The sequence below is a fragment of the Acinetobacter sp. UBA5984 genome, assembly GCF_002429925.1.
GTDB lineage: Bacteria > Pseudomonadota > Gammaproteobacteria > Pseudomonadales > Moraxellaceae > Acinetobacter > Acinetobacter variabilis.
This window is the reverse complement of sequence record NZ_DJBE01000036.1, coordinates 1-43,303: the sequence shown is the minus strand read 5'-3', so window position 1 is coordinate 43,303 and position 43,303 is coordinate 1. Positions and strand designations below refer to the sequence as shown.

The window sequence follows — 43,303 nt, the reverse complement described above, 5'->3', positions numbered from 1 at the left end:
TGGTGAATTGGATGCTCTTAAACTAACTTTCGCAAGAGATCTATTAATTGGTTTTAATTTTTAAAATTGTATGATTTTTTTAGCTAAAATATTATACAATAATATGAAAATACAAATACTGGCAATGTTGGTTGAAAAGTGTAGCAGTCTTATGAAAAAAGTACTTTTAGTTTTTGGCACACGACCAGAAGCAATTAAAATGGCACCATTAGCTTTACAATTAAAACAACAGGAAGCTAGTTTTGAGACCAAAGTGTGCGTAACAGGTCAGCATAGACAAATGTTAGATCAGGTACTGGAACTTTTTAACTTAACACCAGATTTTGACTTAAATCTAATGAAGCCAGGGCAAACCTTGTCTGACATTACTTCTGGTGTATTGAAAGGCTTAGAGCAAGTTTTTGCTGAATGGACACCAGATGTTGTGTTGGTGCATGGCGATACTGCCACAACTTTTGCCGCCTCTTTAGCTGCGTACTATCATAAAATTGCGGTTGGTCATGTAGAAGCAGGTTTGCGTACTGGCGATATTTATTCACCTTGGCCTGAAGAAGCGAATCGTAAACTTACAGGTGCTTTAACCACTTATCATTTTGCGCCGACTCAATCTTCTTATAATAATTTAATTAAAGAAAATATAGACCCAAAAAATATTACCATTACAGGCAATACCGTTATTGATGCGTTGCTTACCGTCAAAGAAAAGGTTGAAACAGATTGGGCGGCTATTGCTCAATTTGAGCAGCAATTTAACTTTTTAGATTCGACAAAAAAACTAATTTTGGTGACAGGTCATCGCCGAGAAAACTTTGGTCAGGGCTTTTTAAATATTTGTACAGCATTGGCAAATATTGCAAAACAGTATCCTGATGTGCAAATTGTATACCCTGTACACTTAAACCCAAATGTACAAAAGCCTGTAAATGAATTGCTATCGGGTATTTCTAATATTTATTTAATAGCACCGCAAGACTACTTACCTTTTGTGTATTTAATGAACCACAGTTATTTGATTTTAACCGACTCTGGCGGTATTCAGGAAGAAGCGCCTTCTTTGGGTAAACCAGTATTGGTGATGAGAGATACAACCGAGCGCCCAGAAGCGGTAGAGGCAGGTACAGTCAAACTTGTAGGAACAGATGCAGCACTTATACAACAGTCTGTGATTGAGCTATTAGAAAATACAGACTTGTACCAAACGATGGCGGCAGCGCACAATCCATATGGTGATGGTACAGCTAGTCAACAAATTATTCATGCTTTAAATAAATAAATTGAGTTAAAAATGCAACAGTTTAAACATATTTGTGTTATTGGTTTAGGTTATATTGGTTTACCAACTGCAGCGACCTTTGCTGCGCATGGAGTAAAAGTTACAGGTGTAGATGTTAACCCACATGCGGTGAATTTAATTAATCGGGGTAAAGTTCATATTGTAGAACCAGACCTAGATGCTTTAGTGCGTGACGTTGTTGCACAACAAAAGCTTTCTGCACAATTAAGTCCAGTTGCTGCAGATGCTTATATTGTGGCTGTACCGACCCCTTTTAAAGATAACCATGAACCAGATTTAAAATATATTGAATCTGCAGCGAAAGCGCTTGCACCACACTTGGTGAAAGGTAATTTAGTTATTTTGGAATCTACTTCGCCTGTAGGTGCAACTGAACAAATGGTGGCATGGCTGAGCGAAGCACGTCCAGATTTAAGTTTTCCACAACAGGTTGGCAAACAGGCAGATATTTTAATTGCTCACTGCCCAGAGCGTGTATTGCCAGGTAAAGTGCTGCAAGAGCTGATTAGTAATGACCGTATTATTGGTGGAATGACACCTCACTGTTCGCAAGCGGCAATTGATTTATACAAAGTTTTTGTAAAAGGTAATTGCATTGAAACCAATGCACGTACGGCAGAAATGTGTAAATTGACTGAAAACTCATTCCGTGATGTGAATATTGCATTTGCTAATGAGCTTTCTATTATTTGTGACAAGTTAGATATAAATGTGTGGGAGTTGATTCAGCTAGCGAACCGTCATCCGCGAGTCAATATTTTACAGCCAGGTCCGGGAGTGGGCGGGCACTGTATTGCAGTTGACCCATGGTTTATTGTGTCTAAAACGCCAGAGCAAGCCCGTTTAATTCGTACGGCACGTGAAGTGAATGATAGTAAACCTGATTGGGTGATAAATCAGGTGAAAATTAAGATTGCTGAATTTTTACAAGCCAACCCTGAAAAAACCATTAAAGATGTAACTGTAGCTTGCTATGGTCTGGCATTTAAACCTGATATTGATGATTTGCGTGAAAGCCCAGCTTTAAATATTACAAAAAAATTAGCTGAACAAGGTTTAAGTATCTTAGCAATCGAGCCTAATATTATAGAGTTACCTTCAAATACTCCACATAATATAAAATTAGTTTCATTAAATGAATGTGAGCAAGCAGATATACATTTACTTTTAGTAAAGCATAGTGAATTTAATATTTTGAATTTGTCCAATGAGAAATTTTCTATTAATTTAGTAGGCTTTATTAATTTAAATTAAAGATTTTTGCTAGGAATGTCTAATATTAAAGTTGTGATAATGATATTCTTGTTTTTATGAGAAGTAGAGTGAAAAGATGAAGCCTAAGGTTTTGTTAATTAATGAGGGGGTTCTCCAGCATTATAGGGTATCTTTGTTTAATAGTTTAACAGAGGATGTGGATTTATGTGTGGCGCATATTGGTGATAAAGTGTCAGGCACGGAATTTAATCAAATTACATATGGTATAGTTAATATAGGGCCTTTTAGCTATTACTCAATTGATGGGCTCAATGAATATGACTATGTTATTTTTCCATTTAATTTAAGAAATTTAAATTTATATTTGGAATTGTTTAAAATAAGAAATTATAAAAAAATTTTGTTTGGTATAGGGGTTAATGCATCCTATCGGAAAGGATACGATGCTAAAGACTTAATTTCAGTGTTAAGGATTTTATTTGTAAAAAAATATGATTATTCAATATTTTATGAAAAGTATCCAATATTGAAGTATATCTCTTGGGGGGTATCTCCAAAAAAAATGTCAGTTGCATATAATACAGTGACTCCTAATAAGAAATTTAATATTGAGGATAAAACATATGAATCAATAATTTTTATAGGCTCTCTTTATAAGCAAAAAAAAATTTTTGATCTCATAGAGGCTTATAGTATTTTAATTAAAAATGATACCAATTTTTTAAATCTTGAAATTATTGGTGATGGTCAGGAATTTAATAACTTAAGGAACTATATTGAAGAAAAAGGTTTACAAAATCATGTAAAGTTGCATGGCAATATTATAACTGATGATCACCTATTGCCTATTATGCAAAGAGCAGCAGTATGTGTGTCTCCCGGCCAGGCAGGATTATCAGTTCAAAAGAGTTTCTCTTATGGAGTGGGTTTTATAACAACACAGGAAGCAATTACAGGTGGTGAGATATTATCTATTCAAGAGGGTGTAACCGGAGACTTCTATGACGGTAGTATTAATGATCTTGTTAGAACATTAAAAAAGTATTGTGATATAAATTATTGTAAATCAATATCAATAAACTCTTACTTTTTTTATAATAAATTCAGGAGTGTAAGAAATTGGCGTGAAGGTTTTTTAAGGAATATTAAATGAAATATATAATTGATAATTCAAACTTGTACGCTGGTGGTGGTATACAAGTAGCAAGTTCATTTCTTAATGATCTTAAAAATTTAAATTTAAAAAATGAATATCATGTTATACAGTCATTTAAAATGGCTGAGAGTTTTGATATTAATGATTTCCCTGTGAATTTTAAATTTTATAACCTGTGTAGAGAAAGTGAAAAATCGATTGTAATTCGCATAAAAAAAGTTAAATTAATAGAAAATAAAATTATTCCTGATTGCATTTTTACTATATTTGGGCCTTCTTATCATAAAAGTAAATTTCCTAAAATAGTTGGTTTTGCTATACCTCACATCATTTATGGTGATTCACCCTACATTAAAAACCTTGATCTTTTAAGTAAAATTAAAAATAAGCTTATTATGGAGTTTAAAAGGTTTTTTTTTGTTAAGAATTCTGATGCTTTGGTTTTTGAAACAAACGATGCTTGTAAGAGGTTTGAAAAACTATCAGGTTTTGAAAATAACTATGTAGTTGGTAATACATTAAATCAGATTTTTTTGGATCAATCTAAATGGAAGTCATTTGATCTCAATGATAATAATAAATTGAAAGTTTTAATGGTGACAGCTAATTATCCGCATAAAAATATAATGTTAATTCCATCTATTATTGATAAGCTTATAGTTGAGAAGGGTTTTAATAATTTTAAATTTATTATTACATTAGATAAAAAAGAATTAGGATTTTCCTCTGTATATGATGATTATATTCAATATGTCGGTAAAGTATCTTTATCTCATTTACCATCTTTATATGAGCAGTCAACAATAGTATTTATACCAACGCTATTGGAGGTATTTTCAGCTACCTATTTGGAAGCAATGTACATGTCTAAAGCAATTGTAGCATCTGATATGGGGTTTAGTAGAGATATTTGTGATGATGCAGCTTATTATTGTAATCCTTTAGATACAAATCAGTATGTAGATGGTATATTTAATTTATTATCTAATTCACACTTAAGAGAATCTTTAGAAAAAAAAGGTAGAGCTAGAGTTGAAGAATTTGGTTCTAGCATGGAAAGAAGTCTAAAGTATTTAGAAATTATTGAAAATATAAATTCTAAATAAAACCTCATAAGTGAAATTAATGTTTGATGCCTGTGGGGTAATTTATGATTCTATATCAAAATAATATTATTTTTTCTATTTTTTTAGCAATTATAATCATTTTTTTATCTTTTTACATGGGTTTGAATTTTGATTATGTTGGAGTCAGCTTTTTAATTAACTGTCTTGCGGTTATTTTTTTAATTTGTGTTGTTCTTAAGGAAAATATTAGTAGTATTCTTTTTTTTTATATCTTTAACTTGTTATTTTTCTGTTTTGTTCCTTGGGTTAATTATACTGAGGGGGTGATTTTTTGGTCAAATGAGATTTTTTCAAAGGATGATTATTTTTTTAGTAATATTTTGATTTTTTTTATAAATTTTTTAATTTTATTTTTTTATAAAATCTCACCGGTATTTGTGAGTGTTGAAAGTAGGGTGTTAAAAGCTAAAAATTTTTCTTTAAATTTGCTTATATGTTTTTTTTGTTCATTTATTATCTTTAATGCTGCAAATTTTAATATTGATAAAATTTTTTTTAGAGGTATTTTGGATGATGATAATATTTATGAATACTCTTCTTTTGAAACCCTTTTAATACAGGTTTCTAGATTTTTACCAGCATTTATATTTATAAAATTTTTTTTAGATAAAAGATATTTTGAATCATTTATTTTTTTATTTTTTCTAATTTTTTGTGCTTTTCCTACGGGAATTCCTAGATATCTTGTTGCTTACATCTATATTCCAGTACTCTTAATTGTTATTCCTAGTTTAAAGTCATCTAGAAAAATTTGTTCTATTATGATTTTTTCAATGATTATTTTATTCCCATTTCTTAATGAGTTTAGATATTATTATTGGGGTAAAGAAATAAAAATTATTCCTGATTTGGCTTTTTTTAATCAGGCTCATTTTGATGCTTATCAAAACTTTATGGAAGTAATAAGAGTAGATTATATAACATATGGAAAGCAAATTTTAGTTGTAATGTTGTTTTTCATACCACGGAGTTTTTGGGAGAGTAAACCTATTGGAAGTGGTGCTCAATTAGCTATTGATAATAACTATATATTTACGAATATATCAATGCCGTATATTGCAGAAGGTTATGTTAACTTTGGCTATATAGGGATAATTATTTTTATTTTATTTGCATCATTCTTTATGAAGCAGATTGATTTTAAGTATTTAAATAATATTAAATTATCTGAACATAATTTTAGTATAGCTAAAGGTGTATTTTTCTGTGCTGCAATTTTTTTCATTTCACGTGGTGACTTGTTGTCAAGTTTTGCATACATGATTTCTGGTGTGGTAGCCTTTAAGATTGTTGAGAAAATTTAATCATTAATTTAAATTTAATATTTAATCAGGCGCTAAAAATGTTTGAAAATAAAGTTCTTTTAATTACAGGCGGTACAGGTTCATTTGGTAATGCTGTTCTAAAACGCTTTTTAGAAACAGATATTAAAGAAATCCGTATCTTTAGTCGTGATGAAAAAAAGCAAGATGATATGCGTAAGAAATACCAATCATCTAAACTTAAATTCTATATTGGTGATGTGCGCGACTATAATAGCGTACTGAATGCAACGCGAGGAGTAGACTATATTTACCATGCCGCTGCTTTAAAACAAGTCCCTTCTTGTGAATTTCACCCTATGGAAGCGGTAAAAACCAACGTTTTAGGTACAGAAAATGTGTTGGAAGCAGCCATTCAAAACCGCGTAAAACGTGTAGTGTGCTTAAGTACAGACAAAGCTGTCTATCCTATCAACGCTATGGGTATTTCCAAAGCCATGATGGAAAAAGTCATGGTAGCAAAATCACGTAACCTAGAAGAACTCGAAACAGTGATTTGCGGCACACGTTATGGCAATGTTATGGCATCTCGTGGATCAGTCATTCCACTATTTGTAGATCAAATTCGCCAAGGCAAACCGCTTACCATTACAGACCCTAACATGACCCGTTTCATGATGACTTTGGAAGACGCGGTTGATCTAGTTTTATATGCGTTTGAACACGGTGAAAATGGTGATATTTTTGTACAAAAAGCACCTGCAGCAACCATTGAAGTTTTGGCTCAAGCATTAAAAGAACTACTTAACGTAGAACAGCACCCTGTTTCTATTATGGGTACGCGTCATGGAGAAAAAGCCTATGAAGCATTACTTAGCCGTGAAGAAATGGTGGTTGCGATAGATCAAGGCTATTACTTCCGAGTGCCAGCAGATCAACGTGACCTTAACTATGAAAAATATGTAGAAGAAGGTGACTCAAAAATTACCGAATTTGAAGACTATAACTCACATAATACCGAACGCTTAGATGTTGAAGGTATGAAAAAGCTTCTGCTAAAACTTGAATTTATTCGTGCCTTAACTCAGGGCCAATATGTTGATCCTGAGGCATAAAATGAAAATACTGATCACTGGCTCTAATGGCTTTATCGCGAAAAACCTGATTCAATTTTTATCTGAGAAATCTGATATAGAAATTCTAAAAGTAAACAAGGAAACATCCCAAGAGCTTTTACAACAATCTGTTTTAGATGTGGATTGGATTGTACATTTGGCAGGCGTAAATCGACCTTTAAATGAACAAGAGTTTATTGAGGGTAATGTCACACTCACGCAAAAAATTACAGATATTCTCAAGCAGGCAAACAAGCAAACACCAATAATACTTTCTTCGTCTATTCAGGCAGAACGTGACAATGCCTATGGGCAGAGTAAACTGGGTGGTGAGCAGGTATTATTAGAGCTGAATCAGCAACAGGGAAATGCAGTTTATATTTGCCGTTTAGCCAATGTATTTGGTAAATGGTCACGTCCAAATTATAACTCGGCTGTGGCGACTTTCTGCTACAACACTGCACATGATTTACCTATTCAGATTCATGATGAAAATGCCATGATTCGTCTAGTTTATGTAGATGATGTAGTGGAATTATTTTGGGACATTATTCAAGGTACAGCGCAGGTAGAACAAGTTTTTTCTATCCAGCCTGAATATCAAATTAGTGTAGGTGATTTGGCAAAAACTTTGGCGGGTTTTAAACAATCACGTGAAAGTTTAATTACAGATCGTGTAGGTAAAGGCTTGACTCGTGCGTTATATTCGACTTATTTAAGTTTCTTGAAGCCTGAACAATTTGACTATAGCGTACCTAAATATGGTGATCAGCGTGGTGTATTTGTAGAAATGCTGAAAACACCAGATGCTGGACAATTTTCTTACTTTACTGCACACCCAGGTATTACCCGCGGTGGACATTATCACCACACTAAAACAGAAAAATTTTTGGTCATTAAAGGTAAGGCATTATTTAAGTTTAAGCATGTAGTGACAGGTGAGTTCTATGAGCTTGAAACCTGTGGGGATGAACCACGTATTGTGGAAACGGTACCAGGCTGGACGCATGACATTACCAATATTGGTGAAGATGAAATGGTGGTGATGTTATGGGCAAATGAAATATTTGACCGTGAAAAACCAGATACTTATGCAATGCCATTAACCCATTAAAGAGTAAAAGTTGTGAAAAAATTAAAATTAATGACGGTGGTGGGCACACGCCCTGAAATTATTCGTTTATCGCGCGTGATGGCAGTATGTGATCAATATTTTGATCACATTTTGGTACATACAGGCCAAAATTATGATTATGAACTTAATGAAATTTTCTTTACCGATTTAGGTATCCGTAAACCTGATCATTTTTTAAATGCAGCAGGTGCAACGGGTGCAGCAACCATTGGGAATGTGATCATTGCTGTAGATAAAGTATTAGAGCAAGTTCAGCCAGAAGCATTGTTAGTGTTAGGCGATACCAATAGCTGTATGGCAGTATTACCTGCAAAACGTCGTAAAATTCCAACATTCCATATGGAAGCAGGAAACCGCTGTTTTGATATGCGCGTACCTGAAGAAATTAACCGTCGTATTGTCGATCATACAGCGGATATTAACTTGACCTATAGTACGATTGCACGAGATTACTTGTTGGCAGAAGGTTTGCCAGCCGATCAGGTGATTAAAATAGGTAGCCCAATGTTTGAGGTGCTCCATCATTACAAGGCTAAAATTGAAGCATCGGATGTATTGGCACGTTTAGGGTTAAAAGAGCATCAATATTTTATTGTAAGTGCACACCGTGAAGAAAACATTAACTCAGACCAGAACTTTTTAGATTTGGTTGAGATGTTGAATGCGGTAGCTGAAAAATATCAATATCCAGTCATTGTATCTACCCATCCGCGTACCCGTAAGCGCATTCAAGAACTAAATATTGAGTTTCATCCACTGATTCAATTGTTAAAGCCACTTGGATTTAGTGATTACAATAAGTTGCAGCTTTCTGCTAAAGCAACATTATCTGACAGTGGTACGATTAATGAAGAATCTTCAATTTTGAATTTTCCAGCTTTGAATTTGCGTCAGGCACATGAGCGACCAGAGGGTATGGAAGAGGCTGCTGTGATGATGGTGGGCTTAACCGCAGAGCGTGTTTTGCAAGGCTTGGAAATTTTAGATCATCAACCGCGTGGTGAGGAGAGATTATTACGTTTAGTTGCAGATTATAGTATGCCAAATGTAGGTGAAAAGGTAGCGCGTATTATTTTAAGCTATACCGATTATGTGAACCGTGTGGTGTGGAAGAAGTACTAAGGTTTCAAAATGAAAAACAAGATTTATTTAATTACTGAGTATTATCATGAAAATCAAAATACCACAGGTTATTTATTAGGAAAGCTATATAATTTTTTGAATAAGCAAAGTGATATAGATCTTGTTTTGATTGCAAAAAAAGATGAGCATTGTCCCCAGTATGAGAATGCTCATTTTATTACTTCACCAAAGTTAAATAAAAGGAGTTTGTTTAAAAGATTTTTATATGAAGTTGTTATTTCATTTAAATTTTTTTTTGAAATTTTAAAAAATGTTAGAAAAGGTAGTACTGTTTTTACAGGAACAACCCCTATTTTTTTATTAATGATTATTTTTTTTACAAAAAAAATAAAGGGTTTTAAGTGGATACTGTTGGTGCATGATGTTTTTCCAGAAAATCTTATTGCAGCAAATGTTCTGAGAAATAAAAGCTATTTTTATAAGTTTCTAAAATATTTTTTTGACAAAATATATGCAAGTGCTGATCAAGTAATTGTGATTGGACATGATATGAAAGAGTTGGTACATAGTAAAACTCAATTAAATAATATTCATGTGGTACAAAACTGGATTGATTATGAAGATATTGATGTACAGGAAAAATATGAAAATAAAATATTAAAAGAACTTAATTGGCATAATACAGATGTAGTGGTATTTCAGTTTTTTGGAAATATTGGTCGCGTACAAGGGGTAGTTGTAATTTGTAAAGCAATTCAAAAAATGCAATATCCACATTTAGCTAAATTTATTTTTATAGGAGATGGGGCATATGCATTTGCTCTAGAGGAACAAATTAATCAGCTAAAACTAGATAATGTTTGCTATTGGGGGGCATTAGATCAGAAAGAGAAATCTGTTGGTCTAAATGCATGTGATGTTGCTTTAGTAACATTAACTGAGGGGATGTTGGGGCTAGGTGTACCTAGCAAGTCGTATTTCACTATGGCTGCAGATAAGCCCATTCTTGCTATCATGGAGGAGCAGGCTGAAGTTTCAACAATGGTAAAACAACATAATATTGGATGGACAATACCGCCAGAAGATGTGGAAGCTCTTGCAAAGAAGTTAGATGATATAGCGCTGAACTTTAATCAATATAAACTTAACTCACCGCGCAGTGTTTTGATTGAAAATTATGCTGAATCCATTGCTATGCAAAAGATTTTAAAAATTATCAATGAATTATATCTGGTGGAAAATAAATAATGAATATTTTACTCACAGGCAGTAATGGTTTCTTAGGTCAATATTTATCGCAGTTTTTGGCTGAAAAAGACTATTCAGTTTTAGCGCATACACGTAATGCCCAAACATTTGATCATCCAAATATTAGTAATATCAATTTTGACCTAAATGATAATTTAGACAATATTGATTTGAGCAAGGTTGAGGTTATTATTCACTGTGCAGGTCGTGCACATGTCATGAATGAAACTGCTGCATCGCCACTTGAAGCATACCGCCAAACCAATGTGCAAGGCACTTTAAACCTTGCACAAAAAGCGGTAAAAAGTGGCATCAAACGCTTTATTTACTTAAGCAGTATTAAAGTGAATGGTGAACAAACCACTACGCAAGCTTTTCACCCCAATGATGATGTGCATACAGATGACCCGTATGGTTTATCAAAATATGAAGCAGAACAAGCCTTACTTGAGCTATCTCAACGTACAGGTTTAGAAGTTGTCATGATTCGTCCAGTCCTTATTTATGGCCCTAATGTAAAAGCTAACTTTAAAAGTATGGTGAACTTGGCAAGTAAAAAAATCCCTTTACCTATTGGTTGTTTAGACAATAAACGCAGTATGGTGAGCGTCTATAACTTAGCCGACCTGATTCATACTTGTATGACTCATCCTAATGCCAACCGTGAAGTATTTTTAGCCAGTGATCAGGATGACATTTCAGTCAAACAACTATTTGAAAAATTAGCAAAATACCAAAATAACCAATTGCTGATGCTACCTGTACCGAAAAGCTTGATCAGTTTTCTTGCAAGTTTGGTTGGGAAAAAAGCGGTTGCCTCACGTCTATGTTCAGAACTGGTGGTAGATACCACTAAAAATACTCAACTTTTAGGTTGGACAGCACCGTATAATGTTGATACAAGCCTAGAAAAAATGTTTAACACACCGCATAGAAACTGAGCCTAGTCATAAATATGTCCATGCTATCCCTTTTTATTTTCTTTTTACTTGCGTTTGCAATGACCTATTTCATGCGAGCTTACGCCCTCAAGAAAAATATAATAGATAACCCCAATGAACGTAGTTCCCACAGTGTACCAACGCCACGCGGTGGTGGTGTTGCGGTTGTGTGTAGCTACTTGTTGGCGTTGGCGGTATTAATCTATAGCCAACAATTGACGCTACATATTGGCTTAACTCTTATGGCAGCGGGTTTTGTCATCGCTTTACTTGGTTTTTTAGATGACCATGGGCATATTAACTCCATGTTACGTTTAGCCGTACATTTTTTTGTGGCAATTGGTGTGGTCATCAGCTTGGGAGGCTTTAACGAAGTTACGGCTTTTAATGGTCTGCAACTCGGCTTTATAGCCAATATCATTGCGGTATTATTTTTGGTGTGGTTGTTGAATCTATACAATTTTATGGATGGAATTAATGGCATTGCCAGTGTCGAAGCAATCACCACTGTAGTCAGTATGGCAATTTTGTATTATGTGCTAAATACCGCATTAAATTCAGACATATTGTGGTTATTGGCGGCCTGTGTATTTGGGTTTTTACTGTGGAACTTTCCCAAGGCTAAAATTTTTATGGGCGATGCCTGTAGCGGATTTCTCGGCCTCACTTTAGGTATTTTGGCGCTCATTGCCCTAAAAGAAAACTTGGCACTATTTTGTGCATGGATCATTTGCTTAGGCGTGTTTGTGGTCGATGCAACATATACCCTTATTAAACGCATGTTGAGTGGCTATAAAATGTATGATGCGCATCGAAGCCATAGCTATCAAATTTTATCGCGTAAATGGGGGAGTCATACCCCCGTGACGTTGACTGTTGCAGCCATTAACTTAGTGTGGTTATTGCCACTCGCTTATTATACTGTTACCCAGCCATTGGCTTATCCGGAGTTCATGGTATTGGTGGCCTATTTACCACTGATTCTGATTGCAATGAAATTAAAAGCAGGACATCCAGATGCCTAAAAAGAGTTTGCTGATTCTGGGGGCAGGTGGTTTTGGTCAATCTATTGCTGAAGTAGCAGTGTTATCTGCCCAATGGCAGCAGATTTACTTTGTGGATGATCGCTGGCCTGAGCAAAAACAGGTGGGCCAATATTCAATCATCTCGAATATTCAAAACTTGTCTCAGCTTCAGCAACAGAATATAGAGGCGATTGTTGCTGTCAGAAATAACCAAATACGACAAAAATGGCAACAATTACTGCTTGATTTATCAATACCACTCGCCACTATCATACATCCACAGGCTGTAATTTCACCTTCTGCTCAAATTGGTCAGGGGGTAAGTATTATGGCAGGGTGTATAATTGGCACGAATACGATTATTCAAGATGGCGTGCTTCTGAATATTGGGACCTTATTAGACCATGATGTGGTGATCGAACACTTTAGTCATTTAAGTGTTGGTGTCAACATCGCAGGCGGACAGAGAATTCCGTCTGGCTCTTTTTTAGAGGTGGGGACCCGTATTGGACATAAATCTTAATAACAAATTCTTTAAATTAAGATATGACTTATTGAAAACTATATGAAATCCATCGTTATCCCACTTGTTGAATCCCCCCGTACTGCCAAACTGGCTTTCTTGGTCATTTTAGACTTTTGTATTTTCCCTGTTCTGATCTGGTTGTGTTATGCCATCCGCCAGTTTGATCTTGGTGCAGAGGTTGTGCCGAACATTCCTTTTGGCTCGGTTTGGGTGAGTGCAATAGCAGTCTTTATGCTGTTTATTTGTGGTGTTTACCGTTTTATTGTGCGAACTTTTAATGAATTTTTCATGGTGAAATTAGGTCTGGCAACCATATTAAGCGTGATGGGTTTGTACTTGTTGGCTTATAGTACACATGCGTTTGTTCCGACCTCAATTCCATTAATGTTTGGCTTTATGATGTTTGCCTGGGTTTGGTTCAGTCGTGGCGTGATTCGTTTTGTGGTGAGATCCTACTTACAGGCTAATGTGCCTAAAAAACGGATTGCTATTTATGGAGCTGGTTATGCAGGCCAACAGGTTGCAGCGACTTTAAATCGCTCCCATGAGCATTTGCCGATTATATTTATTGATGATAACCCGTCTTTAAGAGGCCAGAATATTGGGGGGGTTCAGGTATATTCACCACATAGAGCTTTAAAGTGTTTGGTTAAATTACGTATTGATGAAATCTTAATTGCATTACCGTCAGTGGGAAGAATCCGTAAAAGTGAGATTGTTAAGTTTTTAGAACCAGCCCACCTTAAAATTACCGAAATTCCAGGTTTAACTAAACTGGTCAATGGTGAAATTCGAATTTCTGATATTCAGGAAGTGGATATTATTGATTTATTAGGCCGAGATCCTGTTCCGCCCGTTCCAGCGCTTTTGGCTAAAAATATTCAGAATAAAGTGGTTATGGTAACAGGTGCGGGTGGTTCAATTGGTTCAGAACTATGTCGCCAAATTATTAAAAATCAGCCTGTCAAAATTATCATTTATGAACTGACAGAATTTGCTTTATATCGTATTGATAAAGAATTACGTCTTACGGCAAGCTGTGAAATTATTCCAATTTTAGGCTCAGTTCTCGACGAACGTAAGTTGGAACGGGTGATTGAACAATATGGCGTACAAACCGTTTATCACGCTGCTGCTTATAAGCATGTGCCGCTGGTGGAGTGTAATCCGCTGGCAGGTTTGAAAAACAATGCCGTTGGAACCGCCTTTAGTGTGAATGCGGCGGTAAAAAAAGGTGTAGAAACCTTTGTGTTGATTTCAACTGATAAAGCGGTACGTCCGACGAATGTCATGGGGGCGACCAAACGTATGGCAGAGCTGTACTGTCAGGCTATGGCAGAGACCCAGAACCAGACTCAGATCAGTATTGTACGTTTTGGTAATGTCCTCGGTTCTTCAGGCTCGGTCGTGCCGCTGTTTAAACAGCAAATTGCCAAAGGCGGTCCGATTACCGTGACTGATCCAGAAGTAACCCGTTTCTTTATGACCATTCCGGAGGCCTCGCAACTGGTAATTCAGGCGGGTGCTTTGGGTACAGGGGGTGACGTGTTTCTGCTGGATATGGGTGAGCCGGTACGGATTCAGGATCTGGCTCGTCAAATGATTTCTCTCAGCGGACTCAAAGTCAGAGATGATAAAAACCCGAATGGCGATATTGAAATTCAATATACTGGGCTGCGTCCAGGCGAAAAACTCTATGAAGAATTGCTGATTGACGAAGAAAATACAGAAATTACTGCACATACGCGTATTCTGCGATCTGTCGAAAAACATTATCCATTAGCAGAAATTCTGGCAGTATTTAACCGCATACATGAACTTACCGCGACTCAGACCGATATTGAATGGGCACTGGTACAACTAGAACATTATGTGGATGGTTATGTACGCGGTAACGAAATTAAAGTGAACTAGGTTTTTATAGATATGATCAAAAAAGCAATTCTCCCTGTAGCTGGTCTCGGCACCCGTTTTTTACCTGCCAGTAAATCCATTCCAAAAGAGATGGTGACAGTCGTGGATCGCCCTGCGATTGAATATGTGGTTCGTGAAGCAGTCGCTGCCGGGATTGAACAGATTATTCTGGTGACCCATTCTTCCAAGGCCTCGATTGAAAATTATTTTGATCGTAACTTTGAGCTTGAAACCACGCTTGAGCAAAAAAACAAAACCGACCTGCTTAAAGAAGTTACTGAAATTTTACCCCCTCATGTTAGTGTGATTAGCGTACGTCAGCCACAGCCTTTAGGCCTTGGTCATGCCGTGCTTTGTGCTAAAGCTGTGATTGGTGATGATGACTTTGCTGTCCTGTTACCGGATGTTCTGGTTAAAGAGCAAGATACACAAAATGACCTGTCTCGTATGATTCAACGTTATGAACAGTCTCGTGCATCACAAATCATGGTTGAAGCAGTTCCTGATCATCTGGTTGATCAATATGGGATTGTGGATGTTTCTGCTTCGCCTGCGGAAGGTGAAAGTACAGTGATGCAAGGTATTGTGGAAAAGCCGGCGATTGGTACTGCACCGTCGAATCTATCTGTTGTAGGTCGTTATATCCTTCCGGCAAAGATTATGCAATTACTGGAGCAGACACCAAAAGGGGCAGGCAATGAAATCCAGCTAACCGATGCTATCGCACTATTGCAGCAAACAGAGGTTGTCGAAGCTTATCGGATGAAGGGTCAGACCTTTGATTGTGGTAGTAAGCTCGGCTATCTTAAGGCTGTATTGCATTATGGCGTAGATCATCCCAAACTCGGTGCTGAGTTTAAAGCATTGATTCAGGAACTCGCTTTATAATAAAAAAGGGATATTATGAAAGTCGCAGTATTAGGAAAAACCTTATTTTCAGGGGTTATTTCAGCTCTATTGGCTGAATGTGGCCATCAGGTCGTATGGTGTAATAGTTTTAATACTGATGAGCCTGTTCGGACTTATTTTCAAGATGAATCCCTACAATTATTGCTACAAAAACAGCAGGAGTTGGGGTTCTTAAACTGTTGTGATTTTCAGCATCTGACCTTTAATCAGGATGTCTTTTTTTTCAGTTTTAATGCAACTGAAGAGCAGCTGGCATTTCAGATGTTAAATACCATTCATCATGCCTGCTTTGCCCATCCTAAATTGATGATTAATGCATCTACCTTTGGTTTGCATGGTACAGCGCGATTCCAGCAACTTTTGCCGAATGATGACTGGGTCTATCTTCCAGATATTATTCAGGAAGGAAATGCTATTCGCAGTTTCGTTCAAGCGACTCAACTGATTGTGGGTTGTGATCAGTCAGATGTACAGCTCAAAGTTAGAGAGCTATTACGTCCCTTATTTCCTCGTGCCCAGCAATACCTGTTTATGCCTATTCTGGATGCGGAATTTACCAAACTGAGTATTTCCGGCATGCTGGCTACCCGGATCAGTTATATGAACGATCTGGCAAGCGTAGCTGAAAAACTGGGGATTGATATTGAACAAGTCCGTCAGGGTATGGCAGCTGACAATCGTATTGGTTCCGCTTATCTATTTCCTGGCGTAGGCTTTGGTGGAGAAAACTTTTCTCATGATATCCGGACATTGACCCATGCTGTGGCGGATTCAGGGGTGAAAAACCAGTTACTGGAACAGGTTTGGGATATTAACGAGCAACAGAAAGAACTGTTATTCCGGAAGTTGTGGAATTATTTCCGTGGAGACCTACAAGGGAAAACAGTCGCCATCTGGGGAGCTGCATTTAAAGAAAATACGCCAAGTATCCAGCAATCTCCAGTACATGCTATGTTGGCAGCATTGTGGGCACAAGGTGCGACAGTGAAATTGCATGATCCGCAGGCTTTGACCAATATTGAACAGATTTATGGTCAACGTACCGATTTAATTTTATGTGAAGACCAGTATCAGGCTGTAGAAGATGCAGATGCATTGTGTTTAATCACTGCTTGGAAACAGTATGGTAGCCCGGATTATGCTTATCTCAGCAAGTTGATGCAGCATCCTTTGATTCTGGATGGACGTAATCTCTATGACCCTGCTTATATCAAGTCACGTGGTTTTAACTATATTGGGGTGGGACGTTGATGTTAGACCAGCTTAAATTAGACCAGAATACCAATAATGCTTATAAAAAGCTGAATTCTGTAAAAGAACAATTGAAATCGATCCATTTACGCCAACTCTTTGCAGTAGATCCTGAACGGTTTAACCAATACTCGGTGCAATTTGAGGAGGTAGTTTTTGACTATAGCAAACATAGAGTCAATCATGATGCCATGCAGCATCTGATTGAATGGGCAGAGACACAAAATCTAAGATCCTGGATCGGGTCTTTATTTTCTACTCAGACGATTAACTATACTGAGCAACGTGCAGCCATGCACTGGGCCTTACGTTTGCCGAAAGAGGACCAGCAGCATGAAGATCTGGCAGCTGAAGTTCATGCTCAGCTAGACCGTATGTATGCTTTGGTCGAGCAGATTCATGTCGGACAACGCCGTGGAGCTACCGGTGAAGTTATTCAGGATGTAGTGAATATTGGGGTAGGGGGATCTGACTTAGGACCGCTAATGGTTAGTCATGCGCTCTCGGATTTCAAATATCAATCTGCCAAACCCTTGAATGTGCATTTTGTTTCGACGATGGATGGTAGTCAGCTATCAGAATTGCTGCATCAGTTACGTCCAGAAACCACGCTTTTTATTATTTCTTCCAAGTCATTTGGAACGATTGATACCTTATCTAATGCTCAAACAGTGCGTTTATGGCTGGAAAAATCTTTAGGCCAGCATCCTTCTATCGTGAAGCATCATTTTATTGGGGTATCCACTAAACCTGAAAAAATGACAGCTTGGGGAATTGCACCCGAAAATCAGCTGTTGTTATGGGATTGGGTCGGTGGGCGTTATTCTCTCTGGTCGTGTATTGGTTTGCCGATTGCACTCAGTGTTGGAGTGGACGGTTTTAAACAACTGCTTGCCGGTGCTTATGCTGTAGATCAGCATTTCCAGTACAAGCCTCTGGAACAGAATATCCCAGTATTAATGGGCTTACTGGGTGCCTGGAATACGAATTTTCTGGATATTCAGACCCATGCTATCCTGCCTTATGATGGACGTCTGAAATATTTCGCGTCTTATTTGCAGCAACTGGAAATGGAATCCAATGGTAAATCCATCCAGCGCAACGATGAAAAAGTACAGCTCGACACTTGTCCGATTATTTGGGGAGAAGTTGGACCAAATGCTCAACATGCCTTTTACCAGCTGTTACACCAAGGCACCCAAGCGGTCAGCTGTGATTTTATTGCTCCTGTTAAACGTTATAACAGTCAGCAATATACCTATGTCGATAATGCTGATGCTTTGATTGAACAGCATCATCTGGCTTTATCTAACTGTTTGGCTCAATCACGTTTACTGGCATTTGGTAATGATGCTCTGAATCAGACTGATTTAGAAGGCTTACCTGCCTATAAACAGTATGAGGGTAACCAGCCAAGCAGCACTATTTTATTACAGGAATTAAATCCTTATAGTCTGGGGATGCTGATTGCCTTATATGAACATAAAGTTTTTGTGCAGTCGGTGCTTTGGAATATTAATCCCTTTGACCAATGGGGCGTAGAAAAAGGCAAGGAAATTGCCAATCAGTTATTGCCTATACTGAATGGTGAGCAAACTGATATTAGCGGCTTAGATGGTTCAACCCAGGGTTTGATTAAAATCCTGACAGCTTGATTAAAATTATAATAGGAAAGACATGGCTAAAATTTTAGTGACGGGTGGAGCAGGGTATATTGGTTCACATACCTGCTTGGAACTATTAAATACGGGGCATGACGTCATAGTATTGGATAATTTATCCAATAGCTCAGTTGAGTCTTTAAATCGTGTCCAACAGTTGGCTCAAAAAAGCCTGAAATTTGTAGAAGGTGATATACGGAATAGTCAGATCCTAGACCAAATATTCCAGGACAATACCATTGATGCGGTGATTCATTTTGCTGGCTTAAAAGCAGTGGGTGAGAGCCAGCAAATCCCCCTTAAATATTTTGAAAATAATATTTCTGGTTCAATTAGTCTGGTACAGGCCATGGAGCGTGCTGGAGTCTTCTGTCTGGTCTTCAGTTCTTCAGCCACAGTCTATGGGGAGTTTAACCCTTCACCTTATCAGGAAGATATGCCTCTAGGCATGCCCACCAATAACTATGGCTATACCAAAATGGTGGTTGAACAGTTATTGGAGAAGACCGCTCAAGCCAATCCACAGTGGTCGATTGCCTTGCTGCGCTATTTTAATCCGGTAGGTGCACATAAAAGTGGCCAGATCGGAGAAGATCCACAAGGTATTCCGAATAACCTGATGCCATTTGTTACACAGGTGGCGGTAGGACGACGTGAAAATTTGTCGATCTTTGGTCATGATTATCCGACTGAAGATGGGACATGTGAGCGGGATTTCATTCATGTCGTTGATCTGGCCAAAGCACATGTTTTGGCAATTCAAAACCGTTTGCAACAAACGGGTTGTCGTGCCTGGAATATCGGTACAGGAAAACCTATTTCAGTACTGGCAATCAAGAATACCTTTGAGCAAGTAAATGGAATAAATATTGCATTTGAATATGCACCAAGGCGAGCTGGTGATCTGGCCAGCTTCTATGCAGATAGCCGCCGTGCGACAGAGGAACTCGGATGGACGGCTGTTTATACTCTCGAGGATATGCTAGCTGATAGCTGGAACTGGCAAAAGCAGAATCCCCATGGATATGGATAATAAAATATGAATTTTATTTATGGGATTATGTGTCATCAATTAACTACTCCACTTGTTTATCTTGTAAATGAGCTGATTAAAAGTCCTAATAGTAAAATTTTAATTCATGTAGATAAAAAAATCAGGTCTTGATCATATAAAAAATCGTTACCAAGCAGCTCACAAATAGAATTTTTGACAGAAAGAGTGGATGTACATTGGGGTGGTTATACTCAAATTGAGGCCACTCTAAAACTTTTAAATTATGCCAGTCAATTTGAATATCAGTATTTTTCTTTATTGTCTGATGATGATATTCCTTTAATGCCTATTGAAAGTATAGAAAAATATCTTTTAAACAGTGATCAGGAATATATCGGTTACGAACTTCAAGCAGATCCGAGAAGCCGGATTAAATATTTATATCCAGACTTCTTTTTTATTAAAGAAAAATCAATTTCAGAAAAAATCAAATGTAAGCTAATTATTCTCTTACATAGACTTGGTTTCTATACTCAAAATATAAAAGGATTGCCGAAGTTATATAGAAGTTATATAAAGGATCTTTATGGTTTATATTAAGCTATCAGGCGGTTCAATATATTTTAGACTTTATAAAAAATAATAAAGACTATGATTTGGCCTTTAGAAAATCACTATGTGCCGATGAAATTTATTTCCATACCATTATTCAAAATTCATATTTACAAGAACGAATTTACCATCCAGAAGATGAAGAACAAGTATCTGAAGGGGGATTAGGATATATCGATTGGATGTCAGGACCAGATTATCTCAAAATTTTAGATGAGTCTGATTTTGATAAGATGAAGCAATCAGGCATGTTATTTGCCAGAAAAGTGAAGGCAAATATCGATATAGATCTGCTCAAACAATATTTTCAATATTCATAATAAAAAGCCCCCCCTTCAAAATGGACAGTTCGTCTAATTTGAAGGGGGGCTTTTCTAAATTTTTTTCTAATAGATAGAATTATCCCTGAATTAACTGGGTGAGCTCATCTACATAAGACTGCATTGGACGAGGGTGCTGGTCACGGCGGCTTTCAATATTTAAGCGTAACAAAGGTTCAGTATTGGAAGCACGAACGTTAAAGCGCCACGCCCCAAAGTTCAGGCTGACGCCATCTGTCTGATCGATTTCTGGTTGCTGGTCGGCATAATGATCAAAGATTTTTTGGATAGTTGCCTGAGTATCTGCGACTTTAAAGTTGATTTCACCCGAACAAGGAAATTTGGCAATCATCTCTTCAACTAGGGAAGATAGTGATTTTCCAGTTTCAGATAAAACTGCGATGGCAAGCAACCATGGAATCATGCCACTATCACAATAAGCAAAGTCACGGAAATAGTGATGAGCACTCATTTCACCGCCATAGGCTGCGTTATGTTCACGCATGACATCCTTGATAAAAGCATGTCCTGATTTCGATTGAATAGCTGTTCCTTGATATTGTTCGACAACATCAAAAGTATTCCAGACCAGACGTGGATCATGCACAATTTTTTCGCCAGCTTGTTTTAGCAAGAAAGCCTGTGCCAGTAGACCGACAATATAATAGCCTTCAATAAACTGGCCTTTTTCATCAAACAGGAAGCAACGATCAAAGTCCCCATCCCAAGCAACGCCCATGTCAGCTGAATGTTGAATCACAGCATCACGTGTACTGTCACGATTTTCAATCAGAATCGGGTTAGGAATACCATTTGGAAAATTACCATTCGCCTCATGATGAATCTTAATAAATTCGACTGGAATATTGAGTTCTTTAAATTTAATCTCAATTGCATCAATCACATGACCCGCTGCACCATTACCCGCATTCACTACCAGCTTCATTGGTCGGATCTTTGCTGGATCAATATAATTCATCAGGTGATCGACAAATTCAGGCAGGATATTATATTTTTTTGTTGTACCCTTACTTATAACTTCAGTGAATTCATTATTTTCAGTCAGTGTCTGAATGTCTTTAAGGCCGGTATCTGCGCTAATCGGACGGGCATTTTCACGGACCAGTTTCATTCCATTATAATCCATCGGGTTATGACTGGCAGTAATTTCAATGCCGCCCTGAACATCCAGATGAAATGCACCAAAGTAAACTTCTTCAGTGCCGGTCATGCCCAGATCGAGGACGTCGACACCTGCATCATTTAAACCACGAATGGTCGCCTGTTTTAAATCTTCACTAGTCAGGCGTACATCACAGCCAACTACAACGGTCTTTGGTTGATAAATCTGTCCATAGGCACGACCAATGCGGTAGGCGATATCTTCATTTAATTCGGTACCTAACTTGCCGCGAATATCATAAGCTTTGAAACAAGAAAGTTTTTTCATAATTTATTATTTAAGAGTACAATTGAAAAATATATTCTAACCCAAATAAAGATTTTTACCATTCAGCTGGTTACATAATATTAAAATAATGTTTCATTTGAAAAATAAAGTATTGTATTAGAAAAATTATAAGGACGAAAAATATGTCTAATAATAAATTATATTCAATTAATATATTGAGATTTATTGCTGCAAGTTTTGTCTTGCTCAGTCATATAGAAAATAAAGTTCATCAGTATAATATCCTATCTTTAGAATGGTATCGATTTAGAGGGCCAGGTGTGATATTTTCTTCGTAATGTCTGGGTTTATTATCTGTTTAACGACAGCTAAAAAGAATATAACCCCTATAAAATTTTTAAAAGGCCGTATGCAAAGAATATTGCCTCTGTATTGGTTCTTTACCACTGTGGCTCTTTGTATTTTTTTATATAACCCTGAACTCATTAATATGAGTGGTGGATATACCAATATTATAGCTTCTTATTTATTAATTCCAGGGGAGCATAAGTTCCTTGTTCAAAATGGCTGGACCCTAAGTTATGATGTTTATTTCTATATCATTTTTGCTTTATCTCTCTATTTTTTTAGAAATAAGATAAATTATATTGCATTAATAGCAGTATTGACTTTTTTACCTGCTGTAGTAATATTGATATTAAATTTAGATAAAGTATTCTTTTTTAATGTGATTCTTTTAGAGTATGCCTTGGGTATTTGTGCATATCTCATTTATATTGAATACAATTTAAACTTCATACTAAATATTATTCTGATTCTATTGGGAACTGCATTTATTTTCTTTCAGAATATATTTAATGTGTTTGAAACTGGGTTTGGTCGTGCTTTGGACAGAGGAGTGCCAGCCTTTTTATGTGTGGTTGGTGTGATTGGTTTAGAAAGCTTTTTTAAAAACCATTATCATAAATTTGTTAACATTTTATAAAGATTAGGGAATACGTCTTACTCTATTTACCTGAGCCATCCTTTTATCTTAGTCATAGGAACAAAATTATATATAAGCTATTACTTTTTTTCAGAATCTTAATTTTGCTTTATTTTTATATGTGATCTGTATTTTCATTGGATACTATGTAAATAAATTTATTGAAGTACCTTTAAATAGGACAGTTAAGAACTCATTTAACTCAAATTCTATATGGATATTAAAGATTAAAATATTTATTCAGAATTTAAGAAATATATAGTTAACCTGTTATGTGAGAGTAATCAATATCCTCATATAACAGGCTAATTTTATGAGTTATTCTACTGTTACTGATTTTGCCAGATTACGTGGCTGGTCAACATCAGTACCACGCAGGACTGCCACATGGTAAGACAGTAGCTGTACTGGAATACAATAAACAATTGGCGCTAAAACAGCGTTTACTTCAGGAATATGTACGACATGCTGGCGTTCTTTGGCTTTAATACCGCTATTTTCATCGGCAAAAACAAAGAGCTCACCACCACGTGCCTGAACTTCTTCCATATTGGATTTCAGTTTATCAAGCATGTCATCCTGTGGCGCCAGAATCACTACTGGCATATCATTATCCACCAGTGCCAATGGACCGTGCTTCAGCTCACCCGCCGCATAACCTTCCGCATGAATATAAGAAATTTCTTTCAACTTCAGTGCACCTTCCAGTGCAATCGGGAAGTGTGTACCACGACCGAGGAACAGACAGTGCTGTTTCTCTACAAAGAGTTCAGAGAGACGCAGAATTTCATCATCATGACTTAAAGTATCTAGAAGTACCTTAGGCATATGCCATAGTCCAGTGGTGATCTCAGTCATCTGTTCAGCTGAAATGGCATTTTTCACTGTACCAATTTTTAGCACCAGTAGCATTAGTGCAGCCAGCTGAGTGGTAAAAGCTTTGGTTGAAGCCACACCAATTTCAGGACCCGCTAAAGTCAGCAGACTGTAATCTGTTTCACGTACCATTGAAGAAGTTGCAACATTACAAATCGTCATCGTAGTAATGTGTACACCTTTTGACATAGCACGTTTTTGGGTATCACGCAGAGCAGCTAAGGTATCGGCTGTTTCACCTGACTGAGAAATACACACATAGAGTGTGTTATTGACAATCACTGGCGTACGGTAACGGAATTCACTGGCAATCTCGACCTGACAAGGCAGATCAATCAGCTGTTCAAACCAGTATTTAGCAATCATGCCAGCATGGTAACTGGTACCACAGGCAATAATTTGGATTTGCTGGATTGTTGAAAAATCCTGTTCAGCATTCACCAGAAAGTCTTCACGCAGTGTATTGCCATTTAGGGCTTGTGAAATGGTCTGTTTTAGCGCTTCAGGCTGCTCATAGATTTCTTTGAGCATGTAGTGCTTATATTCACCCTTAGAAGCATTGCTCACGGTTGCATCCAGTTCTTTTACTGGGCGATCCACCAGTTGACCATCCACAAATACTTCAATGGTAGTACGGGTCAGACGTGCAATATCACCTTCTTCCAGATAGATGAAGCGGTTGGTAATTGGTAATAAAGCCAACTGGTCAGAACTGATAAAGTTTTCACCAATCCCGACACCAATCACCAATGGTGAACCTTCACGAACAGTAATCAATTCATCTGGATGATCTGTATGTACGATCCCGAGCGCATAAGCACCTTTCAGCTGTGGTACAACCTGACGAACAGCTTCAAGCAGGCTAGGGGCAGATTTCAGTGCATCATTGACCAGATGGGCAACCACTTCGGTATCGGTCTGAGAAGTGAACACATAGCCTAAAGCTTCAAGATCGTCTTTCAGCTCCTGGTAGTTTTCAATGATACCGTTATGAACCACAGCGACATTGCCGGATAAATGGGGGTGGGCATTGTTTTCAGTCGGTTTACCATGAGTTGCCCAGCGTGTATGAGCGATGCCTAATGAACCATTAATCTGTGATTCATTCACAGCTTGTTCAAGGTTCGCGACTTTACCCACACGACGTTCACGGAGCACTTGGCTATTATTGATTAAGGCCAGACCCGCAGAGTCATAACCACGGTATTCAAGACGTTTTAGGCCTTCAATTAAGATATTGCTGATATTACGTTCCGCGATGCCACCGACGATACCACACATACTAACTTCCTCTTATTTCTTGATTTTTTGCGGACGATGATAGTTTTCTTTGGCAAATTGCTTAGAACGTTCTACCGCTAAACTGTTCTCTGCCACATCACGGGTAATCGTTGAACCCGCTCCCACTGTCGCGCCATTACCGATCTGGACCGGTGCAACCAGAGAGCTGTTAGAACCAATAAAAGCATGATCCCCAATGATAGTCTTAAATTTGTTGGCACCGTCATAGTTGCAGGTAATCGTCCCTGCACCAATATTGGAACCGCTACCGACTTCAGCATCACCTAAGTAAGTGAAGTGATTCGCTTTGGAACCTAGACCAATACTAGAATTTTTCACTTCAACAAAGTTGCCAATATGGACTTCAGCTGCCAGTTTTGTCCCTGGACGCAAGCGTGCAAATGGACCAATCTGTGCATCTTCACCGATAACAGCATTATCAAACACGCTATATGGCTGAACTTTAGTACCCGCAGCAATCTTGGTATTTTTAATCACGCAGCCTGCACCGATTTCAACATTATCACCGAGTTCGCAATCACCTTCGATAATGACATTGATATCGATCCGTACATCTTTACCAACAGTGAGTTGACCACGTAAGTCAAAACGGCTTGGGTCAATCAGATGTACACCTTGCTGCATCAACTGTTTAGCTTGATAAGCCTGGAACTGACGCTCCAATGCAGCCAGTTGCACACGGTCATTGACGCCTTCCACCTCGAAAGCCAGCTCAGGTTCTACAGATGCAACACTCATACCATCTGCCAGTGCCATTGCCACGATATCCGTCAGGTAATATTCACCTTGGGCATTGTCATTGCTTAAATGTGGTAGCCATTCATGTAATTTGGCATTGCTGACTGCATAAATACCGGTATTAATTTCTTTAATTTGACGCTGTTCTTCAGAAGCATCTTTATGTTCAACAATGGCTTGAATCTGACCATCTTTACGCACAATACGACCATAACCACTGGCATCTGCAAGCGTTAATGTCACTAGGCCAATACCTTGCTCTTGAGTAGCATCGAGCAGATTCTGAAGCGTCTGCTGGCTAATACAAGGGACATCACCAGACAGGATTAGTGAAATACCATCTTTCGGCAAAACAGGTAGTGTCATTTGTACGGCATGACCGGTACCAAACTGTTCAGCTTGTTCTACCCACTGGATATCTTGGTCTGCAAATGCGGACTGAACCTGCTCACCGCCATGACCATAAATGGTAATAATATTGTCTGCATTGAGTTTTTTTGTTGTGTCGACCACATGGCCGAGTAAAGGTCGTCCTGCAAGCGGTTGTAATACTTTCGGTAAGTTGGAACGCATACGGGTTCCTTTACCTGCAGCAAGAATAATCACAGTCGTAGACATGTTCTAATCCTAGATATGGCTTAAGCCATCGTGAAGTAAAAATAAATCCAAATACAAAGTGCTGCCCAGAGGCCAGCGATAATGTCATCCAGCATGATGCCAAAACCACCCCCAACCTGACGGTCAATGACTCGAATCGGCCAAGGTTTCCAGACATCAAATAATCGGAACAGGGCAAAGCCAATGAGTAGCCATAACCAGTTCATCTGACCTAAATAGATCAGTGGCAAAAAGGTAATGGATTGTCCTGCAAACTCATCCCAAACAATACGTCCATCATCATGTACACCCATGACTTTGGCTGTTTGGCCACAGATATATATGCCAATCAGGGACATGATGACAATGGCAAAAAGACTATTTACAAAACCTAAGTAGAGCCAGATGGGTACAAATAAAAGTGCAAAAGCTGAACCAAAAGTTCCGGGCGCTTTAGGCGCCAGACCAGAACCAAATCCTACCCCACTAAAGACAATGAGCCGGTTGATCCATGACATGCTTTTAAAATTGATCGCAAGTTTATGCAAAATGTTGATATCCGTTAAATTGAAGTGAATGATCTACGCCATCTTTTTCAAAAGTTAAACCGTGTTGCTGCTGAATGGAGCCAATCATACTAATCGAAACATCCAGATGTTTTTGCAATAATTTTTCATAATTTTGCGGGCTTATTGTAAAGCATAACTCGTAGTCATCACCACCCGCGAGTGCGTATTGCCAACGCTGTTCATCATTTAATGCCTGCAGGGCAGGACTGATCGGTAACTTTTCAAGTCCTAAAGTCGCTCCTACCTGAGAAGCTTTGAGAATATGTCCCAGATCCTGTGCGAGGCCATCCGAGACATCAATCATACTGTTGGCTAGGCCTTTTAAGGCAGTACCCAACTGACAGCGTGGGGTTGGATAATCCAAACGTTTCTGTAATGGATGACCAAGATGATTTAAAGCAAAAGCAGCATCACCCACTGTACCGGATACACAAATCAGATCACCAGGCTTAGCACCTGAACGGGGTACAGCTTTACCAATCTCTACCCAGCCCAGGGCAGTCACAGATAAGGTCAAATGAGGACTTTGTGTGGTATCACCACCAATTAAGCTCACACCAAATTGATCGCAACAATCATAGAGACCCTGACTAAAGGCTTTTAACCAGTCATGATCAATTTGGGGTAGGCTCAAGGCGAGTAAAATACTATGCGGGGTAGCGCCCATGGCTGCAATATCAGAAAGATTAACAGCGACAGATTTCCAGCCAATCGCATGAGGATCGGTGTCTAAAGGAAAATGACGTCCAGCAACGAGGGTGTCGGCACAGATGACCAGTTGTTGCTGTAGAGGAGGGGTGAGCAAGGCTGAGTCATCGCCAACGCCTAAATCGACAGAATTTTTATTCTGACGATTAAAATAGGTATCGATAATCGAAAACTCAGCCATACAACAATTCGACTAGATTAGTTGGCTTGCTGTTTTTCTGCTGCACGTAAAGTTGTCGCTAAACGGTCCAATACACCATTGATGTATTTATGGCTGTCTGCACCGCCAAAGTGTTTAGCTAACTCAATTGCTTCATCCAGAACCACGCGGTATGGAATCTCAAAATGTTCTTTGAGTTCATAGGCGCCTAGGCGAAGTGTAGCGAGTTCTACACCATCAAGTGCAGAAAGTTCACGATCCAGCACAGGGATAAGCAAAGCATCCAATGCTTCATGATTGGCAACCACTTGAGTCAACAATTCATGATAATAGCTGAGATCCACTTTGTGCATGGCATTGTCCACACGAGTACGTGCTTCAATCTCATGCACCGGATTGTGGCTCATCTGCCATTCATAAATTCCTTGTACAGCAAAGCGACGTGCTTTACGTTTTGCTGCATAAGTTGCTTGAAGTGTTTGCGACATAGCGTTAAATAGCCTTTAACAAGTTAACCATTTCAATAGCAGTCAAGGCAGCTTCACTACCTTTATTACCTGCTTTTGTACCCGAGCGTTCAATCGCCTGTTCGATACTATCCGTAGTCAATACACCATTAATCACTGGTAAGCCAGTGTCCAGGCCAACCACGCCCAGACCTTTGGCACATTCACCAGCTACAAAATCGAAGTGAGGCGTGCTGCCACGAATCACAGCGCCCAGCGCGATGATGGCATCGAAACGATCTGAAGCTGCCAGTTTTTTCGCAACTACAGGAAGTTCCCAAGCACCAGGTGCATGAACAACAGTAATATTATCCTCTGATACGCCATGGCGTTTCAATGTATCAATGGCACCTTCTAACAGATGTTCAACAACAAAGCTATTAAAACGACCAACTAAAATCGCATAACGGTCTTCGTTCGCGAGATGCAACATACCTTCAATACGGCGAACTGCCATAGGAACCTCGATTATTTCTCTGATGTTTGTTGTGCGGTGATGTATTCCACCACTTCTAAGTTAAAGCCGGACAGGGCATTGAAACGTAATGGAGAGCTGAGCAGCTTCATTTTTTCCACGCCGAGGTCACGTAAAATTTGTGCGCCGACACCAATGGTCTGATACTGCTGGGAAAGTGCAGCATTGGATTTTACATTTTTTGGTGCTGTCAGTGTATCCAGGGCAGGGCCTAAGTCCTGTAAATGGCGCTGGCCAATCCAGACCAGAACACCACGATCACTGTTTGAAATTTCTTTTAAGGCACGGTCCAGATTCCAGGCCGGTTCACCATCTTGCTTGTTCAGCTTTAATAAATCACGGGTTGGGTTAAAGCCATGCACACGTACAGTCGTCACGCCGTCTTTAGGCTGACCTTTCACCAGTGCTAAATGAATGTCCGGGTTACCGATTTCACGGTAACGATAGAGATCAAACACACCGTATTCAGTATCTATAGTTTGCTGGTCAATACGCTCAACCGTTTGCTCATTGGTCATACGGTAGTGAATCAGATCAGCAATAGTGCCAATTTTCAGGCCATGTTTTTCTGCGAAAATTTCAAGATCTGGACGACGCGCCATAGTGCCGTCTTCTTTGATGATTTCACAGATCACAGATGCAGGTTCCAGACCCGCAAGACGAGACAGGTCACAACCGGCTTCAGTATGACCGGCACGGTGCAATACGCCACCTGGCTGTGCCATCAATGGGAAGATATGACCAGGCTGTACGATGTCACTTGGTTTGGCATGTGCAGCCACCGCAGTTTGAATGGTGTGCGCACGTTCAGCTGCAGAAATACCGGTAGTAATGCCGTTGGCTGCTTCAATTGAAAGGGTGAAGTTGGTTCCGTGCTGAGCGCCGTTGGCATCCACCATCAAGGGTAGATTTAACTGCTGGCAACGTTCTTTGCTTAAAGTCAGGCAAACCAGACCACGCGCATGGGTGATCATAAAGTTGATGTCTTCAGGACGCACGTGGGTCGCAGCAATCACCAGATCGCCTTCATTCTCACGGTCTTCGTCATCCATCAGGATAACCATTTTTCCTGCACGGATATCTGCTACAAGCTCTTCAACTGTATTGAGCGGCATCAACCTTCACCTTCTTTTTTGATCTATACCAGACCGAATCATGACATTATTACTGCATAGTCTAACGCTTTTTAAGCAATTTTGCCTATGCTTATTGCTTTCCCTCAGGGGTTCATTGTTATACACAGTCTTGCGTAGCATGAAAAGTCGACTTTAAATGAAAGCACAGGCTTTATGCTGTATTTTTAAACGATCGGAAAGCATAAAAAATGACAAACTTATTTAAAATCAACATAACTATAAATAATCTCTTATTTTTTATGCAGTTTTATTTATTAGTTAATACAGCTCCTAAAAATACGTATACCTCCTCATTCTTCCCTTTATAAATTTTTTACCAATCAGTTTAAAATTCTGTTTGAAATAATGAATGAATCAGGCGGACCGAAGTCCACCCGAATTTAGATCAGTTTAGAAGAAGCCTGCTGGTTTGGTTGAATAACTCACTAACAGGTTTTTGGTTTGCTGATAATGATCCAGCATCATGCGATGGTTTTCACGACCAATCCCGGATTTTTTATAGCCACCAAAAGCTGCATGAGCCGGGTAGATGTGATAGCAGTTGGTCCAGACCCGACCGGCCTGAATCGCACGACCGGCACGGTAGGATGTATGCGCTGAACGTGACCAGACACCAGCACCGAGTCCATAAATCGTATCATTGGCAATCTTGATGGCTTCATCGAAGTCTTTAAAAGTCGTCACAGCCAATACCGGTCCAAAAATTTCTTCCTGAAAGGTTCGCATGTCATTGGAACCTTTAAAAATCGTTGGCTCGATATAAAAACCTTGTCCCACTTCCTGACGTTCATTACCGCCTAACAAGATTTCCGCACCTTCTTCGCGGCCTGTTGCAATACAGCCCAGAATTTTGTCCTGTTGCTCCTGAGAAGCCTGCGCCCCGATCATGGTCTCGGTATCCAGTGGATGACCTGTCTTAATCCGCTTTACTCGTTCCACGGCACGCTCAAGAAACTGGTCTGCAATACTTTCCTGAACCAGCGCACGTGAAGGACAGGTACAGATTTCACCTTGGTTCAGGGCAAACATAGCGAAGCCTTCCAGGGCTTTTTCCAGGAAGTCATCTTCCTGATCCATAATGTCTGCAAAGAACAGGTTTGGAGATTTACCCCCAAGTTCCAGAGTGACTGGAATAATATTTTCAGTCGCATATTGCATGATCAGCTGACCCACAGCGGTAGAACCGGTAAAGGCAATCTTGGCAATGCGTGGATTAGTCGCCAGTGGACGGCCGACTTCAACGCCGTAGCCATTCACGATGTTTAACACACCTTCAGGCAACAGATCCTGAATCAGCTCAACCAGTACCAAAATACTCACTGGCGTCTGTTCAGCGGGTTTCAACACAATACAGTTTCCGGCTGCGAGAGCAGGGGCCAGTTTCCAGGCAGCCATTAGAATCGGGAAGTTCCACGGGATAATCTGCCCAACCACACCTAAAGGTTCATGAAAATGGTAGGCAATGGTATCTTCATCAATTTCGGAAATTCCACCTTCCTGGGCGCGAATACAGCCGGCAAAGTAACGGAAATGGTCAATGGCTAAAGGAATATCTGCTGCCAGGGTTTCTCGGATTGGCTTACCGTTATCCCAGGTCTCTGCGACTGCCAGCAGTTCAAGATTCTCCTCAAGTCGGTCAGCGATTTTTAATAAAATATTGGAACGGGTAGTAGGGGAGCTGTTATTCCATTGCTGTTTGGCGGCATGAGCCGCATCGAGCGCCAGTTCAATATCTTCCACTGATGAGCGCGGAACTTTGGTAAAGGCTTTACCATCTACGGGAGAGACATTATCAAAATATTCACCTTTGATGGGTGGGACCCATTTTCCGCCAATGAAGTTTTCGTATTGGGATTTAAATTGCACTTTTGAACCGTCAGTATTGGGATCTGCATAACGCATAATTCTATTCCTTGATATGATTATTATTGATGAATGCCGAACCACTTCTGCTCTGCAAAAGTCTTCAGATTCAACATCTCAGCTCTACTATAGAGAGGGAAAAAAATCGCAGGATAAATACTTACAAGCTTGCTACAAAAGGCAACATTTGAATAAAAATAGAATTTATTATTTTTATAAATTTGAATATCTTATTGTTATAACGAAATGATTTTAATATGTAAAAAGCATTACTGATCAGCTTGATATTTTTATTTTATATTCAGGAAAAATAGGTAAATAAAATTATTAGAAAATAAGACAGGCAGAGCTTTCTACCTATCTTATTCATCTGGCTTATAGGGCCTTATTCTCCAGCCATTGAAATAGCTGCTGATAGACCTGCTCACGAACCGGTTTTTCTGAAAGAACCAGATCATGTACCCCATTTTGAATCGAACAGAGTTGCACATCGCCCTGGATTTTCTGTGCATGTTCAATCATGTCGTGTACCTGAAGAATCACATCACTGGTTTGGGCATTACGGTTAAAACGTAGGGGATAAGTGGTTTTATGGGCATGCATCAGCAAAGTCGGAATATTTAAACGTATACCTTGATGAATTTCTTTTTGTGCTTCGTGAATGGCATGTACAAAACTCAGACGCACCCAGTGATAGCTGGGTTTTTTCCATTCCAGATCAAAATGCCATTCCCCCTGATAGCTAATATGTAGGCTGGGCACATAATGACGGTTTAAGCGGCTAGGAAATAGCATTTCCGGAAAACGTTTTCCCAGACGGCTCAATTTAGGCACCACAAACTTTTTCTCAAAAGGTGTCATATTAAAGTCATAAAAAGGACTATTGAGCCACAAGCCTTTAATTAAAGGATGATCTGGATGATGTGCTGCATACAGGGTAGTAATTAGTCCGCCGGTAGAATGGCCACTGAGTAAAACCGTATCATGGCCTTCCTGTCCAATAATTTCGAGAGCCTGACTGATTTCTGCATCGTATTCTGATAGATGATAGACATTATAAAATTTCTGATGGGACATATAGGATCGGCCATATTTACGTAAATCCAACGCATAAAAATCAAAACCTTGCTGATTAAAACGCTCTGCCATTTCAGTCTGGAAAAAATAATCAATAAAGCCGTGAATATAGAGGACAGCTTTAGAGGTGGGCTGGTCTGTCTTTTTGCGGATCAGTGTGGCAACTACTGTACCTTCAGTATCTGGCGGAAATTCTAAAGTGGCCTGTTCATAACCTTCACCCAGAATATCAGGTTGATATTCAAGGCTGGAAAGCGGATGGGACATATTGTTCTACTCATGATTATTTTTATTCACTTATCTTTGTGGATTGGCTTGCATTTGTCAAATCCTGCTGTCTAACCCATTCGAGATCAGTAGTACCATTCAGAGAATAGCCAAATATAAAATCTCAGGTCATTAGTAACCTGATTGACTAATATAAAGATTAATAAAAAACCCCGGCATCCTGCCGGGGTTTTTCGTATTGGTTAGCTCGGTATAACTCCTGTCGTACCTTACAATCCTTGTGCTTATCTATTGTGATTGTTATATGGAACTTCCTGTTCCTGATGTAAGTATCATAGGAAAATTCCACTATCCGGGATAGCCGCAAAGAACCAGAATCGATGTAAGTCAATGCGTATATGTCTGACTAAAAATTATCCATATTTTCTGTAGAAGTGAGGATTTATTCTGAATCATGAGCTTCGATAAACTAGCCGCTTATGGCTATTTTGCCTGTTTTTAAGACAATTTTTTTATTTTAATGCAGTTAGAATATGTTGATTGATGAGGGGATAAAAAATGAAATCTATTGCAGTCTTTTGTGGTTCAGCTATGGGGAATAGCAAAAATTTTAAAGAGCAGGCCCAAGCTTTGGGTGAGTCTATTGCGAATCGTGGAATCACACTGGTTTATGGGGGTGGCCGAGCTGGTCTGATGGGTGTTGTGGCTGATAGTGCCTTAAATGCCGGTGGAACAGTCATTGGAGTGATTCCACAAAATCTGGTCGATGCAGAATTGGCTCATCCGCTGTTAACAGAGCTGCATGTAGTGAAAAATATGCATGAACGTAAAACAAAAATGTCTGATCTGGCAGATGCGTTTATTGCCTTGCCGGGCGGGGTGGGGACTTTAGAAGAAATTTTTGAGCAGTTGACTTGGGGGCAGTTGGGCCTTCATCAGAAACCTTGTGCATTTTTAAATATCCACGGATTTTATGATGAATTACTAAATTTCCTGATGAAAACGACTGAGGCTGGATTTACCCAGTCACGTTTTACCGATGCCTTGATCTTCTCAAGTTCAATTGAGGAAGTATTGGATGCTGTGGAGCATTATCATGCGCCTGAACCGAAATGGAATAAAAGCGTAAAGGCAGTAGAATCGGTATGAGTAATACCCCAACCTTGGCAATAGTCACCGACATAAAATACACTAAATAACATAATTGGTATTTCAATAAACCCTATATATAACAGTTATATAGGGTTTTTATTTTGTGTGGTGTAATTTAAGGTAGAGTAGGGTGCTTTAAGTTTTGGTCACTAATTTTAATATGTAAATCAACAATAATTACCGACATATATATTCTCTTTCTAAGAGTAGTTTACTATTTGGTATAATATTATGATGAGGTTAGGGCTTTGACTGCTACGATTTCTGTTTGGCCTTTTGGCGTAAGACATACAAATATAAGTTTTCTACTTTTTCACGTGCCCATGGGGTGGTACGCAAGAATCGCAATGATGATTTAACACTTGGGTCTATGCAAAAACATCTAATCTCAATTTTACGACTTAAACCTTCAAAGCCACCGTAGTAATCCAATAATTCATCCAAAATGTCAGCAAGTTTTTTACCGTGTAAAGGATCATTGGTGGTGTTCATAATAGATCAATCGTATTTTGGGTGGCCATTATTATAACCTGGGCTAGTTGGAAAACTAGAGAGTTGGAATGTAGGTAATGATGGACTGAATAGCCACCAAAATTCTAGACACACATAACCATATTTTGGACTGCCACTGCTGTCCCACAATTTTTACAAGAGGAAGCTTACGCGAGCTTCCTCTTGATTGATGGAGGCTTTATCGAGTGAAAATAACGCTTTTAAGGTTTTTATTTCAAATAAATTTACTGGAATTATTCTGAGTAAGCGCTGAACTGTATTAGTTCAGAGTTAATCTGATTTTTTATCTTAGGAAAGAAAATTATTTCACCTAACCTTAAAATAATGTTTTTCAGTAACCAGCTAAATTTTTATTTGTTTATAAAGACGCTCTTTAGGGTCTTCATTTGATTTTGTGACTTTATCAGCAAATTTCTTATCTAACATCAAGGCTGCATATGTTTTGGAACCTATCTCCAATCGGTCTACCTTATTTCCTTCTTGTTCAAACTCTTCAATTAATTTATTGACTTTTTTTACGCTGATATCACTCATATCTTTCAACCATTTAATTTGGGGTTCTTTTAATCTAATCTTTAATTATTGAGATTAGATTAAAGTACAAAGCGCATTTAAGGGCTAATAGCTTATGGAGTAATCACCCCAGGTTAATTAACCCGAATCGCGGATAAGAAATAAACTTGAAAAATAAGAGGACTAGAGCCATCAGTTGAGTTACCAAACCTAAAGCTTTAGCCCCGATGTTCAATAGTAACGAATTATTCTGCGTAATTGATGATTTCTTTCTGAAATTTGAAGCAACTTATTGGAAATTTTCTAAATAAAGTCATCAGTCTATAAGAATTCGAATAGCCCAACTCAGCCTCTCAGAAATTAGTTTTATCGTCATTTGGTATATTTAGGACTTGGAAAAATTAGGCTTCATAGAAATGTCATAATTTAGAGATATTAATGTCATCGAACTGGATTAAAAAAGAACAAAAAACCCACAATAGCAAGCTGTTATGACTAAAAAAATATCCAGACGTGAACTGCTTAAGACCTCCATTGCAGGCTTCGGTGCTTTGTCTTTACCCATATCTTTGACCGCTTGTGGCAGTGATGAGGATGCTTCAGATCAAGCTCAGGCACATCCTAAAGTCGCTTTTAAACATGGGGTGGCCAGTGGTGATCCCTTACAGGATCGGATAATTCTATGGACACGCTTAAGTCCGGAAGATGAAAACCTGCGTTATCAGGTGCAGTGGGAAATTGCTGCCGATCAGGATTTTCGCCAGATAATCAATACAGGACAAGTTGAAACCAGTCGGTCGCAAGATTTCACGGTTAAAGTCGATGCGGATCGTCTATCGGCAGGGCAAACTTATTTTTACCGTTTTAAGTGTGCATCGGTATATTCATCTGTCGGTCAAACCAAAACTTTAGCCACGCAAAGCAAGCTGGTGCAATTTGCCGTTTGTTCATGTTCCAATTATCCAGCCGGATATTTTCATATCTATCAGGAAATTGCCCAGCAAGACCTAGATGTGGTGATTCATTTAGGGGATTACATTTATGAGTACGGGATGGGTGGTTATGCGACTGAACAGGCTGCAGCATTAGGCCGAAGTCTGGCTGCAGATAATGCTGAGGAAATCATTAAACTGGAAGACTACCGCAAGCGTTATGCCTTGTATCGAACTGATGCGGACTTACAAGCAGCACATCAGCGTCATCCATTTATTGTGGTCTGGGATGATCATGAGCTGACCAATGATACCTGGGAGCAGGGTGCGGAAAATCATGATGTTTCAGAAGGTGATTTTTTTGCACGTAAGCTGGCTGCTTTGCAGGCCTATTTTGAATGGATGCCGATTCGTCCAGTGTCTGAAAAAGATCATTTGAATATTTATCGCCAGTTTAATTTTGGTGATCTGGTTCAGCTGAATATGCTGGATACTCGTATTTTGGCGCGTAACAAGCAATTGCAATATGCTGACTATCTTACCGCGACAGGACTAGATGTCAATAAATTTCAGACAGATTTGCTCAATCCGACGCGTACCTTGTTAGGACATACACAACGTGAATGGATACTGAAACAACTCAGCCAATCGAATGCCGTCTGGAATGTGCTGGGTCAGCAGGTGCTGATGAGCAAGATGCTAATTCCGGCCGAAATTCTGGCTGTTTTGGGGCAGATCACCAGTGGTCAGGCCACTGCAGATGTGTTGCTACAAGTGCGTCAGATGCTGACAGAACTGGTAGGCCTAAAAATACGCTATCTGCAAAATGATCCAACTTTGACAAAGGCAGAATTAGCCAGAATACTGACTGTTGTGCCTTATAATCTTGATGCCTGGGATGGGTACGTCGTGGAGCGTGAGGTGATTTATACGGCTTGTAAACAGCTGAATAAAAAACTGATTGTACTTGCAGGAGATACCCATAATGCCTGGAACTCCACTTTGAGAGATCAAGCCGGCAGTACAGTCGGGGTAGAACTAGCGACCAGTTCAGTTTCATCACCGGGTATGGAGAAGTATTTGCAGATTCCCTTAGCCCAGTTACAGGAATTTGAAATGGCATTTACTACGCTAATTGATGAGCTGAATTATTGTAATTTGAATCAACGCGGATACTTGAGTGTTGCATTTACCCCGGATCAGGTACAGGCGAACTGGATTTTTATCGATAGCATCCAGAATCGTAGTTATCAGGTTGATCAAAGCCGTGCGTATCAGCTTCAATTAGATCATGAATTAAATGAAATCAAACCGTTAAAGCAAACTGCCTAAGCTGCTTAGAGTTTAAATATCCGGGCCAATGCCCGGATATTTTTTTATAACATTTCATCCCTATAGCTATCAATATCCAGATGTTTGATCGTATTTGCAATACTGATGCTCATATTTTAGTAGCCGCGTATATAATCCGGCAAAGTGAATTAATTGCTGTTTTAGTTCGGCATACCGAGGATCATGGCTTGAATAAAAACGTAATTTTAGTCGTAGCAGGCAGGTTTTTTATAAGCCCAAAAACAGATTTTATGTAATGGGAACAAAAATCATGGCAGCCAAGGCCCAAGGAATTAAGAGCTTGGCTTTGTCCCTGATTCCGCGGATTTTAATTTGGGGATTTACGCATTGTTATGTGCATATCAACTCACCCATCAAAATAAGCCAAAAATTCTAATTATAGAATCAGTGGCTTAAACAGGATTCGGGTTAATTAAGATGTATGGTTTAATAAGTGCTGTTGTGCGATATACATGGGCTTATCCAAACTTGGTGTACATTGAATCCATGTTCCATCTGCTTGAAGCTCCCATGCACGGCGGTTATCTTGAAGATAATTCATTAAGCCATCTTGCAGAATTTGTTTACGAAGTTTTTTATCTTCGATTGGGAAACAGGTCTCGATGCGAGAGAATAAATTACGCCCCATCCAATCTGCACTGGCGCAATAAAGCTTGTTTTCGCCCTGATGGTAAAAATAATAAACCCGGGTATGTTCTAAAAAACGTCCCACAATTGAGCGGACTCGAATATTTTCAGAAAGCCCTTTCACCTGTGGGCGTAAGCAGCAAATTGAACGGACAATCAAATCGATTTGAACGCCCGCTTTAGATGCCCTATATAGGGCATCAATTAGTTGAGGTTCAGTTAAGGCATTTACTTTAATAATAATCTGCGCTTTTTTGCCTGCTTTGCTATTTTCAGTTTCAGTTTCGATGAGTTCAATCAATTGAGAATGCAGAGTAAATGGTGCATGAAAAAGTTTTTTCAATTTGACCATTTTCCCCATGCCTGTGAGCTCCTGAAAGACTTTATGGACATCTTCACAAATATCAGCATCACTGGTCAGTAGTCCATAATCAGTATAGATTTTGGCATTCATTGCATGATAGTTACCTGTGCCTAAATGAACATAACGTTTAATTTTGTCTATTTCACGACGCACGATCAGAATCATTTTGGCGTGGGTTTTATAGCCAACGATCCCATATACAACAACCGCCCCAGCTTCTTGTAATAGATTGGCAACTTCGATATTTGACTCTTCATCAAAGCGAGCACGTAATTCAATCACTGCTGTGACTTCCTTACCATTTCGTGCCGCTTCAGCAAGGACTTGCACAATTTCAGAATGTACACCACTCCGATAAAGGGTTTGTTTTATGGCTAACACATGTGGATCATGGGCTGCCTCTTTCAGTAGCTTAATGACCGGAGCGAAAGAGTGAAAAGGGTGATGTAATAAAACATCTCCGGTTTTTAATACCTCAAATATGGATTTTTTCCCATACAACACTTTCGGTAATTTTTGTACATGGGGAGGAAAACGTAACTCTGGCAAATTGAAGTTCGATATAAAGCGCGCCAGATTAAGCGGGCCGTCAATACGATAGAGTTGCTCTTGCTTAAGATCAAATTGTCCAAGTAAATAATCAATAATATTTTCAGGGCAATTTTTAGTCACCTCAAGTCTTACAGCCCGACCAAAGCGCCGTGAGGATAGTTCATCTTTTAAGGCAATTGCTAAGTCTTCAACATCTTCTGAGATAGTTAAATCTGCATTACGTGTGACCCGAAATTGATAACATCCAGTGGTGGTTACCCCTGGAAATAACTCATGAAGATGTTGCTGAATAATGGCTGAAAGTAGAATGTAGTGTTCATCCTCGCCAGAAATACTATTAGGTAACTTTACTAATCTAGGTAATGATCGTGGTGCGGGAACAATCGCCAAATCAATTTTTCGTCCAAATGCATCTTTACCTTCTAGGGTTACAATGAAATTTAGACTTTTATTCACTAGCCGAGGAAAGGGGTGGGCTGGATCTAAACTGATAGGTGTGACCACAGGTCGAACTTCATTATGGAAATAGTCCTTAATCCATTCTTTATGTTTTTCGAGGATGTCACCATACTGAATGAAATGAACACCATGTCCTTGCAGTTGTGGTAAGAGATTATAATTAAGTATTTTATACTGTTCTTCGACAGCTTCGTGTGCAAGTTTGGAAATGGTGGTGACTATATCTGAGAGGAGTGAGTTATCTGGACGAGCTCTAGCATGATCTGAAAGTTCAATTTGTTGCATTAAACTGGCAACTCGTATTTCAAAAAACTCATCCAGATTACTTGAAAAAATAATTAAAAAATTTAATCGTTCAAGTAAAGGGTATTCAGTATCTTTCGCCTGTGCCAACACCCGCTTATGAAACTCAAATAGTGAGAGCTCTCTATTTATATACTTTTTTAACGGATGTGATGAAGAGTTTGAAGACACATTTAAGGTAGTCATTTATGGCTCTTATAAAGTCAGATTGCAGCGCTGAAGGAAGCTAATAGAAAATTCTTTAAAGCCTTTGAAAGAGGTTAATTGACTCTTTGTAAATAAAAAAATGACTAATTCTGTAGAAAGGCTAAGAATTAAACTTTATTCAACTAAGTATTCTGTGACTGTTTCATGACATATTTATGACATCGTACTGTATTGTTATTTCATCTGGGTAATATTCAGACTTTTATCTGAATTTAGAAGAAAAGGGGCAACGTTGATTTAAACCGGGACAACTTGGGGGCTTAATGAGAAAAATTCTAGAAAAGCGATTTCACTAAAACTGTCATCAGTTATTCATAGTGATGTCATGTATAAAAACTAAGCTATTTTGAATTTTAACAACTGTTCAAAATCATTATGAATATAAAACCAAAAATATTGAGTTTAAGTTTAATACTTATGGGGTGCTCGTTTTCTGCACATGCACAATTAATGTTTAGTCAGTATATAGATGGTACATCTAATAAAAAGGGTTTGGAAATCTATAACCCTGACAGTTTAACAGTGAACTTAGCTGATTATGAGATTCAACAATTTACTAATGGTTCAACCACGAAATCTGCGACTTTTCAATTAGAAGGTTCATTGGCAAGTAAAGCAAAATACATTATTGGTCGAACAGAGTTGCAGGCAGTAATTGGTAATAAAGTCAATCAAGTGGCAGGACTTGCATTTAATGGAGATGATACCTTGGTCCTGTTTTATAAAGGTACTCCAATAGACCGTTTTGGTCGTGTGGGAGAGGATCCAGGTACTGGTTGGGGAGTGGGTTTTAGTAGTTATCAAAATAGTTTGTCACGTACTAAAACTTCAAATAATGTAACTTCAATTGATCCTGCAACAGCATTTGAGTTAGAAAGCGAATGGTCTAAATGGTCTGATCGAAATGAGTTTTCCCAGTATTTAGATACAAGCGCGCCTATAACCTCCCCCGTTACTCCTATCAGTTGTAATACAGCAGATACGGCGATTGCGGACCTACAATCTGCCGCAGAAAATCAACCATATGTTGTTCGTGGTGTTATTACCGCAGACTACCGTTATGACAATGGTTTTTCTGGTTTTTATATACAAACGCCCGATAGTAAAGCCAAATCCAATTTAAGTAATGCTATTTTTGTCTATCTTCCTGCAAGTAGTAAAATCACTGGAGGAAAAGTAGGTGAAGAGGTTATTTTAAAAGGTCGTTTAACCTCATATCAAAACCAACTCCAAATAGATCAACTTGATCAAAATATTCAAACCTGTCATACACAAGCATCCAATACAGTCACGGCACAGGCACTTAATTTACCGTTTACCAGTTTGACGGAGATAGCAGGAAATGTACCTAAACGCTATCAAGGGATGCTGGTTAAAATCCCACAAACTTTAACGATAAGTGAAAATTACAATTACGGTCGTTATGGTGAGCTATCTTTAAGTTTAGGTCGCTTGTATATTCCAACTAATCTATATCCTGCAAAATCTGCTGAAGCAGTTGCATTAGCCCAGCAAAATCTGCTTTCTAAAATTATCTTGGATGATGGCTATAATAATCAAAATAGAACACCATTACTTCCGCAAAACTTCAATGCCATAAATACATTAAGAACAGGTTCTGAACTGAAAAATGTTGAGGGGATTTTAGAATATCGTTTTAATGCATGGCGAATTCAACCGATACAGGGGAAGGTACAACCTGAAATTATCAAGGATACTAATTTACGTCCTTCAACGGTGATTCCAAAAGATGTTAAACAAATTCGCGCTGCGGCTTTTAATGTCTTAAATTATGATAATGGTTCAGAAAAAGGTTTCCCAACAGAACGTGGTGCAAGCTCAGAAACTGAGTTTAAGAAGCAACATCAAAAAATTGTCAGTGCTTTAAAAACAATTGATGCCGATGTGTATGGGTTAATGGAAATCGCAAATAATGGTTTTGATGATAAAAGTGCAGTGGCATACTTATCGCAAGCCTTAGGTGCAGACTGGAAATATGTCATTCCAACCCAAATGACAAAATTAGGTACAGATGCAATTGCAGTTGCGATTATCTATAACAGTAAGCGCGTAAAACCTGTAGGTGAGCCTGCAGTTTATGATGATCAGACTGAAAAGAACCGTGTCACCATGGCGCAAAGTTTCCAATCTGTAAATGGTGGAAAAATATTTACGATAGTACCCAATCACTTAAAGTCGAAAGGCAGTTGTCCTACCGATAAAACTCTGGCCGATGCTGATCAGGGTGATGGTCAAGGTTGCTGGAATGCAACACGTTTAACTGCAGTACAAGAACTTATGCAGTGGATTGCAAAAAATCCAACACAAGTGGCTAAACCAAATTATTTGCTGGTCGGTGATATGAATAGTTATGCTAAAGAAGATCCGATTTTAGCATTAGAAAAAGCCAATTATAAAGTCTTGCTCAATGACGAAAAAATTGGACAAGGTAAAACAGCCTATAGTTATGTATTTGGTGTTGCAAGTGATGCCAATGGCAATGGGGGCGCAGGAAACCTAGACCATGCAATTGCTGATGCAGACTTATATCCAATGGTGAAACGCGCTTTTGCTTGGCACATCAATGCTGATGAGCCGACGGCCTTAGACTATAACGAAGAATATAAAACAGATGAGCAAATTGCAGCATTCTATAGCGATGATGCATTCCGTTCTTCCGATCATGATCCTGTAATTGTTGATATGGATTTAAACGAAAATATATCGAGTAATCCTGATACAGGAAAAATAAGCGGTGGCAGCATGGGGATCTGGTCAATGTTAACCTTAACGGGCCTCGTTTTAGTTTCCATGATACGCAGACGTAAATTTTGATATGAGTTCATCGACTGTAAATTAAGAAAACTGACGAAATAAATTTAATCTAAGAGATGGATCCGGAAATTTGA

At 38.7% G+C, this 43,303-nt stretch carries 36 protein-coding genes and 4 pseudogenes; 25 read left to right on the top strand and 15 right to left on the bottom strand.

What is annotated here, in order from left to right:
• Positions 1 to 151 precede the first annotated feature (151 nt).
• The 19 genes from wecB (B3J29_RS05525) (at position 152) to B3J29_RS05435 (ending at position 20,788) form a co-directional block, all read left to right on the top strand.
• Positions 152 to 1,273 (top strand): non-hydrolyzing UDP-N-acetylglucosamine 2-epimerase, encoded by a 1,122-nt coding sequence (gene wecB / locus B3J29_RS05525; protein ID WP_286964579.1) that lies wholly within the window; start codon positions 152 to 154, stop codon positions 1,271 to 1,273.
• A gap of 12 nt (positions 1,274 to 1,285) precedes the next feature.
• Complete coding sequence (gene wecC, locus B3J29_RS05520; protein WP_286964578.1) at positions 1,286 to 2,548, top strand: UDP-N-acetyl-D-mannosamine dehydrogenase; 1,263 nt, start codon at positions 1,286 to 1,288, stop codon at positions 2,546 to 2,548.
• 76 nt (positions 2,549 to 2,624) lie between these two features.
• A complete protein-coding gene (locus B3J29_RS05515; protein ID WP_286964577.1) occupies positions 2,625 to 3,662 on the top strand; it encodes a glycosyltransferase in 1,038 nt (345 codons plus the stop codon).
• Positions 3,659 to 4,771: a glycosyltransferase gene (locus tag B3J29_RS05510; protein WP_286964576.1), complete on the top strand. Its 1,113-nt coding sequence runs from the start codon at positions 3,659 to 3,661 to the stop codon at positions 4,769 to 4,771. Before B3J29_RS05515 ends, B3J29_RS05510 begins: the two co-directional genes overlap by 4 nt.
• A gap of 44 nt (positions 4,772 to 4,815) precedes the next feature.
• Positions 4,816 to 6,096, top strand: coding sequence for an O-antigen polysaccharide polymerase Wzy (locus B3J29_RS05505; protein ID WP_286964575.1), 1,281 nt, complete (start codon positions 4,816 to 4,818; stop codon positions 6,094 to 6,096).
• Positions 6,097 to 6,134: 38 nt separating this feature from the next.
• Positions 6,135 to 7,169, top strand: a complete 1,035-nt coding sequence (locus B3J29_RS05500; protein ID WP_286964574.1) for a polysaccharide biosynthesis protein — start codon at positions 6,135 to 6,137, stop codon at positions 7,167 to 7,169.
• Between the two features lies 1 nt (position 7,170).
• Positions 7,171 to 8,283, top strand: a complete 1,113-nt coding sequence (gene wbjC, locus B3J29_RS05495; RefSeq protein WP_286964573.1) for a UDP-2-acetamido-2,6-beta-L-arabino-hexul-4-ose reductase — start codon at positions 7,171 to 7,173, stop codon at positions 8,281 to 8,283.
• A 12-nt stretch (positions 8,284 to 8,295) separates the two neighbouring features.
• Complete coding sequence (wecB, locus tag B3J29_RS05490) at positions 8,296 to 9,426, top strand: non-hydrolyzing UDP-N-acetylglucosamine 2-epimerase (protein ID WP_286964572.1); 1,131 nt, start codon at positions 8,296 to 8,298, stop codon at positions 9,424 to 9,426.
• Positions 9,427 to 9,435: 9 nt separating this feature from the next.
• Positions 9,436 to 10,635, top strand: coding sequence for a glycosyltransferase family 4 protein (locus B3J29_RS05485; RefSeq protein ID WP_286964571.1), 1,200 nt, complete (start codon positions 9,436 to 9,438; stop codon positions 10,633 to 10,635).
• A complete protein-coding gene (locus B3J29_RS05480) occupies positions 10,635 to 11,576 on the top strand; it encodes an NAD-dependent epimerase/dehydratase family protein (protein ID WP_286964570.1) in 942 nt (313 codons plus the stop codon). Before B3J29_RS05485 ends, B3J29_RS05480 begins: the two co-directional genes overlap by 1 nt.
• A gap of 14 nt (positions 11,577 to 11,590) precedes the next feature.
• Entirely contained in the window at positions 11,591 to 12,601 is a 1,011-nt protein-coding gene (locus B3J29_RS05475; protein WP_286964569.1) for an MraY family glycosyltransferase, read from the top strand.
• The gene (locus B3J29_RS05470) at positions 12,594 to 13,124 is read left to right on the top strand and encodes an acetyltransferase (RefSeq protein ID WP_286964568.1); all 531 of its coding nucleotides are present in this window, start codon (positions 12,594 to 12,596) and stop codon (positions 13,122 to 13,124) included. Before B3J29_RS05475 ends, B3J29_RS05470 begins: the two co-directional genes overlap by 8 nt.
• A gap of 42 nt (positions 13,125 to 13,166) precedes the next feature.
• Positions 13,167 to 15,041, top strand: a complete 1,875-nt coding sequence (locus B3J29_RS05465) for a polysaccharide biosynthesis protein (RefSeq protein ID WP_286964566.1) — start codon at positions 13,167 to 13,169, stop codon at positions 15,039 to 15,041.
• Between the two features lie 12 nt (positions 15,042 to 15,053).
• Positions 15,054 to 15,929: a UTP--glucose-1-phosphate uridylyltransferase GalU gene (gene galU / locus B3J29_RS05460; protein ID WP_286964564.1), complete on the top strand. Its 876-nt coding sequence runs from the start codon at positions 15,054 to 15,056 to the stop codon at positions 15,927 to 15,929.
• 15 nt (positions 15,930 to 15,944) lie between these two features.
• On the top strand, positions 15,945 to 17,201 hold the full coding sequence (locus B3J29_RS05455; protein WP_286964563.1) for a nucleotide sugar dehydrogenase: 1,257 nt from the start codon (positions 15,945 to 15,947) through the stop codon (positions 17,199 to 17,201).
• Complete coding sequence (gene pgi, locus B3J29_RS05450; RefSeq protein WP_286964562.1) at positions 17,201 to 18,856, top strand: glucose-6-phosphate isomerase; 1,656 nt, start codon at positions 17,201 to 17,203, stop codon at positions 18,854 to 18,856. The genes B3J29_RS05455 and pgi overlap by 1 nt, the downstream gene beginning before the upstream one ends.
• A gap of 22 nt (positions 18,857 to 18,878) precedes the next feature.
• Positions 18,879 to 19,895 carry a UDP-glucose 4-epimerase GalE gene (gene galE / locus B3J29_RS05445; RefSeq protein ID WP_286964561.1) on the top strand — a complete coding sequence of 339 codons (1,017 nt, stop codon included), beginning with the start codon at positions 18,879 to 18,881 and terminating at the stop codon, positions 19,893 to 19,895.
• A 186-nt stretch (positions 19,896 to 20,081) separates the two neighbouring features.
• Positions 20,082 to 20,456: a beta-1,6-N-acetylglucosaminyltransferase gene (locus tag B3J29_RS05440; protein WP_286964559.1), complete on the top strand. Its 375-nt coding sequence runs from the start codon at positions 20,082 to 20,084 to the stop codon at positions 20,454 to 20,456.
• Positions 20,450 to 20,788 carry a hypothetical protein gene (locus B3J29_RS05435; protein ID WP_334103516.1) on the top strand — a complete coding sequence of 113 codons (339 nt, stop codon included), beginning with the start codon at positions 20,450 to 20,452 and terminating at the stop codon, positions 20,786 to 20,788. The genes B3J29_RS05440 and B3J29_RS05435 overlap by 7 nt, the downstream gene beginning before the upstream one ends.
• Before the next feature lie 79 nt (positions 20,789 to 20,867).
• On the opposite strand, the gene B3J29_RS05430 is transcribed toward B3J29_RS05435, so the two are convergent.
• The gene (locus tag B3J29_RS05430) at positions 20,868 to 22,238 is read right to left on the bottom strand and encodes a phosphomannomutase CpsG (RefSeq protein ID WP_286964557.1); all 1,371 of its coding nucleotides are present in this window, start codon (positions 22,236 to 22,238) and stop codon (positions 20,868 to 20,870) included.
• A 286-nt stretch (positions 22,239 to 22,524) separates the two neighbouring features.
• Here B3J29_RS05430 and B3J29_RS05425 point away from each other — a divergent pair, with 286 nt between their 5' ends.
• Entirely contained in the window at positions 22,525 to 23,184 is a 660-nt protein-coding gene (locus B3J29_RS05425; protein ID WP_334103515.1) for an acyltransferase family protein, read from the top strand.
• A gap of 318 nt (positions 23,185 to 23,502) precedes the next feature.
• Here B3J29_RS05425 and glmS read toward each other — a convergent pair whose 3' ends face one another.
• The 9 genes from glmS to B3J29_RS05380 all read right to left on the bottom strand — a co-directional run bounded on the left by glmS (position 23,503) and on the right by B3J29_RS05380 (position 33,458).
• Positions 23,503 to 25,341, bottom strand: a complete 1,839-nt coding sequence (glmS, locus tag B3J29_RS05420; RefSeq protein WP_175966416.1) for a glutamine--fructose-6-phosphate transaminase (isomerizing) — start codon at positions 25,339 to 25,341, stop codon at positions 23,503 to 23,505.
• Between the two features lie 12 nt (positions 25,342 to 25,353).
• A complete protein-coding gene (gene glmU / locus B3J29_RS05415) occupies positions 25,354 to 26,718 on the bottom strand; it encodes a bifunctional UDP-N-acetylglucosamine diphosphorylase/glucosamine-1-phosphate N-acetyltransferase GlmU (RefSeq protein WP_175966414.1) in 1,365 nt (454 codons plus the stop codon).
• 20 nt (positions 26,719 to 26,738) lie between these two features.
• Positions 26,739 to 27,215 carry a phosphatidylglycerophosphatase A family protein gene (locus tag B3J29_RS05410; RefSeq protein ID WP_052209084.1) on the bottom strand — a complete coding sequence of 159 codons (477 nt, stop codon included), beginning with the start codon at positions 27,213 to 27,215 and terminating at the stop codon, positions 26,739 to 26,741.
• A gap of 22 nt (positions 27,216 to 27,237) precedes the next feature.
• A complete protein-coding gene (gene thiL, locus B3J29_RS05405) occupies positions 27,238 to 28,155 on the bottom strand; it encodes a thiamine-phosphate kinase (protein WP_175966413.1) in 918 nt (305 codons plus the stop codon).
• A gap of 17 nt (positions 28,156 to 28,172) precedes the next feature.
• Complete coding sequence (gene nusB, locus B3J29_RS05400; protein ID WP_175966411.1) at positions 28,173 to 28,622, bottom strand: transcription antitermination factor NusB; 450 nt, start codon at positions 28,620 to 28,622, stop codon at positions 28,173 to 28,175.
• A gap of 4 nt (positions 28,623 to 28,626) precedes the next feature.
• Complete coding sequence (gene ribE, locus B3J29_RS05395) at positions 28,627 to 29,097, bottom strand: 6,7-dimethyl-8-ribityllumazine synthase (RefSeq protein ID WP_004280926.1); 471 nt, start codon at positions 29,095 to 29,097, stop codon at positions 28,627 to 28,629.
• A gap of 11 nt (positions 29,098 to 29,108) precedes the next feature.
• On the bottom strand, positions 29,109 to 30,230 hold the full coding sequence (gene ribBA / locus B3J29_RS05390; RefSeq protein WP_104426889.1) for a bifunctional 3,4-dihydroxy-2-butanone-4-phosphate synthase/GTP cyclohydrolase II: 1,122 nt from the start codon (positions 30,228 to 30,230) through the stop codon (positions 29,109 to 29,111).
• Between the two features lie 411 nt (positions 30,231 to 30,641).
• On the bottom strand, positions 30,642 to 32,153 hold the full coding sequence (locus B3J29_RS05385) for an aldehyde dehydrogenase family protein (protein ID WP_175966409.1): 1,512 nt from the start codon (positions 32,151 to 32,153) through the stop codon (positions 30,642 to 30,644).
• A gap of 336 nt (positions 32,154 to 32,489) precedes the next feature.
• Positions 32,490 to 33,458, bottom strand: a complete 969-nt coding sequence (locus B3J29_RS05380; RefSeq protein ID WP_175966407.1) for an alpha/beta hydrolase — start codon at positions 33,456 to 33,458, stop codon at positions 32,490 to 32,492.
• Between the two features lie 519 nt (positions 33,459 to 33,977).
• Here B3J29_RS05380 and B3J29_RS05375 point away from each other — a divergent pair.
• Positions 33,978 to 34,568 (top strand): TIGR00730 family Rossman fold protein, encoded by a 591-nt coding sequence (locus B3J29_RS05375; RefSeq protein ID WP_005233278.1) that lies wholly within the window; start codon positions 33,978 to 33,980, stop codon positions 34,566 to 34,568.
• 258 nt (positions 34,569 to 34,826) lie between these two features.
• On the opposite strand, the gene B3J29_RS05370 is transcribed toward B3J29_RS05375, so the two are convergent.
• The 3 genes and pseudogenes from B3J29_RS05370 to B3J29_RS05360 form a co-directional block, all read right to left on the bottom strand.
• Positions 34,827 to 35,063, bottom strand: a complete 237-nt coding sequence (locus tag B3J29_RS05370; RefSeq protein WP_004280931.1) for a VF530 family DNA-binding protein — start codon at positions 35,061 to 35,063, stop codon at positions 34,827 to 34,829.
• Between the two features lie 153 nt (positions 35,064 to 35,216).
• Positions 35,217 to 35,342 (bottom strand): annotated as a pseudogene (locus B3J29_RS05365) (IS4 family transposase); the annotation flags it as partial.
• An 84-nt stretch (positions 35,343 to 35,426) separates the two neighbouring features.
• Positions 35,427 to 35,618, bottom strand: coding sequence for a hypothetical protein (locus B3J29_RS05360; RefSeq protein WP_005233279.1), 192 nt, complete (start codon positions 35,616 to 35,618; stop codon positions 35,427 to 35,429).
• Positions 35,619 to 35,824: 206 nt separating this feature from the next.
• Here B3J29_RS05360 and B3J29_RS05355 point away from each other — a divergent pair.
• Both B3J29_RS05355 and B3J29_RS05350 read left to right on the top strand, forming a co-directional pair.
• Positions 35,825 to 35,980 (top strand): annotated as a pseudogene (locus B3J29_RS05355) (IS982 family transposase); the annotation flags it as partial.
• 108 nt (positions 35,981 to 36,088) lie between these two features.
• A complete protein-coding gene (locus B3J29_RS05350; protein WP_005233285.1) occupies positions 36,089 to 37,861 on the top strand; it encodes an alkaline phosphatase D family protein in 1,773 nt (590 codons plus the stop codon).
• Positions 37,862 to 37,905: 44 nt separating this feature from the next.
• Here B3J29_RS05350 and B3J29_RS15345 read toward each other — a convergent pair.
• Positions 37,906 to 38,118, bottom strand: a pseudogene (locus B3J29_RS15345) (hypothetical protein); the annotation flags it as partial.
• Positions 38,119 to 38,188: 70 nt separating this feature from the next.
• Here B3J29_RS15345 and B3J29_RS15410 point away from each other — a divergent pair.
• Positions 38,189 to 38,278, top strand: a pseudogene (locus tag B3J29_RS15410) (IS982 family transposase); the annotation flags it as partial.
• Positions 38,279 to 38,294: 16 nt separating this feature from the next.
• Here B3J29_RS15410 and ppk1 read toward each other — a convergent pair.
• The gene (gene ppk1, locus B3J29_RS05345; RefSeq protein ID WP_005105077.1) at positions 38,295 to 40,373 is read right to left on the bottom strand and encodes a polyphosphate kinase 1; all 2,079 of its coding nucleotides are present in this window, start codon (positions 40,371 to 40,373) and stop codon (positions 38,295 to 38,297) included.
• 393 nt (positions 40,374 to 40,766) lie between these two features.
• Between ppk1 and B3J29_RS05340 the strand changes: the two genes are divergently transcribed.
• A complete protein-coding gene (locus B3J29_RS05340; protein WP_200004097.1) occupies positions 40,767 to 43,229 on the top strand; it encodes an ExeM/NucH family extracellular endonuclease in 2,463 nt (820 codons plus the stop codon).
• The last annotated feature ends 74 nt before the right edge of the window (positions 43,230 to 43,303 follow it).

Bases quoted from the DNA above. Each gene is read 5' to 3' on its own strand.
- wecB (WP_286964579.1), top strand. From the start codon at position 152: ATGAAAAAAGTACTTTTAGTTTTTGGCACACGACCAGAAGCAATTAAA.
- wecC (WP_286964578.1), top strand. From the start codon at position 1,286: ATGCAACAGTTTAAACATATTTGTGTTATTGGTTTAGGTTATATTGGT.
- B3J29_RS05515 (WP_286964577.1), top strand. From the start codon at position 2,625: ATGAAGCCTAAGGTTTTGTTAATTAATGAGGGGGTTCTCCAGCATTAT.
- B3J29_RS05510 (WP_286964576.1), top strand. From the start codon at position 3,659: ATGAAATATATAATTGATAATTCAAACTTGTACGCTGGTGGTGGTATA.
- B3J29_RS05505 (WP_286964575.1), top strand. From the start codon at position 4,816: ATGATTCTATATCAAAATAATATTATTTTTTCTATTTTTTTAGCAATT.
- B3J29_RS05500 (WP_286964574.1), top strand. From the start codon at position 6,135: ATGTTTGAAAATAAAGTTCTTTTAATTACAGGCGGTACAGGTTCATTT.
- wbjC (WP_286964573.1), top strand. From the start codon at position 7,171: ATGAAAATACTGATCACTGGCTCTAATGGCTTTATCGCGAAAAACCTG.
- B3J29_RS05485 (WP_286964571.1), top strand. From the start codon at position 9,436: ATGAAAAACAAGATTTATTTAATTACTGAGTATTATCATGAAAATCAA.
- B3J29_RS05480 (WP_286964570.1), top strand. From the start codon at position 10,635: ATGAATATTTTACTCACAGGCAGTAATGGTTTCTTAGGTCAATATTTA.
- B3J29_RS05475 (WP_286964569.1), top strand. From the start codon at position 11,591: ATGTCCATGCTATCCCTTTTTATTTTCTTTTTACTTGCGTTTGCAATG.
- B3J29_RS05470 (WP_286964568.1), top strand. From the start codon at position 12,594: ATGCCTAAAAAGAGTTTGCTGATTCTGGGGGCAGGTGGTTTTGGTCAA.
- B3J29_RS05465 (WP_286964566.1), top strand. From the start codon at position 13,167: ATGAAATCCATCGTTATCCCACTTGTTGAATCCCCCCGTACTGCCAAA.
- galU (WP_286964564.1), top strand. From the start codon at position 15,054: ATGATCAAAAAAGCAATTCTCCCTGTAGCTGGTCTCGGCACCCGTTTT.
- B3J29_RS05455 (WP_286964563.1), top strand. From the start codon at position 15,945: ATGAAAGTCGCAGTATTAGGAAAAACCTTATTTTCAGGGGTTATTTCA.
- pgi (WP_286964562.1), top strand. From the start codon at position 17,201: ATGTTAGACCAGCTTAAATTAGACCAGAATACCAATAATGCTTATAAA.
- galE (WP_286964561.1), top strand. From the start codon at position 18,879: ATGGCTAAAATTTTAGTGACGGGTGGAGCAGGGTATATTGGTTCACAT.
- B3J29_RS05430 (WP_286964557.1), bottom strand. From the start codon at position 22,238: ATGAAAAAACTTTCTTGTTTCAAAGCTTATGATATTCGCGGCAAGTTA.
- glmS (WP_175966416.1), bottom strand. From the start codon at position 25,341: ATGTGTGGTATCGTCGGTGGCATCGCGGAACGTAATATCAGCAATATC.
- glmU (WP_175966414.1), bottom strand. From the start codon at position 26,718: ATGTCTACGACTGTGATTATTCTTGCTGCAGGTAAAGGAACCCGTATG.
- B3J29_RS05410 (WP_052209084.1), bottom strand. From the start codon at position 27,215: ATGTCATGGATCAACCGGCTCATTGTCTTTAGTGGGGTAGGATTTGGT.
- thiL (WP_175966413.1), bottom strand. From the start codon at position 28,155: ATGGCTGAGTTTTCGATTATCGATACCTATTTTAATCGTCAGAATAAA.
- nusB (WP_175966411.1), bottom strand. From the start codon at position 28,622: ATGTCGCAAACACTTCAAGCAACTTATGCAGCAAAACGTAAAGCACGT.
- ribE (WP_004280926.1), bottom strand. From the start codon at position 29,097: ATGGCAGTTCGCCGTATTGAAGGTATGTTGCATCTCGCGAACGAAGAC.
- ribBA (WP_104426889.1), bottom strand. From the start codon at position 30,230: ATGCCGCTCAATACAGTTGAAGAGCTTGTAGCAGATATCCGTGCAGGA.
- B3J29_RS05385 (WP_175966409.1), bottom strand. From the start codon at position 32,153: ATGCGTTATGCAGATCCCAATACTGACGGTTCAAAAGTGCAATTTAAA.
- B3J29_RS05380 (WP_175966407.1), bottom strand. From the start codon at position 33,458: ATGTCCCATCCGCTTTCCAGCCTTGAATATCAACCTGATATTCTGGGT.
- B3J29_RS05375 (WP_005233278.1), top strand. From the start codon at position 33,978: ATGAAATCTATTGCAGTCTTTTGTGGTTCAGCTATGGGGAATAGCAAA.
- B3J29_RS05370 (WP_004280931.1), bottom strand. From the start codon at position 35,063: ATGAACACCACCAATGATCCTTTACACGGTAAAAAACTTGCTGACATT.
- B3J29_RS05360 (WP_005233279.1), bottom strand. From the start codon at position 35,618: ATGAGTGATATCAGCGTAAAAAAAGTCAATAAATTAATTGAAGAGTTT.
- B3J29_RS05350 (WP_005233285.1), top strand. From the start codon at position 36,089: ATGACTAAAAAAATATCCAGACGTGAACTGCTTAAGACCTCCATTGCA.
- ppk1 (WP_005105077.1), bottom strand. From the start codon at position 40,373: ATGACTACCTTAAATGTGTCTTCAAACTCTTCATCACATCCGTTAAAA.